General features: G+C 57.9%; 42 protein-coding genes and 1 pseudogene (2 of these 43 cut by a window edge). 8 read left to right on the forward strand and 35 right to left on the reverse strand.

Annotation, left to right across the window (positions count from 1 at the left end):
• From AO726_RS19275 to glnE, 12 genes are all read right to left on the reverse strand, one after another.
• Nucleotides 1-874, reverse strand: the 5' portion of a protein-coding gene (locus AO726_RS19275; protein WP_058069733.1) for a glycosyltransferase. It extends 260 nt beyond the left edge of the window; the window shows 874 of its 1,134 coding nt (coding positions 1-874); it begins with the start codon at nucleotides 872-874; its stop codon lies beyond the left edge, outside the window.
• The gene (locus AO726_RS19280; RefSeq protein ID WP_058069734.1) at nucleotides 871-1,800 is read right to left on the reverse strand and encodes a glycosyltransferase family 2 protein; all 930 of its coding nucleotides are present in this window, start codon (nucleotides 1,798-1,800) and stop codon (nucleotides 871-873) included. The genes AO726_RS19275 and AO726_RS19280 overlap by 4 nt, the downstream gene beginning before the upstream one ends.
• Nucleotides 1,801-2,110: 310 nt before the next feature.
• The gene (locus tag AO726_RS19285; protein ID WP_058069735.1) at nucleotides 2,111-3,841 is read right to left on the reverse strand and encodes a carbamoyltransferase family protein; all 1,731 of its coding nucleotides are present in this window, start codon (nucleotides 3,839-3,841) and stop codon (nucleotides 2,111-2,113) included.
• Between the two features lie 14 nt (nucleotides 3,842-3,855).
• Nucleotides 3,856-5,328: a lipopolysaccharide kinase InaA family protein gene (locus tag AO726_RS19290; RefSeq protein ID WP_058069736.1), complete on the reverse strand. Its 1,473-nt coding sequence runs from the start codon at nucleotides 5,326-5,328 to the stop codon at nucleotides 3,856-3,858.
• On the reverse strand, nucleotides 5,328-6,071 hold the full coding sequence (locus AO726_RS19295; protein WP_058069737.1) for a lipopolysaccharide kinase InaA family protein: 744 nt from the start codon (nucleotides 6,069-6,071) through the stop codon (nucleotides 5,328-5,330). The genes AO726_RS19290 and AO726_RS19295 overlap by 1 nt, the downstream gene beginning before the upstream one ends.
• A complete protein-coding gene (locus AO726_RS19300) occupies nucleotides 6,068-6,802 on the reverse strand; it encodes a lipopolysaccharide kinase InaA family protein (protein ID WP_058069738.1) in 735 nt (244 codons plus the stop codon). Before AO726_RS19300 ends, AO726_RS19295 begins: the two co-directional genes overlap by 4 nt.
• A 215-nt stretch (nucleotides 6,803-7,017) precedes the next feature.
• Nucleotides 7,018-7,824, reverse strand: coding sequence for a lipopolysaccharide core heptose(I) kinase RfaP (gene rfaP, locus AO726_RS19305; RefSeq protein WP_058069739.1), 807 nt, complete (start codon nucleotides 7,822-7,824; stop codon nucleotides 7,018-7,020).
• Nucleotides 7,814-8,941, reverse strand: coding sequence for a glycosyltransferase family 4 protein (locus AO726_RS19310; protein ID WP_058069740.1), 1,128 nt, complete (start codon nucleotides 8,939-8,941; stop codon nucleotides 7,814-7,816). The genes rfaP and AO726_RS19310 overlap by 11 nt, the downstream gene beginning before the upstream one ends.
• Nucleotides 8,941-9,942, reverse strand: coding sequence for a lipopolysaccharide heptosyltransferase I (gene waaC, locus AO726_RS19315; RefSeq protein ID WP_058069741.1), 1,002 nt, complete (start codon nucleotides 9,940-9,942; stop codon nucleotides 8,941-8,943). The genes AO726_RS19310 and waaC overlap by 1 nt, the downstream gene beginning before the upstream one ends.
• Nucleotides 9,943-10,977 (reverse strand): lipopolysaccharide heptosyltransferase II, encoded by a 1,035-nt coding sequence (gene waaF / locus AO726_RS19320; RefSeq protein ID WP_058069742.1) that lies wholly within the window; start codon nucleotides 10,975-10,977, stop codon nucleotides 9,943-9,945.
• A gap of 92 nt (nucleotides 10,978-11,069) precedes the next feature.
• Nucleotides 11,070-12,002: a branched-chain amino acid transaminase gene (locus AO726_RS19325; RefSeq protein ID WP_058069743.1), complete on the reverse strand. Its 933-nt coding sequence runs from the start codon at nucleotides 12,000-12,002 to the stop codon at nucleotides 11,070-11,072.
• 65 nt (nucleotides 12,003-12,067) lie between these two features.
• On the reverse strand, nucleotides 12,068-15,007 hold the full coding sequence (glnE, locus tag AO726_RS19330; protein WP_058069744.1) for a bifunctional [glutamate--ammonia ligase]-adenylyl-L-tyrosine phosphorylase/[glutamate--ammonia-ligase] adenylyltransferase: 2,940 nt from the start codon (nucleotides 15,005-15,007) through the stop codon (nucleotides 12,068-12,070).
• Between the two features lie 264 nt (nucleotides 15,008-15,271).
• Between glnE and aceE the strand changes: the two genes are divergently transcribed.
• Both aceE and aceF read left to right on the forward strand, forming a co-directional pair.
• Entirely contained in the window at nucleotides 15,272-17,917 is a 2,646-nt protein-coding gene (aceE, locus tag AO726_RS19335; RefSeq protein ID WP_058069745.1) for a pyruvate dehydrogenase (acetyl-transferring), homodimeric type, read from the forward strand.
• A gap of 11 nt (nucleotides 17,918-17,928) precedes the next feature.
• Nucleotides 17,929-19,617 (forward strand): dihydrolipoyllysine-residue acetyltransferase, encoded by a 1,689-nt coding sequence (gene aceF, locus AO726_RS19340; protein ID WP_058069746.1) that lies wholly within the window; start codon nucleotides 17,929-17,931, stop codon nucleotides 19,615-19,617.
• Nucleotides 19,618-20,023: 406 nt separating this feature from the next.
• On the opposite strand, the gene AO726_RS19345 is transcribed toward aceF, so the two are convergent.
• Together AO726_RS19345 and AO726_RS19350 are read right to left on the reverse strand one after the other, a co-directional pair.
• Nucleotides 20,024-20,893 (reverse strand): hypothetical protein, encoded by an 870-nt coding sequence (locus AO726_RS19345; protein WP_152987326.1) that lies wholly within the window; start codon nucleotides 20,891-20,893, stop codon nucleotides 20,024-20,026.
• Nucleotides 20,894-21,167: 274 nt separating this feature from the next.
• Complete coding sequence (locus AO726_RS19350; protein WP_058069748.1) at nucleotides 21,168-21,701, reverse strand: hypothetical protein; 534 nt, start codon at nucleotides 21,699-21,701, stop codon at nucleotides 21,168-21,170.
• Between the two features lie 188 nt (nucleotides 21,702-21,889).
• On the opposite strand from AO726_RS19350, the gene msrA reads away from it, so the two are divergent.
• Nucleotides 21,890-22,537 carry a peptide-methionine (S)-S-oxide reductase MsrA gene (gene msrA / locus AO726_RS19355; protein ID WP_058069749.1) on the forward strand — a complete coding sequence of 216 codons (648 nt, stop codon included), beginning with the start codon at nucleotides 21,890-21,892 and terminating at the stop codon, nucleotides 22,535-22,537.
• Between the two features lie 99 nt (nucleotides 22,538-22,636).
• On the opposite strand, the gene AO726_RS19360 is transcribed toward msrA, so the two are convergent.
• From AO726_RS19360 to AO726_RS19440, 17 genes are all read right to left on the reverse strand, one after another.
• Nucleotides 22,637-24,064 (reverse strand): aldehyde dehydrogenase family protein, encoded by a 1,428-nt coding sequence (locus tag AO726_RS19360; RefSeq protein WP_058069750.1) that lies wholly within the window; start codon nucleotides 24,062-24,064, stop codon nucleotides 22,637-22,639.
• A gap of 63 nt (nucleotides 24,065-24,127) precedes the next feature.
• Entirely contained in the window at nucleotides 24,128-25,624 is a 1,497-nt protein-coding gene (locus AO726_RS19365; protein ID WP_058069751.1) for a CoA-acylating methylmalonate-semialdehyde dehydrogenase, read from the reverse strand.
• A gap of 61 nt (nucleotides 25,625-25,685) precedes the next feature.
• The gene (locus AO726_RS19370) at nucleotides 25,686-26,045 is read right to left on the reverse strand and encodes a RidA family protein (protein ID WP_058069752.1); all 360 of its coding nucleotides are present in this window, start codon (nucleotides 26,043-26,045) and stop codon (nucleotides 25,686-25,688) included.
• 28 nt (nucleotides 26,046-26,073) lie between these two features.
• Entirely contained in the window at nucleotides 26,074-27,108 is a 1,035-nt protein-coding gene (locus AO726_RS19375; protein ID WP_058069753.1) for a zinc-dependent alcohol dehydrogenase, read from the reverse strand.
• Nucleotides 27,109-27,210: 102 nt separating this feature from the next.
• Nucleotides 27,211-28,002 (reverse strand): IclR family transcriptional regulator, encoded by a 792-nt coding sequence (locus AO726_RS19380; protein ID WP_058069754.1) that lies wholly within the window; start codon nucleotides 28,000-28,002, stop codon nucleotides 27,211-27,213.
• Nucleotides 28,003-28,062: 60 nt separating this feature from the next.
• Nucleotides 28,063-29,232 carry an NAD(P)/FAD-dependent oxidoreductase gene (locus AO726_RS19385; protein WP_058069755.1) on the reverse strand — a complete coding sequence of 390 codons (1,170 nt, stop codon included), beginning with the start codon at nucleotides 29,230-29,232 and terminating at the stop codon, nucleotides 28,063-28,065.
• Nucleotides 29,229-30,710 carry a 2Fe-2S iron-sulfur cluster-binding protein gene (locus tag AO726_RS19390; protein WP_058069756.1) on the reverse strand — a complete coding sequence of 494 codons (1,482 nt, stop codon included), beginning with the start codon at nucleotides 30,708-30,710 and terminating at the stop codon, nucleotides 29,229-29,231. Before AO726_RS19390 ends, AO726_RS19385 begins: the two co-directional genes overlap by 4 nt.
• On the reverse strand, nucleotides 30,707-31,522 hold the full coding sequence (locus AO726_RS19395; protein ID WP_058069757.1) for an ABC transporter permease: 816 nt from the start codon (nucleotides 31,520-31,522) through the stop codon (nucleotides 30,707-30,709). The genes AO726_RS19390 and AO726_RS19395 overlap by 4 nt, the downstream gene beginning before the upstream one ends.
• Before the next feature lie 3 nt (nucleotides 31,523-31,525).
• Nucleotides 31,526-32,407: an ABC transporter permease gene (locus AO726_RS19400; protein WP_058069758.1), complete on the reverse strand. Its 882-nt coding sequence runs from the start codon at nucleotides 32,405-32,407 to the stop codon at nucleotides 31,526-31,528.
• The gene (locus AO726_RS19405; protein ID WP_058069759.1) at nucleotides 32,404-33,486 is read right to left on the reverse strand and encodes an ABC transporter ATP-binding protein; all 1,083 of its coding nucleotides are present in this window, start codon (nucleotides 33,484-33,486) and stop codon (nucleotides 32,404-32,406) included. Before AO726_RS19405 ends, AO726_RS19400 begins: the two co-directional genes overlap by 4 nt.
• A gap of 94 nt (nucleotides 33,487-33,580) precedes the next feature.
• The gene (locus AO726_RS19410; protein ID WP_058069816.1) at nucleotides 33,581-34,606 is read right to left on the reverse strand and encodes a polyamine ABC transporter substrate-binding protein; all 1,026 of its coding nucleotides are present in this window, start codon (nucleotides 34,604-34,606) and stop codon (nucleotides 33,581-33,583) included.
• A gap of 24 nt (nucleotides 34,607-34,630) precedes the next feature.
• Nucleotides 34,631-35,662 carry an ABC transporter substrate-binding protein gene (locus tag AO726_RS19415; protein WP_058069760.1) on the reverse strand — a complete coding sequence of 344 codons (1,032 nt, stop codon included), beginning with the start codon at nucleotides 35,660-35,662 and terminating at the stop codon, nucleotides 34,631-34,633.
• 148 nt (nucleotides 35,663-35,810) lie between these two features.
• Nucleotides 35,811-37,148 (reverse strand): NAD(P)/FAD-dependent oxidoreductase, encoded by a 1,338-nt coding sequence (locus AO726_RS19420; RefSeq protein ID WP_058069761.1) that lies wholly within the window; start codon nucleotides 37,146-37,148, stop codon nucleotides 35,811-35,813.
• A 565-nt stretch (nucleotides 37,149-37,713) separates the two neighbouring features.
• Nucleotides 37,714-39,330, reverse strand: a complete 1,617-nt coding sequence (locus AO726_RS19425) for an FMN-binding glutamate synthase family protein (protein ID WP_058069762.1) — start codon at nucleotides 39,328-39,330, stop codon at nucleotides 37,714-37,716.
• 214 nt (nucleotides 39,331-39,544) lie between these two features.
• On the reverse strand, nucleotides 39,545-40,732 hold the full coding sequence (locus tag AO726_RS19430) for a c-type cytochrome (protein WP_082629192.1): 1,188 nt from the start codon (nucleotides 40,730-40,732) through the stop codon (nucleotides 39,545-39,547).
• A 2-nt stretch (nucleotides 40,733-40,734) separates the two neighbouring features.
• A complete protein-coding gene (locus tag AO726_RS19435) occupies nucleotides 40,735-42,639 on the reverse strand; it encodes an NAD(P)-binding protein (RefSeq protein ID WP_058069763.1) in 1,905 nt (634 codons plus the stop codon).
• A 167-nt stretch (nucleotides 42,640-42,806) separates the two neighbouring features.
• Nucleotides 42,807-43,643: a 23S rRNA (adenine(2030)-N(6))-methyltransferase RlmJ gene (locus AO726_RS19440; protein ID WP_058069764.1), complete on the reverse strand. Its 837-nt coding sequence runs from the start codon at nucleotides 43,641-43,643 to the stop codon at nucleotides 42,807-42,809.
• Nucleotides 43,644-43,763: 120 nt separating this feature from the next.
• On the opposite strand from AO726_RS19440, the gene AO726_RS19445 reads away from it, so the two are divergent.
• The 5 genes from AO726_RS19445 (at nucleotide 43,764) to selO (ending at nucleotide 53,542) form a co-directional block, all read left to right on the forward strand.
• Nucleotides 43,764-44,807 (forward strand): NAD(P)H-dependent flavin oxidoreductase, encoded by a 1,044-nt coding sequence (locus AO726_RS19445; RefSeq protein ID WP_058069765.1) that lies wholly within the window; start codon nucleotides 43,764-43,766, stop codon nucleotides 44,805-44,807.
• An 81-nt stretch (nucleotides 44,808-44,888) separates the two neighbouring features.
• Nucleotides 44,889-46,691 (forward strand): acyl-CoA dehydrogenase, encoded by a 1,803-nt coding sequence (locus AO726_RS19450; RefSeq protein ID WP_058069766.1) that lies wholly within the window; start codon nucleotides 44,889-44,891, stop codon nucleotides 46,689-46,691.
• Between the two features lie 184 nt (nucleotides 46,692-46,875).
• Nucleotides 46,876-48,621: a potassium/proton antiporter gene (locus AO726_RS19455; protein WP_058069767.1), complete on the forward strand. Its 1,746-nt coding sequence runs from the start codon at nucleotides 46,876-46,878 to the stop codon at nucleotides 48,619-48,621.
• An 88-nt stretch (nucleotides 48,622-48,709) separates the two neighbouring features.
• A complete protein-coding gene (gene mscK, locus AO726_RS19460) occupies nucleotides 48,710-52,021 on the forward strand; it encodes a mechanosensitive channel MscK (protein WP_058069768.1) in 3,312 nt (1,103 codons plus the stop codon).
• Nucleotides 52,022-52,081: 60 nt separating this feature from the next.
• Nucleotides 52,082-53,542, forward strand: a complete 1,461-nt coding sequence (gene selO, locus AO726_RS19465) for a protein adenylyltransferase SelO (RefSeq protein WP_058069769.1) — start codon at nucleotides 52,082-52,084, stop codon at nucleotides 53,540-53,542.
• Between the two features lie 232 nt (nucleotides 53,543-53,774).
• On the opposite strand, the gene AO726_RS19470 is transcribed toward selO, so the two are convergent.
• The 4 genes and pseudogenes from AO726_RS19470 to AO726_RS19480 form a co-directional block, all read right to left on the reverse strand.
• The gene (locus AO726_RS19470; RefSeq protein WP_058069818.1) at nucleotides 53,775-54,419 is read right to left on the reverse strand and encodes a BRCT domain-containing protein; all 645 of its coding nucleotides are present in this window, start codon (nucleotides 54,417-54,419) and stop codon (nucleotides 53,775-53,777) included.
• On the reverse strand, nucleotides 54,412-54,804 hold the full coding sequence (locus AO726_RS21350) for a hypothetical protein (RefSeq protein WP_206542523.1): 393 nt from the start codon (nucleotides 54,802-54,804) through the stop codon (nucleotides 54,412-54,414). Before AO726_RS21350 ends, AO726_RS19470 begins: the two co-directional genes overlap by 8 nt.
• 1,233 nt (nucleotides 54,805-56,037) lie before the next feature.
• Nucleotides 56,038-56,781: pseudogene (locus AO726_RS21480) on the reverse strand (UvrD-helicase domain-containing protein); the annotation flags it as partial.
• Nucleotides 56,778-57,671 carry the end of an AAA family ATPase gene (locus tag AO726_RS19480; protein WP_058069770.1) on the reverse strand. It continues 1,404 nt past the right edge of the window, so only the last 894 of its 2,298 coding nucleotides appear in the window; its start codon lies off the right edge, out of view; it ends in the stop codon at nucleotides 56,778-56,780. The gene AO726_RS19480 and the pseudogene AO726_RS21480, both read right to left, overlap by 4 nt.

The raw sequence follows: 57,671 nt of genomic DNA on the forward strand, positions 1-57,671 counted from the left end.
TGCCTTCCAGCAAAGCCAAGGGCAGCCCCTCACTGAGCGACGGCATCACAAACGCATTAAAGGCCCGCACGTACTGTAGGGCATCATGCTTGGCCCCCAACAGCACAACACGGTCCTGTATACCCAGCTCGGCAATCAGGCCTTCAAGCTCTGCACGGGAGCGCCCTTCCCCGATGATGGCCAGCAGCGCCTGCGGGTTAAGGTCCTTGATACGGGCAAAGGCCCTGACCAGATCAACATGCCCTTTAACCGGCACCAGCCGTCCGATCGTGCCAAACACAAAGGCACCAGCAGGCAGGCCCAGCAACTCGCGGGACTTCTCCCGGCTGTGCTGCAGTTTTTCTGCCCGATCAATATCGATGGCGTTGTTGATCTGGATGGTGTTGCCTGAGTTAAACCCGGCACCGCAGCCAATCAGATAATCACGTACTGCGCGCGATACCCCGACAATTCGCCAGTTTTCGCGTAACAGGCGACGCGACTCCCAGCGCCGGTAAGCCCGATCGAAGTCACCAATGCCATGTTGAACGCCAATGCACAGTGGGATCTGCAGAATCCGGTTAAGGATCATCAGCATGTTCATGGGTTTGAAGCGATGGGCAATCACCACATCAAAACGCTCAGCACGAATCAGCCGGCACAATTTCAGCAGTGCGCGCAGACGTAAGCCTTTGAGATCGCTCTGGCTGAACTCCAGGTAAACCGAGCGCGATGCGCGGCTGACTGGCTCACCTTCTGCAGGTTTACCCCGCAAAAATAGCGTGGTGACCTCAAAACGGTCTTCGGGCAATCCCGCAATCACCTGTTCGGCAAGGTCAGACGCGTTGACGTTGTAGCGATTCTGCATCTGCAGAACTTTGATTTTCCGGCTCATACAGCCAGGCCCAGCCACAGGCGAACAGCTTTTCGCATATACGATCCTTTGAACACCACTCGCCAGTCACAACGGCAAGCTTGTCGAAAAAACTCTTTTGCAGCCTCAGCATCCCCTGCCAGATATGCACTGCGAAACAGAGACAAACTGCGCTGCACGTAAAACTCAGACTTAAGCACATGGAATTGCGGGTCCAGGCGACGCGACGAAAAAACCTCATCAACCAACGCTAAACCGCCAGCTTTGGCGTGAGAAAACTGGTGCCTCAAGCTGTCATCGTGCTTGTGCACCAACACCAGAGGCCGAGCGATCACAGAGCAGGGATATCCGGCCACCGCCTGGGCGAATACAGGAATGTCCTCTGCACTACGAAACTGCTCTGGATAATCGCCCCGTTCAAAAATCTCGCGGTGCATCACACAGGCACCATTGGAGAGTGCAAGACGTTTATCTAAGAGATAAGCACGCAGGCGCTTCATCGGATCATCTGGCAGCACTTCAGGCAGGTGCTCACGGCGTTTGCCGTCGGGCGAAACGCCAATATGACCGCCAATTACCAAACGCGATTGAGGATGTGCAAGCAGGTGCTCATCTATTGCCTGCAGTGCACCTGGGGACAACTCATCATCTGCGTCCAGGAACAGCAGATACTCACCCTGAGCCTCGCGTATACCTAAGTTGCGAGCCGAGGAGGCACCGCCGTTAGGCTTGCGCAGCGCACGAAAACGCCCGGGATTGCGCTCCAGCAGTTGATCCAGCACTGCAGAGGTCGAATCAGTCGATCCGTCATCAACCACAAGCAGCTCGGCGTGGCCCAACGGCTCAATCTGAGCCAAAACAGATTCCACCGCACGCGGCAAAACGGCCGCATAGTTATAGGCGGGAATCACGACCGAAAGCCTTATACCTGAGCTGTTAGCAGTCATATCAATCAAACTCTCACCTTACTCAGAATGGCCAACTGTCTGAAGGTCCAAAGCCCGCTCTCAATACTGAGAGCGAGACGCCTAGCGCTTGCAATGGTCCGAGGGACCTGTGCAGACACACCATCCTTTTTATGTCTCGACACGGTCGCGGCAAAAACACCTTAGGTTTGGGAGTTCATCAGAACCTAACTGCTTAAACCTGCATCCCGATTCAGCACAGCCTGACACTGTGGCAGTTGAAACGTCAGAGATGTGCTCCAACGCTTGCCAGAGCACTCCCCCTTTAGATGTTCAACTGTCCGCGTGCTGACTACTCTTTAACCACCAAAATGTCTTCCATGATCAGATATTGCAGGTCTGAACCGTAGAACATGTTCAGCGCATCGGTAGGAGAACAGATCATCGGCTCACCACGACGGTTCAGCGAGGTGTTCAGCGAAACCCCGTTGCCAGTCAGTTTCTCAAGCTCAACCATCATGTCGTAATAACGTGGGTTGTACTCACGCTTGAGCACTTGCGCGCGCGAAGTCCCGTCCTCATGCACAACTTCAGGCACACGGGTTTTCCACTCTTCATTAACCTCGAAGGTGAAGGTCATGAACGGGCTTGGGTGATCGACCTTGAGCATTTGTGGGCCAACGGTATCCAGCATGGACGGGCAGAAAGGTCTCCAGCGTTCGCGGAACTTAATCTGCTCGTTGATGCGATCAGCCACGCCCGGCACGCTCGGGCAACCGATGATGGAACGGCCGCCCAACGCACGCGGACCAAACTCCATACGGCCCTGGAACCAAGCCACCGGATTACCTTCCGCCATGATTTTGGCAATGCGCTGAGGCATGTCATCAATCTTCTGCCAGTTCGGCTTGTTCGGATGACGGGCGCAGGCTGCGATCACATCTTCGTTGCTGTAAGACGGGCCGAGGTAAACGTGCTCCATCTTCTCCACAGGCACGCCGCGCTGGTGCGAAACATACGCAGCCGCGCCGACCGCCGTACCGGCATCGCCGGACGCAGGCTGGACAAACAGCTCTTTAACTTCGTCGCGGGCGATAATCTTCTGGTTCAGCTTAACGTTCAGCGCACAGCCACCGGCGAAAGCAATTTTGCCGGTCTGCTTGATGATGTCACCCAGGTAGTAATCCATCATTTCCAGCGCCAGCTTCTCGAACAGCGCTTGCATGCTGGCGGCGTAGTGAATGTACGGATCATCGGCGATATCGCCTTCACGCTTCGGCCCCAACCACTCGATCAGCTTGGGTGAGAAGTAGAAACCTTTGCCCTTCTCTTTGTAGCGGCGCAGGCCGATGACGTTGGCGTAGTCGGTGTTGATCACCAACTCACCGTTTTCAAACTTGGCCAGGCGCGAGAAATCGTATTTGCTGGCATCACCGTACGGTGCCATGCCCATGACTTTGAACTCGCCATCGAGCATTTCGAAACCGAGGAACTCGGTGATTGCACCGTACAGACCGCCCAGTGAGTCCGGATCGTAAAACTCTTTGATCTTATGAATCTTGCCGTTCTCGCCATAGCCAAAGAAGGTCGTGGCGTACTCGCCCTTACCGTCGATGCCCATGATCGCGGTTTTCTCAGTGAAACCGGAGCAGTGATAGGCGCTGGAGGCGTGGGCCAGGTGGTGCTCGACCGGCTCGATTTTGATCTTCTTGGTGTCAAAACCAAGCTGCTCCAGGCACCAGACAATCTTCTTGCGGTAGCGCTTGTAGCGGCGGTTGCCCATCAGGATCGCATCAAGAGCGCGATCAGGCGCGTACCAGTAGCGCTTGGCGTAGTGCCAGCGAGCTTTGCCAAACAGGCTGATGGGCGCAAACGGGATCGCTACCACATCAACATCCGACGGTTTGATACCAGCCTGTTCCAGACAGAACTTGGCCGACTCATACGGCATGCGGTTCTTCGCATGCTTATCGCGCACAAAACGCTCTTCTTCTGCTGCGGCAATCAGTTTTCCGTCGATATACAGCGCGGCGGAAGGGTCATGGCTGAGCGCGCCGGAAAGGCCGAGAATCGTCAATGCCACAGATCTAACCTCTTTTAAACAGGCTCACCGGCCACAGGTGCCAGCGGTAAACGTTGATCAAGCAACTGATACAAGGCCGAATCAGCCGGCCAGTTGCGCAGAAAACGCGCGCGGTCACGGGCGTATGCCCTAGCAAAACCGCTCGCACTTTGATGATGTTGCATGGCATCCAAGTCAATCAGCGACCAACGCGCCAATCGCTCGTCCCAGAACAGATTGCGCCCTTTGAAATCACCATGGCTGATTCGCTCTCTGAGCAAAGCGGCAAACAGGTGATCCAGCGCTACCAGCTCTGCCTCCGGGGGTAACTCCCCGCCATCATTGTCGGCATAGGGCTGAAAACGGTCGATTATATCCTGCCCATAGCAATAATCGGTAATCAGGTAGGCACGCGAGCGCAACCAGAACCAACGGCGCTCAACCACAGCCAATTGGCGAGGCGTCGCAATACCCAACAGCTCCAGGCGATGGCCTTCAACCCAGCTGTGCCAGGCCCGGCTGGGTCGCCAAAAGCGCTTGAGCCAGTGCAGTACGCCTTTGATGTTGTAGCGCTTGATGATCAGGTCGCGGCCCTGCAGCTGGACTCTGGAAACCGTTGCCGAAGCACCAGCCTTGTACACCTGGCCTTGCTCGGTAAAGACATCAAGATTGTTCAGCAGCGACTGCAAAGCCTGCTCTTCCTCACGCACGACCACTTGCAGTCCGAAGGCGCTGACTTTTGCAGCGAACAAGCTGCAATCACGGCCAATTTTGCGCAGATAGTCACGTAAACGCCATTTACGGACTTTTTCCGTTTCTTTCAGCAGCGCTTCAAGCGGCAAAGCATGCTCACCGTTCGCCAGCAGATAGTGAACCGACAGCTCTTCAACAAACGGCGTCAGCTCAACCGGCAACTGGGCGAAAAACACGCCCAAATTGCTCAGCACCTTGTCTCTGGACAACGGCTTACCCGGTTCCTGCGCCTCAACTCCGCCACCATCGATGATGTACAGCTGGCCGTTGTGTCGCATCAGGTTGTCCAGGTGCAAGTCGGACTGCCACAAGCCTTTGCTGTGCATGTTCGCAATGGCAGCCAGCGCCTCACCCAGCACAGTCTGTTGAGCATCGCTGAGCAGCGGCTCGCCTTCCACCGCATGCCAGGCATCCCACAGGCTTTCGGCACCGTCAAGATACTCAAACAGCAGCCAGCCGCCCTCACCTTCACGCAGACCGTCCGCCAGCAACAGCGGCGTGGTCAGTTGCTGCTCAGCGAGCAAACGTGCCCCCTGCAGCTCGCGCTGAAAGTGGCGGGCGGCCTTGCTGCCCACCAGCAGTTTGGCCAACACCGGACGCCCACGCCACAGCGCCTGCCCTACATAGCGCTGCCCCGGCAGCACACGCAGCCAGCGCTGGACAGTCAATTGCGCCGGGCCTGCGGCATCCGCCAGTTCCAGTTGCAAAGGCAGTTCAGGGGTACGACCAGCAGCAGCCAGATCGGCCAATTTCATCAGCGGCCCTCCTTATTTCGGCGGCGAGCGGTCAAACGACTCAGCCACGGGCTTAACTCTGCCGGGTCGCTCAGGTAGGCGTCCAGAAAATGCCTCAGATCAGCCTCATCCCACACACTTGCACGCCGCACCAGCGGCTCAATGTCTTTGATCCGATCACGGCGACCCAGCAACAGCGGACGGGTCTTCTCAAGATCGATCAGGCATGCCTCGAAGCGATCGCCCTGTGGACGCAGGAAAATATGCTTGGGATAGAAACAGCCATGCATTTGCCCGGCCTGATGCAGCTGACGAGCCAAGTCACCGCAGGCAGCGAGAATTGCGATCCGGCGAGCGTCATCCAGCTCACGCCACTCAGGCAGGTAAGAATAAAGATCCTGCCAGTCATCCAACGCTCGGGTCAGCAACACCGCGCGCTGCTCTCCGGGCACCCGGCGCTGGGCGAAAAACACCGCCTCAAGGGCCGGAATTCCCAGTTCGGCGTAGCGCTGAATATTGCGAAACTCACGGGCAAACGTCGGCTCGCCCAGTGGATGCAGCAGCGTACGGGTCAGGTGGTTGCTTTGCCGCTTGAGGTAATACACCGCCTCGCCCAAATCCAGGCGATACACACTGCTCCAGCCACCGCGTTCGGTGTTGGGTTCATCCACCGCTTCCAGCTTGAGTGCCCACAGCGCATCAAAGTCGTTCAGACCATGGCGCTGCAAGATCGCCTGGTCAGCGGCGGCCACAAAATCACTCATTCCCTGCCCTCAAAGAATCCAACAATGCGGCGGATTTGTTTTTTCTGCCCGGCACTCAGGCGCTTGCTCTGGCTGTACTGCAGATAGAAACGCAAACGCTGGGTGCGGCTCAGCTGGTACTTGGCCACCTTATCCAGACAGGCCAGATCCTTAATGATCCGGTATTGCAGGAAGGGTCCCCACCAGAATGCGCCGGTCGGGCAGTCAATCAGGAACAGCTCAGCCCGATCATTGACCAGCAAATTTCGCCACTTCAGATCGTTGTGAGCGAAGTTCTGATCATGCAAAGTCCGGGTCGCCTGGGCCAATTGCAAGCTGACAGTCTGCACCCAGGCCGGATCGTTCAGGCGCGAGTCCTGGTTCGCCACCATCTGCGCCAGATCCTGGGTATTAATCAGCTCACGGGTAATCAACGCACCGCGCAGAAATGACCCGAAGCGCCGCTCCAGGCCGTAGGCCACAATCGGTGCCGTTGGAATACCCCATTTGATGAAGTTCTTCAGGTTCTGCCATTCAGCCTTAACCCGCGGGCGGCCGACATACCGGCGCAGGCCCTTACCGCCCCCCCAGTAACGCTTGACGTAATAACGCACCCCAGCACGCTCAAGCAGGATCACCTCGGATAACGGGTCCGAGGTCAACCGCTCCCCCTGCAAAGCAAAAACAGCATCGAGACTGCCAAACTCTTGCTGCAAACTGGCGTATTCAGGCTCAAGCCGCCAATTCGACATTAACTCGCTCCACCTTTGTAGCAGCGAACGGTTCCAAGCCGCCCTACCTCTGCTGCACATCGTGCAACGCACAGGTCAAAAGCGCCGGACACCCTCACCGGACCACTAAAAAACAAAAGGCCGGCACAAAGACCAGGCCTACATAATTCAACACGACTCGCCGGGCCGCCCCAATGTGCGCCCCGTTTTCTATCTTGCCGTAGCGGCAGTACTGCTTACAAAGCGCCACCATAGCGCACTCGGCGCGCATACAGCTTATCCGCTTTGCGCTGCAGCCAGCCCAACAGTGCCTGCTCCTCGCGCAATACCTGACGCAGAGGGCGCTGGAAGTAATGACGTAAGAAACGCAGCGTGTCGCGCTTACTCAGGCCAATGTCCATCACCGAGAAATACAGGGCGGCCAAGTCTTTATTGCGCCAGCGCAATGGCGTTTTTTGGCGCACCTGGGCGCGATGCAGATCAATCACCGACAGACGCAAATCATCGGCATCGATGGGCTTATCGGTATGCAACATGAAGTGACAGATGTAGCAATCGCGATGGTTAACGCCCGCGCGGTGCATGCCTCCGACCATATCCGCAACACGGCGGATCAGCGCCCACTTAAGGCGGGGCTCTGGCGGTTGTTCCCGCCAGTTCATGGTCAGCTGCTCGAGATCGATCGTCGGCGCCAGTTCTTCGGTGATGATGAATGAGTGCTGAGCCGCCGGATTGCTGCCGCGCTCACCAAACGCTACCGCCGTCATGGTCGGGATACCGACTTGCTTCAAGCGCTGAATCGCCAGCCACTCCTGCTCGGCACCGAGCACCGGTAGCTTGGCCGTCAGCAGGTTCTTGGCGATTTCGCGCCAACCAATGCCACGGTGGATTTTGACGAAATAGCCGCGCCCTTCCACTTCGGTACGCAGCGTGCGGCGGCCTTCCAGCTCGCGGTAGACCTTACCTTGCAGGGCCTCTACCGCTTCGAAGGGATCACGCCCGGCCCACAGTGAGGCGAACGGTTGCGCTAACTCAAGCTTCATGGTGACCCGCCAGAATGATGTCGGCCGCGTGCTGCGGCATCGAATACAGATCAGCTGTCTCAGCATAAGCCAGGCCGTTACGTGACCAAGCCTGACGCTGCGCCGGATCAACCAGCATTTCGCTGAGTACGCGATCCAGCTTGGACTGCTCGAACGGGCTGTCCAGTACCCGCCCGGCATCCGCTTCAGCGATGTAATGGGCGTAACCGCATACATCGGTCACCAGCACCGGCAGCCCGGCGACCAGCGCCTCCAGCAGTACCGTACCGGTGTTCTCGTTGTAGGCCGGATGAATCAACAAATCAGCCCCCAGCAGGAAGCGCGGAATATCGCTGCGACCTTTGAGGATATCCACCTGCCCGGAAATCCCCAGCGCCTTGGCTTGCAGCTTGAAGGCACGGGGATCATCCGCACCGATGGCGATCAGGCGGGTGCGTTTTTTCAACTCAGCAGGCAGAGCAGCCACCGCTTTCAGGCTGCGATCCAGGCCCTTGGTTTTGAAGCCAGAGCCGATCTGCACCAGCAACAGATCATCCTCTGCCAGCTTGAACTCACGACGGAACTCGGCGCGAATTTCAGCGGCATTTGCCGGAGCCCGACGGTCCAGCGCGATGCCCGGCGGCAGCAGATGAAAGCGCTCCAGCGGCGTGTGGTAATGCTTGATAAACAGTGGCTGCTGCACTTCCGAGATCATCAGAATCTCGGTTTTGGACTCCGGCGCAAACACCGCCCGCTCATAATCGGCAAAGTGCCTGTAGCGCCCACCCAGCTTGTACAGTGGGTTACGCAGGGTCTGAGCCTTGTCTTCATAGCAGCCATCGGCGGCGTAGTAGACATCCAGGCCCGGCATCTTGTTGAAACCGATCACCCGATCCACCGGGCGCTTGGCCAAATCGGCCTTGATCCACGCAGTCAGCTTCTCATTGCGCTTGTGGTTGAACAGTGCCTTGACCGGCACCACCACCACATCAAAGCCCTCCGGTACCTCGCCTTCCCAGATCGGGGTATAGACCCGGATAGCATGGCCGCGCGCCTGACACTCCAGAGCGATACGCATAAAGTCGCGCTGCAGACCACCAAAAGGGAAGTACTTATAGAGGATAAAAGCCAGCTGCATCAGATAACGCCCTCTGCCAACAACAACGCCTGCAACTCAGTTGCTACACGTTGGGCCGGCAGGCTCTCAAAACAAGGTTTGTTGCGATCCCCCAGACCGGCATTCGGCCCGGTGGCACACAAATGAATTTGCGAGCGCCCGTAAGCGCCCACGCGGCCCGGCAAGGTCGGGCCGTACAGCGAAATGCTTGGCACATCCAGCGCTGCCGCCAAATGCCCCAAACCGGTATCCACCGCCACGCAGGCGCTGGCTCCGGCAATCACTTTGGCCACACCCGCCAGGTTCAGCTTAGGCAGCACCACTGCATTCGGGATGCCGGCAGCAATGCGCTCAGCGCGGGCTTTCTCAGCTTCACTGCCCCAGGGTAAGCGAATGCCCCAGCCCTGCTCGCTCATGGTCTCGGCCAGCTCGCGCCAGTTTTCTTCCGGCCAGTGTTTGCTCGGCCACGTAGTGCCATGCAGGAACAGCAGATAAGGCTCCTGCCCGCCCACCGCCAACTGCTCCCGGCTCAAACCGTAATCCGCCACAGTCGTCGGCTGCGGATAATCCAGCGCCTGGGCGAACAGCTGACGCAGACGCTCCAGCGCATGCTGTTCTTTCGGTACCGCGTAAAGTCGGTCGTAAAAGCGGCAGGCGGCCGGTTCGCGGGCCGAGTTTTTATCCAGCCCGGCAATCGGGGCGGAGACATAACGGGTCAGCAACGCACTTTTGAGCAGGCCCTGGGCATCAATCACCAGATCATAACGGCGCTCGCGCAGACGCTGTTTAAAGCGCCGCCACTCGCCGGAAATCAGGGTCTTGATGATGTTCTTGCGCCAACGACGGATCGCCACCGGAATCACCTGCGCGACCGCAGGATGCCAGGCTGGAATCTCGGCAAAACCTTCCTCGACCACCCAGTCGAACTGAATCCCCGGAATCGCCCGGGCGGCATCAGTCAGCGCCGGAAGGGTGTGAACCACATCGCCAAGCGAGGAGGTTTTGATCAGTAAAACGCGCAACTATCGGACCTCGACCGGATCAACAACCAGGCGGCTCAGCGCCTCAATCACCGCCCGGGGTTTAAGTTCACCCAGACAGTTGTAATGGCCGAAACGGCAAGTACGTTCAAAACACGGACTGCACTCGAGCCCCAGACGCACCACTTCAACCTGTTCCGCCAGCGGCGGCGTGAAACCCGGCGAGGTGGAGCCGTACACCGCCACCAGCGGGCGGTTCAGCGCTGCGGCCACGTGCATCAGGCCGGAGTCATTGGATACCACAGCATCGGCACAAGAGAGCAGATCAATCGCCTCAGCCAGGCTGGTTTCGCCGGCCAGGTTGTATGCTTCTTCACGCAGGCCCGGAATCAGACGGGCTCGAATATCCTCACCCACCGGGTGATCATTCTTCGAACCAAACAGCCAAACCTGCCAACCCTCGCGGATTTTTAGCTCAGCGACCTTGGCGTAGTGCTCGCTAGGCCAGCGTTTGGCCTCACCGAACTCAGCGCCCGGGCACAGCGCCAGCACCGGGCGATCCAGGCTCAATCCGAACTTAGCCAGTGCAGCTTCACGGCTGGCCGGATCAATCTGCAGACTGGGGCGCGGATATGGCTTGGGCAACTCGGCGTTAGCGTCATAGGCCAGCGCCATAAAGCGCTCGATCATCAGCGGATAGCGCTCTTTGTCCAACACGCGGATATCGTTGAGCAGACCGTAACGCAGCTCGCCTTTCCAGCCGGTGCGCTTGGGAATCCCGGCAAAGAACGGCACCAGCGCCGACTTCAGCGAGTTGGGCAGCAGGATGGCCTGGTCGTATTGCCCGGCCAGACTTTTGCCGATCTTGCGCCGCGTGGCCAATTCCAGCACACCGTGGCCGAGCGGGAAGCTCAGCGCCTTGCGTACTTCCGGCATCCGCTCAAGGATCGGCCGGCTCCAGTCCGGCGCCAGCACATCAATTGCGCAGCCGGGATGACGTTGCTGCAGGCACTGAAACAGTGTCTGCGCCATCACCATGTCACCCACCCAACTCGGGCCTACGATCAATATATTCATGCCACTTCCAGAAACGACCAAGGAGGCTTGCGCCCCCTTGTTGTTACATAGCTAAGTTTTTAGCAGCCAGCAACGCGCCAAAATGCTGCGCCTTACTTGACCAGCGTACGCCATTCGGCGTGAGCGTCAGTCTTGCCGGTGACCAGATCGAAGTAAGCAGTCTGCAACTTCTCAGTGACCGGACCACGGCGGCCAGCACCGATCTGACGGCCATCCACTTCACGGATCGGCGTTACTTCAGCCGCAGTACCAGTGAAGAAAGCTTCATCAGCGATGTAAACCTCATCACGGGTGATGCGCTTCTCAACCACTTTCAGCCCCAGCTCTTCAGCCAGCGTCAGGATGGTGCTGCGGGTGATGCCGTTCAGGCAGGAAGTGACTTCCGGTGTGTAAACCACGCCGTTCTTCACGATAAATACGTTTTCACCCGAACCTTCGGCCACGTAGCCTTCCGGGTCCAGCAGCAGGGCTTCATCAGCACCACCGGAGATGGCTTCTTGCAGGGCCAGCATCGAGTTGATGTAGTTACCGTTGGCCTTGGCGCGGGTCATGGAGATGTTGACGTGGTGACGGGTGAAGGAGCTGGTGCGCACCTTGATCCCGACTTTCAACGCCTCGTCGCCCATGTAAGCGCCCCAGTGCCATGCTGCCACGATCACCTGAACTTTCAGGCCGGTGGCGCGCAGGCCCATGGCTTCAGATCCGTAGAACACCATCGGGCGGATGTAGGCGCTTTCCAGGTTGTTCTCACGCACCGCAGCACGGGTCGCTTCGTTGATTTCTTCTTTGCTGAACGGAATCTTCATACCCATGATGTGGGCAGAGTCGAACAGACGGTCGGTGTGCGCTTCCAAACGGAAAATCGCGGTGCCTTGCGGCGTGTTGTACGCGCGCACACCCTCGAACACGCCCATGCCGTAGTGCAGTGTGTGGGTCAGAACGTGGGTTTTAGCCTCACGCCACTGCACCAGCTCGCCGTCGTACCAGATCACACCATCACGATCGGCCATAGACGCTATCGACATAGTTCCTGCTCCTCAATTCGTTATTACCGGGTTCACCAGCCTGCATCAGGCCAGCACGAAAGTCTTCAGTTAAGCCCCAATTCCTGCCAGATGCGCATCACCGTGCGCCGCTCGCTCTCGAACTGGTCTCCACTTACCACCCCAGGTTGCTTCTGCAAGGCCTGGCGATGTGCCACCGAACGGTAGGCTTTATAAATATCCTGCAGCAGACGGGCATCTTCACCCGGCAGCAGCCCGACGCGCTCCAGCCCTTCCAGAATGCGAATATTGTCGGTGAACTCGAGCAATTCCGGGTACTGATGCGACCAAGCAAGAGCCGCGTATTGCACCATAAATTCAATATCGACGATACCACCGGCGTCCTGCTTGAGGTCGTAGCTGGTACTGGCGTCAAAGGCATTGGCTGCGGTGCCCGCTGTAGTGGCCTTGGTCCCGAGGTTGTCGCGCATCTTCGCACGCATCTCGCTGACCTCAGTACGCAGCTTGTCCAGGTCGCGCTCACGCCCCAGCACCTGAGCCCGCACGACCTCAAAGGCCTTACCAACCCGATCACTACCGACCAGCACCCGCGCCCGCACCAACGCCTGATGCTCCCAGGTCCAGGCTTCACTCTGCTGATAGCGCTCAAACGCCCCCAGCGAACTCACCAACAGCCCTGCTGCGCCGGATGGACGCAAGCGCATGTCCACCTCATACAACTGACCGGAGTTGGTCTGCGTGGTCAGCAAATGGATGATGCGCTGACCAAGACGATTGAAGAACTGCGCACCATCAATCGACTTCGGCCCGTCCGTTTCAGCCTGCGAATCACCATCATGGATAAACACCAAGTCCAGATCGGAGCCATGGCCCAGTTCAAGGCCGCCCACTTTGCCGTAGCCGACCACAATAAAGTCCGGGTCACACAGGCTGCCGTCAGCCCGACGCGGCGTACCGTACTTGCTGACCATATGCCGCCAGGACAGCGCCAATACCTGATCCAGAATCGCCTCGGCCAGCCAGGTCAGGTAATCGCTGACTTTCATCAGAGGCAAGGTGCCGGTGATTTCCGAAGCAGCAACGCGCAAGCCGTGAGCCAGCTTAAAGTGGCGCAGGGCCTCCATCTGCTGTTCCAGGTCTTCTTCGGGAATGCGCATCAGCCGCTCACGCAACTGCGCAGCCAGCTCCGGCGCTAACGGCGGCTTGAACAGGCGACCTTCATTAAGCAGCTCATCAAGCAGCAGCGGGAAGCGCGCCATCTGCTCGGCGATCCACGGGCTGGCGGCAAACAGCGTTAGCAGACGCTGCAGCGCGTTAGGGTTTTCGGTGAGCAGGACAACATAAGCCGAACGCCGGGCAATGGCCTCGATCAGCGGCAAAACCCGCTCAAGCACCAGATCAGGATTATCTTGCTCGACGATTTTCGCCAACAGACGCGGCATAAACACATCCAGCCGTTCACGCCCCAGTCGCTGCATGGTGCGCACCTGCACGCTGCTGCGCAGGCCCATCAGGCGCTGCCAAGCCGACTGCGGCGACTGGAAGCCCGCCTCCTCAAGCTGACGACAGGCGTCTTCCTCTTCCTGACGATCCTCCCAGAGCGGCAGCCATTCGCCACCTACGATGTCTTCGGAGTCTTCGTCTTCATCCGGGTCCGCAATCACACCGCGGAAGTGCCAGTCCACCCGACCACGCCAGAACATCAGCTGATCGTGGAACGCCTGCCAGCTGTCGAAACCCATGATGAACGCGACACGGGCGCGAGTCAGGTCATCCTCAGGCAGCATTTGCGTCTGGCGATCATCAATCGCTTGCAGCGCGTGCTCCACATAGCGCAGGAAGATGTAGCCTTCGCGCAGCTCGTCGGTCACCTCGCCAGACAGATAACCCTGCCCCTCAAGGGTATGCAGCACAGCGAACAGCGAGCGCTGCTGCAAACTGAGGTCACGGCCACCGTGAATCAGCTGAAACGCCTGCGCCACAAACTCCACTTCGCGGATGCCGCCGGAACCGAGCTTGATGTTCTCGGCCATGCCCTTACGCCGCACTTCCTGCTGAATCAGCTGCTTCATTGAGCGCAGCGCTTCAATGGCGGAAAAGTCCAGATAACGTCGGTACACGAACGGCCGCAGCATATTGAGCAATTGCGCGCCGGCCTCCTGATCACCGCCCACCACGCGGGCTTTGATCATGGCGTAGCGCTCCCAGTCACGGCCCTGATCCTGGTAATACTGTTCCAATGCATTAAAGCTGTAGACCAACGGCCCGGCTGAGCCATATGGCCGCAGGCGCATATCAGTACGGAACACAAAGCCGTCTACAGTGATCACATCCAGAGCTTTGATCAGCTTCTGGCCAAGCCGGGTGAAAAATTCCTGGTTATCCAGCGAGCGTTTGACCCCTTCGGTCTCCCCGCCTTCGGGATAACCGAAGATCAGGTCGATATCCGAGGACAGGTTGAGTTCATGCGCCCCCAGTTTGCCCATCCCGAGAATGACCATGTGTTGCGGTTGCCCGCTGCGGTTGCCGATGGGGGTTCCGCTCTGCGCACACAGGCGCTGATACAGCCAGTGATAGGCCAGATCCACGCAGGCATCGGCCAGATCAGACAAATCGCGACAGGTTTCCACCAGATCGGCTTGGCGGCTGATGTCCCGCCAAATGATGCGCAACTGGTGACGGTTGCGAAAACGCCGCAGCCGACGCCCCAGCTCATCTTCGTCATCGCAGCCATCCAGCGCCGCTTCCAGCTGAGCACGCAGGCTGCCGCTGCTCAGGCTGGACTCCAGTTCACCGCTATCCGCCACTTGCAGAAACATAAGAGGATCACGCTGAGCCTGCTCCAGCACAAAATCACTGGCCGCCACCACTCGTCGCAGGGTCTCGCGACGATGCTCCGGCCAGTTGTCGAAGCGTTCAGCCGCTTCAGGAGAATGCGCAGCAAACGCTTGCTGCAAAGACTGCTCGCCACGGGCGACAAGGGGGAGTAACGCAGCAGGTAAAGCGGCCAGCACGGGCAGGCTCATGGTCTATCCTTTTTAGCGTTCTGCAAGCGCCAGGGACACCTCAGGAAGGGATACGACTGATGCGATTAACCTGGAACTAACTGATTGATATGTAGTGTAACTACTAACATTTGTGTCTAAAGGGCTGAAATTAGCGTCGGAATGTAGTAAAACTACAACCAGCCGCTTATACCCGGCCAACCCAATAATTTGCGCAGCCGCTCACAAAGCTGGCTGCGGTATCTGGCCTCCGATTCTGGAAGCCTTTGAGCCCTGGAGCAAGCCATGCAAGACCTCGATCCCGTCGAAACCCAGGAATGGCTGGACGCCCTTGAGTCAGTCCTCGAAAACGAGGGTGAAGACCGCGCACATTATCTGATGACCCGCATGGGTGAACTGGCTACACGTAGCGGCGCACAATTGCCATACGCAATTACCACGCCCTACCGCAACACCATCCCGGTAACTCACGAAGCACGCATGCCGGGTGACCTGTTTATGGAGCGCCGCATCCGCTCCCTGGTGCGCTGGAACGCACTGGCCATGGTGATGCGTACCAACCTTGAGGATTCCGACCTCGGTGGTCACATTTCCAGCTTCGCCTCCTCCGCGACGCTGTACGACATTGGTTTTAACTACTTCTTCCAGGCTCCAACTGAAGAGCACGGCGGCGACCTGATCTTCTTCCAGGGCCACGCCAGCCCAGGCGTTTACGCCCGTGCCTTTATGGAAGGCCGCATCAGCGAAGACCAAATGAAAAACTTCCGTCGCGAAGTCGACGGCAAAGGTCTCTCCTCTTATCCACACCCATGGCTGATGCCGGACTTCTGGCAGTTCCCGACCGTATCCATGGGTCTGGGCCCGATCCAGGCCATCTACCAAGCCCGCTTCATGAAGTACCTGGAAGCGCGTGGCTTTATCCCGGCCGGTAAGCAGAAAGTCTGGTGCTTCCTGGGTGACGGCGAGTGTGACGAGCCGGAATCCCTCGGTGCCATCTCCCTGGCTGGCCGCGAGAAGCTGGACAACCTGATCTTCGTCATCAACTGCAACCTGCAGCGCCTCGACGGCCCGGTTCGCGGCAACGGCAAGATCATTCAGGAACTGGAAGGCGTCTTCCGCGGCGCTCAGTGGAATGTAAACAAAGTCGTTTGGGGCCGCTTCTGGGACCCGCTGCTGGCCAAAGACGTCGACGGCCACCTGCAACGCCGCATGGACGAAGTAGTCGACGGCGAATACCAGAACTACAAAGCCAAAGACGGCGCTTACGTTCGCGAAAACTTCTTCAACACCCCAGAACTCAAGGCCATGGTCGCTGACCTATCCGACGACGAGATCTGGCGTCTGAACCGTGGCGGCCACGACCCGTACAAGGTCTACGCGGCCTACCACGACGCGGTCAACCACGAAGGTCAGCCGACCGTAATCCTGGCCAAGACCATCAAAGGCTACGGCACCGGCTCCGGTGAAGCGCAGAACACCGCGCACAACACCAAGAAAGTCGACGTGGAAAGCCTGCGCCAGTTCCGCGACCGCTTCGACATCCCGGTCAGCGACGACCAGCTCGAGCACCTGCCCTTCGTTAAACCGGAAGAAGGCAGCGCCGAAGCCCGTTACATTGCCGAACGCCGCGCCGCGCTGGGTGGCTTTGTACCGCAGCGTCGCCGTAAGAGCTTCAGCATCCCGACACCGCCGCTGGAAACCCTCAAGGCCATCCTCGACGGCACCGGCGAGCGCGAAATCTCCACCACCATGGCCTTCGTACGCATCCTCGCGCAGTTGGTGAAGGACAAAGACATCGGCCAGCGCATCGTCCCGATCATCCCGGACGAAGCTCGTACCTTTGGTATGGAAGGCATGTTCCGTCAGCTAGGCATCTACTCCTCCGTAGGCCAGCTGTATGAGCCTGTGGATAAAGACCAGGTGATGTTCTACAAAGAGGACAAGAAAGGTCAGATCCTCGAAGAAGGCATCAACGAAGCCGGTGCCATGAGTTCCTTCATCGCTGCCGGTACCTCGTACTCCACCCACAACCAGCCGATGCTGCCGTTCTACATCTTCTACTCGATGTTCGGCCTGCAGCGTATCGGCGACCTGGCTTGGGCCGCTGGCGACAGCCGCACCCGTGGCTTCCTGATCGGCGGCACCGCTGGCCGTACCACCCTGAACGGTGAAGGTCTGCAGCACGAAGACGGTCACAGCCACGTACTGGCTTCCACCATCCCGAACTGCCATTCCTATGACCCGACTTACGGCTACGAGCTGGCGGTGATCATTCAGGACGGCATGAAGCGCATGACCGAACTGCAGGAAGACGTCTTCTACTACATCACCGTGATGAACGAGTCCTACCAGCAGCCAGCAATGCCAGCCGGTGTAGAGCAAGGCATCATCAAGGGCATGTACCTGCTCGAAGAAGACAAGCGCGAAGCTGCCCACCACGTACAACTGCTGGGCTGCGGCACCATCCTGCGTGAAGTCCGCGAAGCAGCGAAGATTCTGCGTGACGAATACAACATCGGCGCGGATGTCTGGAGCGTCACCAGCTTCAACGAACTGCGTCGCGACGGCCTCGCTGTTGAGCGTTATAACCGCCTGCACCCCGGCCAGAAACCGAAGCAGACCTACGTGCAAGAGTGCCTCAGCGGCCGTAACGGCCCGGTTGTAGCCAGCACTGACTACATGAAGGTCTTCGCCGAGCAAATCCGCCAGTGGGTACCGAGCAAGGAATACAAAGTGCTGGGCACCGACGGCTTTGGCCGCAGTGACAGCCGCAAGAAACTGCGCCACTTCTTCGAAGTGGATCGTCAGTGGGTTGTTCTGGCTGCTCTGGAAGCCTTGGTTGACCGTGGCGAAATCGAAGCCAAGGTCTTGGCCGATGCCATCGCCAAGTTCGGCATTGATCCTGAAAAACCAAACCCACTGGACTGCTAAGGAGCGTCGCAATGAGTGAATTGATTCGCGTCCCCGACATCGGCAGCGGTGAGGGTGAAGTAATTGAACTGTTCGTTAAGGTCGGCGACCGCATCGAGGCTGATCAAAGCCTGCTGACGCTGGAGTCGGACAAAGCAAGCATGGAAATCCCGGCCCCGAAAGCCGGTGTGATCACCGCACTGAAAGTCAAACTGGGCGACAAGCTCAAAGAAGGCGATGAGCTGCTTGAGCTGGAAGTCGAAGGCGACACCCCAGCCGCAGCGCCAGCCGCCGAAGCACCTGCAGCCGCTCCGGCAGCTGCAGAGCCCACGCCTGCGCCAGCTGCCGCCCCTGCTCCGGCCCCAGCGGCCGCTGCCAGCAGCGTGCAGGACATTCACGTCCCGGATATCGGCTCCGCTGGAACCGCCAAAGTCATCGAGATTTTGGTTAAGGAAGGCGACACCGTTGAGGTTGATCAATCCCTGATCACCCTTGAGTCCGACAAAGCCAGCATGGAGATTCCATCTCCGGCTGCGGGCGTGGTGGAAGAAGTGCTGGTTAAGCTGGATGCCGACGTCGGCACCGGCGACCTGATCCTCAAGCTCAAAGTCGCAGGCGCTGCACCGGCCGCCGCTGAGCAACCAGCACCTGCCGCCGCTCCGGCTCCAGCTGCTGAAGCGCCAGCCAAGCGCGAAGTGCATCGCGTGCCGGAAGGCGCAGCCCCGCACATCGCCGCAGAAGTGCGCGCCATTGCCGCCCTTTCCGCTGCAGCTGAAAACGCCGGCATCGCCAAGCGCGAAGGCGTCAAAGTGCACGCTGGCCCGGCTGTACGCCTGACCGCCCGCGAGTTTGGTGTCGACCTGGCAGACGTGACCGGCACCGGTCCGAAAGGCCGCATCCTCAAAGAGGACGTGCAAGCCTACGTCAAAGCCATGATGAGCAAGGCCAAGGCCGCGCCGGAAGCCGCTGCAGCCACTGGCGGCGCAGGCATTCCGCCGATCCCGACCGTGGACTTCAGCAAGTTCGGTGAAGTTGAAGAAGTACCGATGACCCGCCTGATGCAGGTCGGTGCTGCCAACCTGCACCGCAGCTGGCTCAACGTACCGCACGTGACTCAGTTCGACAGCGCCGACATCACCGAGCTGGAAGCCTTCCGCGTTGCGCAGAAAGCCGTTGCTGAAAAGGCTGGCGTTAAGCTCACCGTACTGCCACTGCTGCTTAAAGCCAGCGCCTTCCTGCTCAAGGAAATGCCGGACTTCAACAGCTCACTGGCCCCAAGCGGCAAAGCGCTGATCCGCAAAAAATACGTCAACCTCGGCTTCGCCGTGGATACCCCTGACGGCCTGCTGGTTCCGGTGATCAAGAATGTGGATCAGAAGAGCCTGCTGCAACTGGCTGCCGAAGCCGCTGAGCTGGCCGACAAGGCCCGCAACAAAAAGCTCTCGGCGGACGACATGCAAGGCGCCTGCTTCACCATCTCCAGCCTCGGCCACATTGGCGGCACCGGCTTTACGCCGATCGTCAACGCGCCGGAAGTGGCGATCCTCGGTGTCAGCAAAGCCACCATGCAACCAGTGTGGGACGGCAAAGCCTTCCAACCACGCCTGATGCTGCCGCTGTCACTGTCCTACGATCACCGCGTGATCAACGGCGCCGCCGCCGCCCGCTTCACCAAGCGCCTGGGCGACGTCCTAGCCGACATCCGCACCCTGCTGCTGTAACGATTTCGAGCTGCCACGCTCGTTAACCTCAACCCCGCCAATTGGCGGGGTTTTTTTGTGTGCGCTTTAAGAAGGAAATGGCTAGTGATTGCATTGGTCTGCTATATGCAGTCGATGCAGGGTTAGCTCTGATACCAAGCAGAATTTGGCGTAAGACCGCTATCGGCCAGGAGCAGTCGCTTAAGGGAGCAGAGGCAGCTTTGGATTCCCCACGTCAGTATCAATATCGTGGTCTGTCCCCGGTTATGCAGCCTCTTAACAGCTTCCTCTGATGGGCCAGAATCGATAGCCAGATAAGCGCAGCGTAAGCTATGCATGACGCTCATTGGGCTGTCTTCGAGAATTGCTTGAACATGGCCGGCGGCGGTATCTGCGTCATGCAACTGCTGAGACCTAATTGGTCTTTTCAAACGCCAATTCGAATCGACTCGGCAGGCCATAGGCGAACAGTATCCATGATTTCGTGAATAGATTCAGTTTCTTGGCGAGATTGTTCAAATGGTCTAGTGAAGACGACAAGATCATTGGCTTCACCGATATAGATAGATGCCTCTGTGCCCATGTGCTCAAGCCCTGGCTCGGTTCGGGGATAGAGATGAGCCACTAGGCCATTAAAGTAAATTCTATAGAATCGTATCTTTACCGAGGCTTCACCCTTTTCAATTTCCATCTCTTGAATAGTAGGCGAGTGGTTGTGAGTAAAGCCGCGGGTGACATGTTGATGGAGGCAGATCAAATAGAGGCCTTTTCCGGGGGCTGTTTGGGCTCTGATATGACCTGTCAACTCATTTAAATCAATGCCTATGTTCTCTAAATAGGAGAACTCTGGACGCTTGCTTGAAAGGAATCGCCACAAAATGCTCAGATAAAAGATCTTCAGTCGTGTAGCGTCTTTTTCCGCTAGCTGAAAGCGTCGGAAGTTCATGAGCGCCGGGTTTGGAGGGGCAACGTAGTCCTCAAAGGCGATAGAGCTCTTTTTTGGTGGCCAACTGTTCCAGATAAGTTTGTGTTTCCTGAGTATCGATATTCCATGATTGTCGATATCTCTAAGGATTAACTCGCCAGCATGGGTGCATAACTCGGAATCGTACCAACTGGTAGGGCGGCGGATCGGTCGCATGCCTCGGCCTGCCTCGATGAATTTTGATCCTTTTTGCTCTGGGGAGGTGAGTGCTAGAGGGATTAGATGCGATTTCGCATACGGCCCCTCTGTTGACAGAAGAGCACAAATACCGGTAGCTGGATGTTTAGTCTTTTTCTGTTTTTTCTTCGTCATGCTTCTTGCCCCATATAACTGATCTCTCGGTTCGCTTCCGAAGGTTGCGGCCAGGAGCAGTTGCTTACTGCCGGCAGAGGCAGCTTTGGATTCCCCACGACAGTATCAATATCGTGGTCTGTCCCCGGCTACGCATTTCAGTTAGCGGCTGGATCGGTGAAATAGAGTTGGGCCGTCACGTTGGTTTGAATCGCCTCTGGTTTTGTAGACGTCCAATGAGCGCTACTGGCCGTATGCGGCCTGCCGAAATGCTGCAAACCAACCACAAAGCCCCTCACCCCTTCTGCAAATTCCGAATCAAATAACTCAACGCCTTAGCCAACTCACTCGCGCCTTTATGGTCACGGACGATTGTGAGCAGTGTGCTGCTGCCATCGCCCGGTGTGCGGAGGGTGCAGGTGATGCCGGAGTTGGGGCATTCGTAGCGGACGAAGGGGTCTACGCCGAATAGCGGGACGACGCGGTTGCTGACGGACAGGGTGTGGTTTTGCGGGTCGCGTTTTTCTTCGCGCAGGAGCAGTTCGCCGCTGTCGCCTTCGCGCAGTTGGTAGGTGAGGTCTTCGCGTTTGGCCTGGCCGACTTGGTAGCCTGCGGTGAGTGCGTAGGTTTTCAGCAGTTGGTTGCAGTGGGCGAGCAAGGCCTGGCGTTCGTTTTGGGTTTGGTAGGTGCGCTTCAGCTCTTGCAGGTACTGGCCTTGTTCATTGCTGCTAAGGATGGGCGCGGGATCGGTGGCAAAGGCCAGTGGCGCGGCCAGCCAGCAACTCAGGATTAACGCCGATAGTCGCGATCTTGTCTGTCGTAGTTGCATGATCCACCTTTCCCCTTAGGCTAGTGCTGTTATAAGACTTATCGGGTAGCCCGCTTACTGTAAGCCGTACCCGCGTTGAAATGCGGCTCCCTGCCCTTATCATCTTCATATCGAAACATTGGTACCAACTTATCCGGCAAGCCTAGTTGGTGTTGAACCCTTTTGAATAGCCAGACAAGGACACCTTTATGGTTCTGCGTTCACAAATTCTCACCGAAAAAAGCCATCTGCCTAGCGCTGAGCAGGCGCTGCCAGGTCGTGCTGAAGCCATGTCTGTGCCTGCGCAGCACTATGTAAACGGTAATCCGCTGAAGGGGCCGTTCCCTGAGCATCTGCAACAAGCGGTATTTGGTCTGGGTTGTTTTTGGGGTGCTGAGCGCCGTTTCTGGCAGCAGGAAGGTGTGTGGAGTACGGCGGTGGGTTATGCCGGCGGCTTTACGCCTAACCCGACGTATGAGGAAACCTGCTCAGGCCTGACCGGCCACACTGAGGTGGTGCTGGTGGTGTTTGATCCGCAGGTGATCAGTTATGAGGATTTGCTCAAGCTGTTCTGGGAGGTGCACAACCCGACTCAGGGCATGCGTCAGGGCAACGACATCGGCACCCAGTACCGCTCGGCTATTTATTGCACAACGGATGAACAACTGGCTGCCGCGGAAGCCAGCCGCGAGCAGTTTCAGCAGGCGCTGGAGGCTCAGGGCTTTGGTGCGATCACTACGGAAATCAGCATGGCGCCGACCTTCTATTACGCCGAGGCTTATCACCAGCAGTATCTGGCGAAAAACCCCGGCGGCTATTGCGGCCTGCGTGGCACGGGCGTGTGTTTGCCGGTTTGAGTTATCCACAGCGGCAAGTACGTGTCCCCATAAACAAACATGGGCCTGAAATGTTTCAGGCCCATGTTTGCGTTTAACTGCTCTGTATCAGACAGGCAGTTAGTTACTCCAGCCCACTACGCCTTTGATTTCGAGGAAATCGTGGATACCCCAACCGGCGTATTCACGGCCGTTACCGGACTGTTTATAGCCACCAAACGGCGCGAAGGTGTCCCAGTCCGGGTAGTTCAGGTACACGGAACCAGCGCGCATGCGGCCTGCGACTTTGCGGGCATGCTCGATATCGGTGGACTGCACGTAAGCGGCCAGGCCGTATACGGTGTCGTTGGCGATTTCGATGGCTTGCTCTTCGCTGTCGTACGGCAGGATGGACAGCACTGGGCCGAAGATCTCTTCGCGGGCGATGGTCATCTGCGGAGTGACGTCACCGAATACGGTGGGTTTCACGTAGTAACCAACTTCCAGACCTTCAGGGCGACCCAGGCCACCGGTAACCAGAGTGGCGCCTTCTTCGATGCCTTTGGCGATCAGGCCCTGAATCTTCTCGAACTGGGCTTCGCTGATAACCGGGCCGAGGTTGGTGGTGCTTTCCAGCGGGCTGCCGGTGACAATCTTTTCAGCGGTGGCTTTGGCGATTTCCAGCGCGCGGGCGTGTTGCGCACGCGGCACCAGCATGCGGGTCGGCGCGTCGCACGACTGGCCGGTGTTGGAGAAGCAGCCCTGCACACCTTTGGCCACTGCGACGTCAAAGTCTGCGTCTTCCAGCAGGATATTGGCCGACTTGCCGCCCAGTTCCTGCGCTACACGCTTAACAGTATCGGCAGCCGCTTTGGCGACGATAATGCCGGCGCGGGTAGAGCCGGTGAAGGAGACCATGTCCACTTTAGGGTGGCTGGCCATGTGTTGGCCAACATCCGGGCCGGTGCCGTTTACCAGGTTGAACACGCCAGCCGGGACGCCCGCTTCGTGCATGATTTCAGCGAAGATGATGCCGGTCAGCGGAGCGATTTCACTTGGCTTGAGCACCACGGTGCAGCCTGCAGCAATGGCCGGAGCGACTTTGCAGACGATCTGGTTCAGCGGCCAGTTCCACGGAGTAATCAGGGCGCAAACACCGATGGCCTCACGCACCACATGGGTGGTGCCGTGGTCTTCGCTGAACTGGAATTTTTCCAGCGCGGCAATGGTGGATTCCAAGTGAGCGCGGCCACTCCAGATTTGCGCGTCACGGGCGAAGTGCAGCGGTGCGCCCATTTCCTGGCTGACAGCCTGAACCAGGTCTTCATAGCGCAGGTTGTATACCCGCAGAATCTCTTTGAGCAGTGCCAGACGCGATTCAACGCTGGTCACGGAGAACGCCGGGAAGGCTTTGGCGGCCGCTTCAACTGCTGCGTCCACATCTGCCGAGTTACCCACAGCAATGCTGATGAAGGCTTGCTCAGTGGCCGGGTTGATTACGTCCAGAGTGTTGCCCGAGCGGGAATCTACCCACTGGCCGTCGATATAGAATTTATGTGCATTGTTCATGCTTATTCTCGCCTCTGATAAGGGACGCCGGACGGAACGCTCTGCCCCGCCCGGCTGCACGGGTTAACTGTTGCTTGGGAACGCGAACTGCGCAGCCTCGTGGCTGGCGCGCTGCGGCCAACGCTGAGTAACTGCTTTTTTCTTGGTGTAGAAGCGTACGCCGTCCGGGCCGTAAGCGTGCAGGTCGCCGAACAGAGAGCGCTTCCAGCCGCCGAAGCTGTGGTAGCTGACCGGTACTGGCAGCGGTACGTTGACACCGACCATACCTACTTCGATCTCGTCGACAAACAGGCGCGCCGCTTCACCGTCGCGGGTGAAGATGCAGGTGCCGTTTCCGTACTCGTGATCGTTGATCAGCTTCATCGCCTCTTCCAGGCTACCGACGCGCACGATGCACAGTACCGGGCCGAAGATTTCGTCGGTGTAGATGGTCATTTCCGGGGTTACTTTGTCGAACAACGTGCCGCCGACGAAGAAGCCATCTTCGTGACCGTCAACCACCAGGCTGCGACCGTCTACAACCAGCTCAGCGCCCTGCTCTACACCAGCGTCGATGTAGCCTTTAACTTTGTCACGGGCAGCGGCGGTCACCAGCGGGCCCATGTCCAGACCGCAGGAAGTGCCAGCACCGATTTTCAGCGCTTTGATCTGCGGAACCAGTTTTTCTACCAGCGCGTCAGCAATCTGATCGCCTACGCAAACGGCTACGGAGATGGCCATGCAGCGCTCGCCGCAGGAACCGTACGCTGCGCCCATCAGTGCGCTTACAGCGTTGTTCAGGTCGGCATCCGGCATCAGTACGGCGTGGTTTTTCGCGCCGCCCAGAGCCTGTACGCGCTTACCGCGCTTGGTGCCTTCGCTGTAGATGTATTCGGCGATTGGAGTCGAACCAACGAAGCTCAGGGCTTTAACTTCCGGGGCTTCGATCAGCGCGTCTACCGCTTCTTTGTCGCCGTTGATCACGGTCATTACGCCCTTCGGCAGACCGGCTTCCAGCAGCAGCTGAGCGATAAACAGCGTGGAGCTTGGGTCACGCTCGGACGGCTTGAGGATGAAGCAGTTACCGCAAACGATGGCCAGCGGGTACATCCACAGCGGCACCATCGCCGGGAAGTTGAACGGGGTGATACCGGCAACAACGCCAACTGGCTGCAGGTCAGTCCAGGCGTCGATGTTCGGGCCGACGTTACGGCTGTAGTCGCCTTTGAGGATTTCCGGCGCGCCACAGGCGAACTCGACGTTCTCGATACCACGCTTAAGTTCACCAGCCGCATCTTCCAGAGTTTTACCGTGCTCTTCGCTGATTAGCTGGGAGATTTTGGCTTCGTTCTGCTCCAGCAGTTGCTTGAAGCGGTACATGATTTGCGCGCGCTTAGCAGGCGGCGTGTTACGCCAAGCCGGGAAGGCAGCTTTGGCCACGTCGATGGCCTGCTGGATGGTGGCGCGATCGGCCAGCGCGACTTTCTTGGTCACAGCGCCGGTGGATGGGTTGTATACGTCAACGCTGCGGCCAGTACCCTGAACCACTTCGCCGTTAATCAAATGGCCAACAATGCTCATAAAACTCTCCAGTGCCGGGTGCAGCCACGCCGCCCCGGCCTTTTACTAATGGCGAAACGTCTTAGGCTTTTACGGCGGCCTGCAGGGCGATTTCCACCAGAATATTGTCAGCAGCCATGTTGGCTTCGACGGTAGCGCGGGCCGGTAGTGCGTCCTGCGGAATCCACTCACGCCATACGGCGTTCATGGCAGCGAAATCTTTCACCGCGTGTTTCAGCCAGATTTGCGCAAACAGGATGTGGGATTTGTCGGAACCGGCTTCGGCCAGCAGCGCATCAATGCGCTCCAGCACCTGAGCAGTCTGCCCGGCGACATCCTGAGTGCGGTCAGCAGGAACCTGGCCGGTGATGTAAACGATACCGTTGTGTACCAGTGCGTGGCTGAGCAGACCCGGATTAGGTTGCAGGCGAGTGATGGTCATAAAGTGACTCCTGTTAAGGCAAAAGTGATCAGGCAATTTTCAGCACGGTGCGGCCAACCAGCTGGCCCTTGCGCATGCGCTCAAAGATGTCGTTGATGTCGTCGAGGCTTTCCAGGCTGACCTGGGCTTTAACCTGACCACGGGCCGCGAAAGCGACGGCTTCGTTGAGGTCCTGGCGGGTGCCGATGTTGGAGCCGGTGATCGACAGCTCCCAGCCGCTGATAGCGGAAATCGATGCGCGCACGGTGTCAGCGTCACCCCCCGGCAGGCCGATAAATACGGCGGTGCCACCCGGACGCAGCATCTTCACCGACTGCTCAAAAGCAGCATTGGCAGTGGCAGTCACCAGCACCGCGTGCACGCCACCGGGGATTTTCTGCTTAAGGGTTTCAACCGGATTGTCGAGGGCGTTGATCAGCACCTCGGCACCGTAACCGCGAGCCAACTCCAGCTTCTCTGGATCCACATCAATAGCGGCAACACGCAGGCCCATGGCAATCGCGTACTGCACGGCCACGTGACCGAGACCACCAATACCCATGACTGCAACCCACTGACCGGCGCGGGCGCGGGAGCGCATCAGGCCACGGTAAGTGGTAACGCCGGCGCAGAGGATTGGGGCCAACGAGTACAGATCAGCGCCTTCAGGGATGGTGGCAACAAACGCTGCCGGAGCGACCATGTATTCAGCATAACCACCTTGCTTGCTGTAGCCGGTGGACTCACGGCGCTCACAGATGGTCTCCATACCCGCCAGGCAGTATTCGCACGTGCCACAAGCGCTGTACATCCACGGCATACCGACAGCAGTACCGATAGCAGGCTCAGTCACACCCGCGCCGAGGGCAGCCACGTGGCCGGTGATTTCGTGGCCGGGAATCAGCGGCAGCGTCGGCAAGGCCGACCAGTCGCCATCAATGGCGTGCAGATCACTGTGGCATACGCCGCAGGCCGCAATACGGATCAGCACTTCGCCCGGGCCGGGTTGCGGGATAGGTACTTGCTCAATACGCAAGGGTTCGCCTACGGCGTGTAGAACAGCGGCCTTCATTGTTTGACTCATTGCGCTCTCCAGATACAGAGGCCCGTTAGCGGGCAAAAAGAAACCTATACCGCAAGCCTTGGCTCGCAGCAGTTTGATTAGGGGGTGGATATCCCCGGGCTGTTAACTCACGGGGCGTAAGCTTCGCGTAGCGCTGGCGATGGTTCGTGCCGTGTTGATCACCTTGGGCGCCAAATACTTACGGGCATCCTCTAAGCTCCAGCGGCTGATCGGCACTGAGATACCCACGGAGCCCAGCGGGTAGCCATCGGCATTAACCACAGCTGCGGCCACACTGATATCGCCAGCAAAATATTCTTCCCTCGCATAGGCGTAGCCATCACTACGCGCCTCAGCAACGATGGTCTGCAATGACTCCAGTTGCGTGACGGTGTTTGAGGTGTAACTCCTGAGCTCAGAGGCACGCAAGATTTCATCAGCTTCAGCGCGTGGCAGTACGGCCAGATATGCACGCCCTGCTGCCGTGCAGTACATCGGCAAGTGACGGCCCAATGGCATGTGGATGGAAATCTGTTTGTGGCTGGGGAAGCGCGCTACGTAGAGCATGTCCAAACCACAGGGTTCCAGCAGGTTGCAGCTCTCCTCCACATCACGGTTGAGCTCGTGCAAATACGGATTGGCGCGCTCGATAAGCTCGCTGGTCTGTAGGTAGCCGGCACCCAAATCAAGGGATTTGGGTGCTAAACGAAAGCGCTTGGTCACTGGGTCTTTGTGCAGGTAACCCAGCGCCTCAAGGGTGAAAGCCGAGCGCTGCACAGTGCTTTTATTCAAGCCCGTAACCTCAGCAAGCTCGACAAGGCTCATGCTGGGGCGTCCGGCCTTAAATGCCGTAATAATCGACAATCCTTTGCTCAAGGCCGTGATAAAGAGTGGCGAATCTTCTAGGGAACTCATGGCGCTATCCTTTTGTTGCCGCGAGAAGCTCGCAGATCTCAGTGCAGTTCAAGCTGTCTTTCATTCGAAATGGCTCAAGACAATACCCGGCTCTACGACCGGTTGGTTGCGTTCAAATCGGTCTACGGCAAACGGCCGCATGCGTTCATCCACGATGCCACTGACGATAGCTTTGGCCAGTAGTTCACCCGCTGCCGGTGCCCCCGCATGGCCATAGCACCAACCAGCGCTCACGAATAAACCCGCTTGCTGAGGATGCGCTCCCAGCAACGGTCCGAAGTCTTTGGAGATGTGCACAAGCCCCGCCCACTGACGCAAAATACGTGCGTGACCCAGTTGCGGAAACATCTCCAGATAAGCCTTAGCTGTTGCCGCCATCACCGGCACATCAGCATTCAATGTGTGCTGCGGGCGCTCCGCTACTTCAGCCCCACCGACCACTTCACCCCGCGCGGTCTGGTGCATATAACAGAGGCGATCAAGCAATGCCACTGCCGGGCCGATTAAAGGACGAGTTGGCTCCAAGGCCATCGCCTCAAGGCGCATTGGGTAACCGTCCAGGGCCACGCCGGCCAGTTGTGCCAGACGATTGCTTTCTGCACCACCTGCCAACACCACAGTGTCCGCCGCGATGTGCCGGTTACCAACCTGCACCCCGGAAACTCGCCCGGCGCTGTGCTCGATGGCGGTGACTTCTGTGCGGTAGTGAATGGCGACTCCACGGGCTTCACAGGCCTTGCGGTAGGCGTACATAGCAGCATGGTGCGGCGCCACGCCACTGTCTGGCAGATGCAAAGCAGCGCTGACCCGTTCATGGGCAATAGCTGGCAGCACCTGACGCAGTTGCGCTGGCGTCAGCAGGCTGGAGTTGATACCGCAGTCTTTATGCACGGCCAGCGTGCGGTCCAACAACTGCGCGGTGGCGCTGCGCTCGCCGACCATGGTGTAGCCACGGCGCGAATACATAACGTTTTCGCCCAGTTTTTTAGACAGTCCCTGCCACAAGTGGCAGGAATGGGCAAAGAACCTTGTCCACTCAGGTGAACTGAACGCGCCGCGAATTAACGTGCCGTTACGGCCCGACGCGCCGCCCTGCCAGTAGCCGGCATCCAACACAAGGATGTCGCGCACGCCTAGCTCAGCCAAGTTAAATGCCAGCGACAGGCCCTGTATGCCGCCGCCGACGATAATGATCGATGCCTTGCCAGGCAATGGCTTTAGCGTATTCATTGCAACGGTGCCACCACATCACCCAAACCGGCAGCCTGCGCCACGCTAAGGGCGCGGCGTGGCGGGCGCAGCGTCGGTCTGGGCAGGTTTTCCAGCGCGATACCGCTGCGCACGCTGACCAATGCGCGCAGTGAATCCCAGCAGGGCTGTCCCTGACACGGTCCCATCCCGCAGGACGTCAGGCGTTTAATCACTTCCAAATCCGTAATGCCCTGTGCAATCAAGGCTTCCACCTCATGGCAGGACACATCAAAGCATGGGCATAGCAAAGCCTTGTGCCGCGAACGGGCGGCCACCGGCAGTAGCTGATCAGCGTCAGCCGCCGAGCCCACTGTTTGCAAACGGCTCGGACGTTGCTCGCGCAATTGCAACAAGCCTTCCGCACGGCTTTGAAAAGTCAGACTGGCTTCACTCAGCCATGCGCCTGCATGCACCACCGCGTCACAACTGACACGCTCGCCAAACTGTGCAGCGCGTACCTGATTGCGTCCGATTACGCGTTTCAAATCTGCCATATAGCGTGCAGCCACCACGGTCACACCCAGCTCACGCAGGCGTTTGGCCACAGCTTCCTGTTCGCCATTGCCCACCACCACCACTTTCGCTCCCGGCGCTACGGCCTGTTGATGAGCCATGATCAAGGCGGTGCGTACATCCATCACTCCGGGTAACCACATACCCGGAACAACCGGCGGGCAAGCGCGGCGGCCAGTGGCGAGAATCACCTGTTCGGCCTCCAGCGCCAGCGCACCTTGTGCAGGATCGTGAGGAGCGCCCAACAGCAGTTCACCCTCGCGATATGCACCAAAAACCTCCACTGCGGTGACCAGCTGTACACGCTGATCAAGCACCGGCTCGGCCAGGCCGGCCGCCCGGGCATAGCGCGCGAGGCTTTGGCCGCGGGTTACCAGCACCACACTGCGCCCCGCTGCAGCAGCGTCGTTGGCTGCGGCGCAGCCCGCCGGGCCTCCGCCAATAACCAGAACGTCGGCACTTAGGTAACGCCCCTCAGGCACCGCAACTTCACCCGTCGGCTCAGCCGGTTTGGCAACGCCAGCGAGGAATGCCAGAAAAGCTTCCCAACGCTGGAACAGCGAGGTCCCGCTGGGCACCAAATTGGTGTGCTCGAAGCCACCTTGTATCCAACCTGCTGGGATCAGCCGCGACAGACGCAGCACATCAAACCCAGGAAACGGCCAGCAGTTTTGCATCTCAACCCGAGCCCCAGCACTGACTGGCACTAGATCCAGTCGCACGTTGGGCACCCCGTTGACCCTGGCCAATACTCCACTCACATAGCTGCCGGAATAGCCCAGCGGGCGGTGCGACTTACGGGTCCAGGCCAGGGTGCGAATTCCATTGGCGAGCAACGCAGTAGCCAGGCTTTCACCCTCTCGTGCCCTCAGCCGGCGGCCGTTCCAGAAGAACTCGACCACCTCACGGCTGGCATGGGCCAGACGCAGGTTGGCGTTGCTCATGCAGCGTTCCTCTTAGCTTTGCGCTGAGCCACGATGCTGATGCCCAGCATGATGATCGACAGCGTCGTCATCAGAGTGGCAACAACTGCAATCAGTGGATCGATCTCTGAGCGCAGCGAGGTAAACATGCGCTTGGTCAGCGTGGCGCTATCACCTCCACTGATAAACAGCGAGATCACCGCTTCATCCAGAGAAATGGCAAACGCGAACATGGCACCGGCAATCACTGAGAAGCGGATCTGCGGCAGCGTCACGTCGAAGAAGGCCCGTAGGCGGGAAGCCCCGAGAATGCACGCTGCGTGCTCTTGCGTCATGTCATAACTACGCAGACCGGCACCTACGTTGATCACCACATACGGCAAAGCCAGCAACGTATGCCCCAACACAAGACCGGGAATGGTGTTGTTCAGATCAAGGCGCGCGTAGACAAAGAACAAGCCAATGGCGATGAAGATGGTCGGCACAATCATCGGTGCCATCATCAGCCCGCGCATAAAGCCTGAGAAACGCGACTGGGTCACATGCAGGGAATAGGCTGCTGCGGTGCCCAAGGTGGTGGCCAGCAGCATGGTCAGCGTGGCCGTGATCAACGACACCGTGGTTGCTGCACGCCATTCCAAAGAAGCGAAGTAGTTAAAGAATGGCTCAATGCTCAGCGACTTGGGCGGGAAGCTCAGGTAGCGCGCATCCGACAACGACATTGGAATCACAATCAGCGTGGGCAGTACCAAAAACAGCATGGTCAGGATCACCAGCCCATACAGCCAGGAGACACGCACTGATTCGATCAGAGTTTGTTTGATTCGAGCCATGGTTTACTCACCACGCCGGCCGAGGCCAGCCCCTTTCTTGACGATAAACAGCATGAGTAATGTGGCCACCAGCAGCACCACACCCAGCGAGGAAGCAGCCCCCCAGTTGGCGTACATGGACACGTCGCTCTCGATTCGCATTGAAATCATCTGCACCTTGCCACCACCGAGCAGTGCCGGCGTGACGTAGAAGCCCAGGGTGATAACGAACACCAGCGTGGCCCCAGCCGCCAAACCTGGCAGCGACAGCGGCAGAAACACATCACGGAACGCCCGGGCCGGCGACGCACCAAAGGTGGCAGCAGCCTGGTTGTAGATCGGGTCGATGCTTTTCATTGCGGCGTACAGCGGCAGAATCATAAACGGCAGCATGATGTGCACCATGCCAATTACCGTACCGGTGAGGTTATGCACCAACGGCAATGGCATATCCGTGATCCCCAGGCTCATCAGCAAGTCGTTGGCGATGCCCCGGCGCTGCAGAATGACCAGCCAGGCGTAAGTGCGCACCAACAACGAGGTCCACAGCGACACCAACAGCAGTGCCATCGCCAAGCTGCCCAGCCAACGCGGGCCTTTAACCATGAAGTAAGCGTAGGGATAGCCGATCAGGACGCAGACTAAGGTGACGATGATGGCGATCTTGAATGTCTGCACAAAGGTCAGCACATAGATAGGCTCCAGCAGACGCGTGTAGTTGGCAATGGTCAGTTGACCATTGGCATCGAACAGCGACAGCCAGAACAGCCAGCCAATCGGCAGCACAAAGGTCAGCAATACCAACAGCAGGGCCGGTATACCGGAACCCACCAGGTACCAGCGATGCAGCCGCTCGGCACGTTGCAATTCACGTGCGTTCAACGCACCCAGACCGGCGCTACTCATTGCCCGTCTCCCACCACCAGGGTGTCTTGCACATGCAGCCCCAGCACCACACTTTCGCCACGAGCGGGTAGGCGGCTGCTTTCTGAGCTTCGGGTCGGGCGGCGGATGGCCACGTTCATGCCCTCGCCCAAATCAACCTGCACCAGTTGGCTTTCGCCCTGGAAGATCACATCCGTGACCTGGCCGTGCAGGTGGTTATAACCGAGGGTATCGGCGGTAATAAATTGCAGTTTTTCCGGACGCACCACCAGGCTCGGGTTTTTCATGTCGTTGGTGACATTAGCGCCTTGCAGCGCACGGCCCTGGAAGATCGCCTGACCATTGTTCAGGGTGACCGGCAAGCAGGACGACTCACCGACAAACTCGGCAATAAAGCGGTTAGCCGGACGCTCGTAAAGGTTGACCGGCGTGTCGATCTGGCAAATCTTGCCATTGCTCATCACGGCAATGCGGTCAGACATAGTCAGCGCTTCACGCTGGTCGTGGGTCACATAGACCACGGTCATACCCAGGCGCTCGTGGAGACGACGCAGCTCCAACTGCATGGTTTCACGCAGGCGTTTGTCGAGGGCCGAGAGCGGCTCGTCCATCAACAGAATCTTCGGTTCAAACACAATGGCCCGGGCAAGGGCAATGCGCTGACGCTGACCACCGGACATTTCGGTGATATTGCGTTCGATCAGGTGATCCAGCTCTACCATCGCCAGCGCCTCTTGCACGCGCTTGCGGATATCGGCCCGGTTGTAACCGCGCAACTTCAGTGGGTACGCCACGTTCTGGAACACGTTCATATGCGGGAACAGCGCATAGCTCTGGAACATCATGCCAACGTCACGCTTGTGCGGCGGCTCGAAGATCATCTCACGACCACCAAAACGGATGCTGCCAGCATCAGGGCGAACAAACCCTGCCAGGGCCATTAACAGCGTTGTTTTCCCGGAACCGGAGGATCCGAGCAAGGACAGAAATTCGCCGCTTTTAATCGACAGCGAAACATCATCCAACGCAGCAAAGCTGCCGTAGGTCTTCGTCAGGTTTTCAATGTCGATGGACATTGACAGTTTTTGGTCTTCGGACATGATCACACTCGGCACACATCGGACGTCGAACGTCCTTTTTGTCGAAGATGAGGCGCTGAGCGCCTCATCCCACTTTTTCAACCAGGTATTCCGATCACTCAGCCAGGAACAGGGCGAAACGCTGACGCACGGATTCCTGATTCGCTACCCACCACTCAGGCGACACGGTGACTACCTTGTCGATGTTCTGAGGTGAAGTCGGCAGGCGGGCTGCCAGCTCTTCGGTGATGATCGGCAGCTCATACGCCTTGGCATTCACCGGGGAGTATGGGATCAGCGTGGCGAGCGTGGCTTGGCTTTCCGGCTTCATGATCTCAGCGATCACTTTCATGGCCAGATCTTTATTAGCCGCGCCTTTTGGTACAACCAGGCAGTCATGGCTGAGCAGTGCACCATCGAAGGTGTAATCAACTGTATCGCCGCTGGACTTAACCTCGTTTACACGACCATTCCAAATGGCTAGGAAGTCCACTTCACGGCTGCGCAGCAGCTGCGCGGAGTCTGCACCAGCACCCCACCAGTTAGACACTTGCGGCTTGATGCGCTCCAGCACTTTGATGGCGCGCTCAACGTCCAGCGGGTAAATATCTTTAGGAGCAACACCGTCACCGAGCAGAGCCGCTTCCATGGTCAGCCATGGTTGGCGATACAGTGCACGGGCACCTTTGAACTCAGGGTCAAAGAACTGCTGCCAGTTTTTCGCAACAGGCGCCCCGGTGTCTTCAGCCCAAGCCAGAACGGTGGCGTAGGCATGGCTGGCGATCCAGTGGGACGCAACCACGCTCTGATCCACGTCTTTAGCATCGATTACCGAGTAATCCAGCGCTTCAACCAGGCCCTCTTGCTGGGCTTGCGCACACTCGGTGCTGCCCAGCTCTACGATGTCCCACTTTGGCTTACCGGACATCACTTGGGCGCGGACCGCAGCCAGGCCATCCATGTTGTCTTCTTTAATGGTAATGCCCAGCGTCTTGGCCGCAGGTTCCAGGTAGGCTTTTCGCTCAGCATCCTGCAGGGCTCCGCCCCAACCAGCGAATGTCACGCTATCTGCAAGAACGGTAGTACTGGCACCCATAGCCAATGCTGCGACAACTGCACCTTTGAGCAGGTTAATCTTCATGCACTTCATAGGATCTGCCTTAAATTAGTTCTGGATAAACAGGTCAAAACGGCGTTGCACTTCTTCTTGGTTGGCTTGCCACCAAACAGGATCGAAGAACACAACTTTGTCTAGGTTTGCCGGAGCAGTCGGAAGGGTTGCCGCCAATTCGGCCGGAATAATACCGGTGTCGTAGGCTTTGACGTTGATCGGCGGGTTAGGGATCAGGGTAACCAGTGTGGCCTGACTGTGTGGCTTCATGATTTCAGCCACAAGTTTCATCGCCAGCTCTTTGTTAGGTGCGCCTTTAGGCACTACCAAGCAGTCGTAGTCGACCAGCGCCTGATCGTAGGTGTAGTCAACCTGATCATCGGACTTTTTCAACTCGTCTACACGCGATGCCCAAATCGACAGCGCATCGACTTCACGGCTGCGAAGCAGTTGGGCCGAGTCAGAGCCACTGCGCCACCAGTTCACCACCTGCGGCTTGATGCGCTCGAGCACTTTGAACGCCCGGTCAACATCCAGTGGGTACAGTTCTTTTGGCGACACGCCATCAGCGATCAAAGCCAGCTCAAGGGTGGTGTAAGGCTGACGGTACATCGAGCGGGCGGCTTTAACTTCCGGATCGAAGAAGGCCTTCCAGGTTTTCGGGGTATTAGGGCCTGCATCATTGGCCCATCCCAGTACGGTGGAATAAGCGTTGCTGGCGATCCAATGGGTACCGTAGAAATTCGCAGCCACACCCTCGGTACTGATTACCGAATAGTCCAGCGGCTCGGTCAGCCCCTGTTCTTGCGCCAGCACGCAGTCGTTGGAAGCCAGCTCGACCACATCCCACTTCGGCTTGCCCGACATCACCTGAGCACGAACAGCAGCCAGGCCGTCCATGTTGTCTTCTTTAATAGTGATGCCCAGCGCTTTTTCCGCAGGTTTGAAATACGCCTTGCGCTCGGCGTCCTGCAACGCTCCACCCCAGCCAGCAAACGTCACAGTGTCTGCTGCCTGAACCTGAGCTATCGAACTTAAGGCCATGGCGATAGCCAGGCCAGTCATCCGCCATCTTGTTGATCGCATTTTCAACTCCTGAGGTTGTTGTAATTAGTCAGTTGAATCGAACGCAGGGCGATGCCCATTTTGACGCTGTGTTACCGAAAAACTTAAAGCCGCCTCCTCCCCTAGCCCTGCTAATGCAGATCAGCCTTTTAAAGGTGCATTGGTTGATTTATTGAGCATCTTTGAAGCGATACCAGGCATAGGCCAAGCGTTGCCCAATGCGCAGGAAGGGCTGAAACGGAAAACGCTTGGGAACCTGATGGAGAAAATCGATCGCCGTGGGCTGAGCCTCACCTGCTGCCATTTGTGCCAGACGCTTACCCGCCTGCACCGAGAACGACACACCGCTACCTGCATAACCACCGGCTGAAAACACGTTATCCAGCCCCGGCACCTTACAAATAAAGGGCAGCGAGTTTTCACTGACGGCGACCCAACCGCCCCAGTTGTAATCCACCTCAATGCCGGCCAAAGCCGGGAACTTGCGGCACATTGCGTCATGCAGGTTCTGCCGGTGCTGCGGGTTCTCCGCATCGCGGCCAGTGATGGCGCTGCGACCACCGAACATAATGCGGTCATCCGGCAGACGTCGGTAATAGGAGAGCAAGTTGCGGGTATCGAACATGCACTCGGAACCCACCAGGCTCTGACGCTTTTCTTCAGCTGTCAGCGGGCGGGTAACGATGATTTGCGAATGCACCGGCAGCACACGGCCAGCGGTGGCTTTATTAAGCGCGGGAGAGGTGTAGCCGTTGGTGGCCACAACCACACGGCGCGCGGTCACCACACCACCGGGCGTGACCAGACGATGACTGCCATTGCCGCTGTGCCATTCAGTCACTGGCGAGCGGGTGTGCACCTTGGCACCGGCAGCACGCGCCTGACGATGAATCCCCCAAGCCAGCTTCAGCGGGTGCATGGAGAAACCATCCGGCATATACAGCGCACCGAATGCTTCAGCGCCGTTGTGTACAGCTTTTACATTATCTGCTTCGACAAACTTGGCGCCGTACTTCAGCACATCGTTGTACAGACCGACTTCACGCTTCAGCCCTTCAACATGCGTGGCATGGCTGGCAACTTTGAACACACCATCAGGTTGTGCATCACAGTCGATCTGACCGTCAGCAATCAAGCCACGCACGGTATTCAGACCCGCTGTCATTTCATCGAAATAGGCTTTGGCCGTGCTCGGCCCATAGCGCTTGATCAGCTCAGCAAGCGGCACCCGGCCACCGGAAATACGCGCAAAGCTGCCATTACGACCGCTGCAGCCCCAAGCCACTTGGTTGGCCTCCAGCACGACCGCACGGATGCCGTGCTCACGAGCCAGGTGCAGCGCACAGCTCAGACCGGTGTAACCAGCACCAATAATTGCGACTTCAACGTCCATGGCCCCATTAACCGGACCGTCATCCTCCGGCGCAGTACCAGCAGTGTCCACCCAATATGAGGGCGAATGCGGCGCACCGACGCCGGGATGAGCATTGACAAGCGGATCGTACAATTTATGCTCCGTATCGCTGTGCGATTTATATTTATCACATACGATTAATCCTTATTAATTTTTTGATTTATGTCAATCGAATAGTTAGCTCCCCCTGGCCACGTAGCCTCACTGAGGCTATCCACTCATTTGAAGGGCTAATACCTCTGCAGCGGCGCTAAAAAGCGCTGAGATAGCAAGCGGATTTAGCACAGGGAAATCTACGGATGCGCCATGGCACTAGGCACAGAAGATGCCCGGACGTGACTCTTGAAGCGCGATCAGGCAACAGCCATCCCGCGGATGAGCGAATGCGGGCTGCACGAATAAAAGTGCAGCTGAAATCAAAAGAAATATTTAATTCCAAAGCCACGGAATGAGTGGGCCGTGTAGGAAGCCAGCCCGCAGTCATACCAGCTAAAGCAGACTGTGTTGCAGTGGATTGATAGAGCGGTAGAAACCCGCCGCCAATCGCAGCGCCCGTATGTCACAGGCCATCAGCGGCGGGTGGTGTCAGGACATCAACTGATAGGTAGCGGTGAAGCCAGCCTGTGGACAATATCTGGCATCACATTACAGACACGCCTCACGCCACCTCCGCAGGCTCAAACGTGTGGCTTTGCGCCGCTTTCCACATACGTGAATAGAACTCGCCGGACACGCCGCCGTTAAGCAAGTCACCCGGCTTGAGGAATACGTGCAATTGCGAGTACAGCTTGATCTCGCTGGCGGACATACGCCGCACCAAGTGCTTAGCTTCGATCTGCTCAGGGTGTTTCAGGCCCGCTGCAGCAAGCATTTCTGCCAGAGCCTTGAGGGTGTTGGTGTGGAAGCTGTAGACGCGCTCGGCTTTGTCCGGCACCACCAGGGCGCGCTGGCGTAGCTCGTCCTGAGTAGCCACGCCGGTCGGGCATTTGTTGGTGTGGCAGGACTGGCTCTGGATACAGCCGATGGCAAACATAAAGCCTCGGGCCGAGTTGGCCCAGTCAGCGCCCAGCGCCATGACGCTGGCAATGTCGAATGCGCTGACGATCTTGCCGCTGGCACCGATGCGGATTTTGTCGCGCAGGCCTACGCCAACCAGGGTGTTGTGGACAAACAGCAGGCCTTCACGCAGCGGCACGCCGATGTGATCGGTGAACTCCAGTGGAGCTGCGCCGGTGCCGCCCTCTTTGCCGTCCACGACGATAAAGTCCGGGAGGATGCCGGTTTCCAGCATGGCTTTGGCGATGCCCATAAACTCCCACGGATGGCCCAGGCAGAATTTGAAGCCGACCGGTTTGCCATCTGACAGCTCACGCAGGCGCTGAACGAATTGCAGCAGCTCGGTGGGGTTGGAGAACTCGGAATGGCTGGCCGGTGATACGCAGTCCTGCCCCATCGGTACACCACGGGTGCTGGCAATTTCCTGGGTGATCTTGTGCTTAGGCAGGATGCCGCCGTGGCCCGGCTTTGCGCCCTGGCTGAGCTTGATTTCGATCATCTTTACTTGCGGGTCGGCGGCTTGCTCGGCAAAGCGCTTAGGATCAAAACGCCCGTCTTCCGTGCGGCAGCCAAAGTAGCCGCTGCCCAGTTCCCAGACCAGATCGCCACCGTTTTCACGGTGATACGGGCTGATGCTGCCCTCGCCGGTGTCGTGATAGAAGCCGCCCATTTTCGCGCCACGGTTCAGCGCACGGATAGCGTTGGCGCTAAGCGAGCCGAAGCTCATAGCGGAGATATTGAAGACTGACGCGGAATACGGGTGCTTACACTGCGGGCCGCCAATGGTGATGCGGAAGGTGGCCGGGTCACAGTGCACCGCCGGGGCCATGGAGTGGCCAATAAACTCAAAGCCGTTCTCGTAGACATCCGCCAGCGTGCCGAAGGCTTTTTCCGAGCTTTGCTTTTTAGCGCGGGCGTAAACCAGTGAGCGCTGAGCCCGGGAAAACGGCAGCTGCTCTTTATCGTTTTCTAGCAGATATTGGCGAATTTCAGGGCGAATCGCTTCGATCATGTAGCGAAAGTGGCCAAGTATCGGGTAATTGCGTAAAACGGCATGCCGCTTCTGGGTCAAATCACGCCAGCCCACCACGCTCAGTACCGCTGTAATCAGGGTGATAACCCACAGCCATTCGTGTGCGCCGAGAAACGGCAAGCTGAACAGAGTGAAGAGAACGCAAAAGCCGAAAAAGGCATAGCGGTTTAACAATGAGAAACTCATACAGACTCCTAAATACACGGGCCATCAGGTTTGCTCCGGCAGCGCTGCCCTCCCCATTGGGCATGGCGCAACCGCAACTGCGTTGGCTGCGGCGAATCTAAACCGAAAGCAGCGAGGCGATTCGAGCTTACTGCAGGAATCGCCCCCCAGCTTGGGCCTGTGTTAATGCCGTTGGTTCAACCCCTATCACATTACATTTCTACACCCAGTCGGGCTAATGCGCGCGCTGGGTTGATCGCAGCGAAGCCACCTCACCAGCGTTGACCCGCGTAGCCTGATTGCCCCACTGACTGCGCAGGTAGTTGGCCAGACCAGCCAGCTGCCCATCATCCAGCGTCCAGCCGTAGCCGGGCATGGCATAGCCCATATGCTCCAATGTTCGCGGACTGTGCGAGCCTTTCAACAGCACTTGCAACAGGCTGCTGGGGTTATCCGAAATCACGGTTGGGTTTCCGACCAGTGCGGGCACCACGTAGTCCACGCCCTGCCCTTCATTTCCGTGGCAAACCGAGCAGTAACTTGCATACAGGCGCTGCGCCTGCGGGTCGGGCTCAGTTGGCGGAGCAGAAGCGCGTGCCGACTTTGGAACGCGACTGTTAGCCAGCAGGTATTCAGCCAACCCGGTAAGGTCCTCTTGGGTAAAGTACTGACTGCTGTGACTGATGACATCCGCCATCGGCCCGCTGACGCTGAAGTCTTTAGATCGGCCTGTGCGCATCAGTGACTGCAGTTCAGCAGCCTCAATATTGAGACTACGCAGATCGCTGGCGTACCAACCATCCAACTCGGCACCGGCCAGATAACGCTCGTCGCCTTCATCCATGGCCAGCTCCTGCATCGCCCAGCCGCGCGGAGTGTGGCATGCGCCGCAATGGCCAAGGCCCTGCACCAGATACGCACCGCGGTTGTATGCAGCACTCTTGTCCGTGTTGGCGACATATTCATCAGTGTCGTGGAACAGCCACTGCCAGATGCGTAACGGCCAGCGCATGGACAGCGGCCACGGAATGTCATTGTCACGGTTGGCTACAGGTTGCGGCTGCACCTCTTTCATGAAGTAGTCATACAGCCCGCGCATGTCTACTTCAGTGAGTCTGGCGTAACTGGTGTAAGGCATCGCCGGGTACAGCGCCTGCCCTTCGCGGCCGATACCCTGACGCATGGCGCGGTCAAAGTCCTCAAAGGTGTAAGCACCGATGCCGTTTTCCTTATCCGGTGTGATGTTGGTGGAGTAGATTTTGCCCAGCGGCGTGTCAAAGGCGACACCGCCCGCCATAAAGGCTCCGTCTGCAGAGGTGTGGCACGCGGTGCAATCGCCCACGCGAGCGAGATACTCACCCTGACTGGCAACAGCCGGGAGCGATACGCCCAGAAGCGCGGCAATAAGAATCAGACTGCGCATGATCACACCTCCCCGCCAGACAGTTCGGAAACCGCCCGCCAAGCCTGATCAATCGCGGCATGGGCATAGGGATTCCAGTCCGAGTCAGAGTTGGCAATGGTGATATTGCCAATGGGCTGACGCGCCCGCTCGATGATGCGGTCGGATTCATCCTCGTCATCGAACATGCCGTTGAAGAAGTAGGAATAGCCGTGCGCCCAGCGGTTGACGGTAATCTCGGCGATATCGCGCTGGTGATCAAAACCGCCGGGGCCGAACATGGCCTGCAGCTGCTCACGGGTCTGCCGCTCAATTTCTGCAAACGGCGTCCCCAGCAGATACGCCCGGCCTTTGCGGGCCTGATCGCGGGCACTAAGACCACTGCCTGGCATGACCGGCACCATGATCATATGCAAACCGATGGGCTGGCCTGGGTCTCGGGAATGTGTGTAGCCGCCCAAATTGACCGGGTAATCCAGCTTGACCACACAGTACGGTGCGGTCGGGCAATACACATCATGCACGCCCAGCTTCTTCACGGCTTGCCAATTGCGGATCACCACCTTGGTGTACACCAGTGGCAGTTTGACGTTTTGCGCCAGTGCGTCTTTCTGCGCCTGTGGCATTTCCGGAACCATGTACGGGATGAGCATGTTGTACCCCGCCATCACCACATGCTTAGCGCGAACACGGGCCAGTTTGCCGTCGCGCACATAACCCAGATCAACCCGACTCTGGCCGTCAGCCTGAATGTTCTGTGCTTTGACCGCCGTGCTATTCAGGCGCAGGCGCACCTTGCTACTGTCTTCATCCAGCTTGGCGTAATCGAACTGAGCCAGCTGTATGTCCTCCATGCTGTGCCCGGGGGGAGCCACCTGAGGGATCAGTTTGCGCACCATCAAACGGGCCAGCGTGGCGTTGCCGTCAGGGAAATGGAAAATGTACGGATCATCCAGCTCCGCCTGCTCTTCTGCGCTCATCGGCGGTAAGCCCAAGCCCTGAAAGCCCGGCAGGCCGCACAGGCGGGCATCGGCACAGGAGGTGGCATCAATGCCAACGGCCTGAAAGTCGTTGGTCTGCTGCTGAAAATAACGGATAGCCGAAGGCGGCAGACCCACTTTGTCACGCAGGAAGTCACGGTAGCTGTTGCGCTCGCACCAGTGCGTTTTCTCCTCCGTGCTCATGCCGGCGAGATAGTCTTTGGCCTCTGTATGCAGGGCAATCAGCGCCTTGCGCTCAGCCTCAGGCAGCGGGAAGTCGCTGATAAATTCCGGGTAAGGTCGGGCATTCATGCGGTCTTTGGGGATGTCGTCCGCCACTTTGCGGGTGGGCGAGCCGGTGACCAGTTTGTCTACGCCGAAGTTGGCGCGGTCGAAGAACACACCGCGAGACAAGCCAAGATCCGGGTAAAACTGAGTGTCGAATGCAGCTTCCAGGCGATCGAGGTTCACCCCCAGATCCTCCAGCATCTGCAACGCCCGCTCACTCCAGATGGAGCGCGGTGATTGCAGCGATTCACTGCCGCCGTATTCCAGCACCAGGCTGTTTTCAGTCTTACATTCGTGGCGCTTGGCGTGGCCGCCAAAGTCGTCGTGGTTGTCCAGAATCAGGATGCGCTGGTCGTTACCAAAGCGCTGCTGATAGTACATAGCAGCTGCCAGCCCACTGATCCCGGCACCGACTACGATCAGATCGTATTCAGCTTCGAGCTTAGCGCTGTCGATGTCGTACTGTTTGCCGCCACGGGCCAAGCCATGTGCGACCTCAAAAGAACCGTCGTGGTTGCCGCGCATGCCGTCCAGAGTCGGCGGGTAATACAGCGTACGGTCCTGCAGTTGCGTACTGGCCTGAAGAAGGGAGCCGGGCAGCATGCCGGCAGCGACACTGATGGCCACTCCATTGAGAAAATCACGGCGGGTTATTTCCATGTCTGCACCTTGTCTGGTCCTGTGGGCAACTGGCGTTTACACGCCAGCTCCATCACTCGGCCAGACAGGACTGCGTCCGTTAAGGAAAATAATCCCGTAAGGGCTCTATCGTTAAGCCGAAGTGTCCGACAAAACTATAGGCACACTTGACCAATCCTGCCGCAGACTTACTCGGCGATCAGCCAATCCAGACGCCAGCCGCCCTGCGTCTGGCCGAGCAAGTTGGCCAGCCACGGCAGCACTTCGCGCAGCTCATCCTCCAGCCCCCATGGTGGATTGCTGATAACCAGACCGGAACCATTCAAGCGCTGTGCATCATCGGTCGGATGCACGAACAACTCGACGCGCAGCAGTTTAGGTGCGCTGCTCTTTTCCAAATCGCTGTAGAAGCGCTTGAGCTGGCGCTCATCCTTAATCGGATACCAGATAGCAACGATGGCCTGGCGCATGCGGCCGATGGCTTCGTTGAGGGATTCGACACAGCGTTTCAGTTCATCAGCCTGCTCAAACGGCGGGTCGATCAGCATCAGCATGCGCTTTTCGCGGGTCGGTAGCAGCGCCCGCGCCACATGCCAGCCTTCACCACGGTGCACGGCAACACGCGGATCGCGCGCCATGTTTTCCTTGAGCAGCGCGCCGTCTTCCGGGTGTTTTTCGTTGAACTGCAGGTGATCCTGATCACGCGCCAGACGCCGCGCCAGCTCCGGTGAACCGGGGTAATGACGGAGCACGCCGTCCTTATTCATGCGCCGGAGGATGTTCAGGTAATCGCCGAGCGCGGCCGGCACATCTTCAGCCTGCCACAGGCGGCTGATGCCTTCCAGATATTCGCCCGTGCGGCTGGCCTGATCGCCCTGCAGGTCATACAGACCAACGCCTGCGTGGCTGTCGATGTAGGCAAACGGGGCCTCTTTGCGCGACAGCAGACGAATAATGCTGCTAAGGACGTAATGTTTGAGAACGTCGGCGTGGTTACCGGCGTGGAAGGCGTGGCGGTAGTTCATTGGGCAGGCTCCTGTGACCGCATAGTTTACCCGTTTGGATTAGAATTCCGCAGCCGCAACGCGCCCTCCTTCCATTTCGGCTTGCGTGTGCGAGCCGAATGTCATTGCCGGAGTCCCCCGATGAGCCTGAAAGACCTGCTGCAAATCGACATTCCACTGATCCAGGCACCGATGGCCGGTGTGCAACTGCACGAGCTGGCCGCAGCTGTTTCCAATACCGGCGCGCTGGGCTCCCTGCCCTGCGCCATGCTTGATGCCACCGGGCTTGAGCGCGAGCTGACGGCGCTGCGCAGCAAAACGGACAAACCGTTCAATCTCAACTTCTTCTGCCACACACCGGCCCAGCCTGAAGCTGAACGCGAAGCGGGCTGGCGGGCGGCGCTGGCACCTTACTACGCTGAACTGGGCATCGACCCGGCCAGCATCCCCAGCGGTCCTGGGCGTCAGCCGTTCAGTGCAGAGCTGGCGGAAGTTCTGGAACGCTTTAAGCCTGCGGTGGTGAGTTTCCATTTCGGCCTGCCAGCGCCGGAACTGCTGCAGCGAGTCAAAGCCACCGGCGCAAAAGTGCTCAGCTCTGCCACAACGGTTGAAGAAGCCATCTGGCTGGAGCAAAACGGCGCAGACGCCATCATCGCCCAAGGCCTTGAGGCCGGCGGCCATCGCGGTATGTTCCTGACGGATGACATCACCAGCCAGCTCGGCACCTTCGCCCTGCTGCCGCAAGTGGTGGCCGCCGTGAAGGTGCCGGTGATTGCCGCGGGCGGCATCGCCGATGCAGACGGCGTACGCGCAGCCATGAGCCTCGGGGCCAACGGCGTACAGATCGGCACGGCCTACCTGTGCACCCCCCAGGCCAGCACCAGCGCCATCCACCGCGCGGCGCTGCAAAGCCCGGCAGCCCGCCATACCGCGCTGACTAACCTGTTCAGCGGCCGCCCGGCGCGTGGCATCGTCAACCGCGTGATGCGTGAGCTGGGGCCAATCAGCAAGGTGGCTCCGGGCTTCCCGCTGGCAACCGCCGCCATCACGCCGTTGCGCAGCAAGGCAGAAAGCCAGGGCAGCGGCGATTTCACCCCGCTCTGGTCGGGCCAGAACGCCAGCGGTTGCAAGCCGATTGATGCCTCCGAGCTGACCCTGGAGCTGGCGCAAGGCTTCACCCGTTGACCGCGTATCACGCTTATTAATGATGCTGGGAGGGCTCGGGCAGGCTGTTTAGACTCCACGGATTGATTGTGGAGATCACCCATGCCCGAGACCCTGCTCTGCTCACGTAACCTGGCGTTTGAACTGTATGAAGTCCTCGACGCTGAAAGCCTGACCCAGCGCGAGCGGTACGCCGACCACAGCCGCGAAACCTTTGATGCCGCACTGAGCACTGCCCGCAGCATTGCGGAAAACCTGTTCGCTCCGCACAACCGCAAAAACGACGAGCACGAGCCGCAATATGTCGACGGCGCTGCGGTGTTGATCCCGGAAGTGAAACCAGCAGTCGATGCCTTCCTTGAGGCGGGCTTTCTCAACGCAACCCGCGACTTTGGTGTCGGCGGCATGCAGCTGCCCACACTGCTGTCACAGGCGTGCTTTGCACACTTTCAGGCCGCCAATACCGCCACCACGTCGTACCCGTTCCTGACCATGGGCGCGGCCAACCTGATTGAAAACTTTGGCAGCGAAGCGCAGAAACAGCGCTTCCTTCAGCCGATGCTCGAAGGCCGCTTCTTCGGCACCATGGCCCTGACCGAGCCCCATGCCGGTTCGTCCCTCTCAGACATCCGCACCCGCGCCGAACCAGCTGCGGACGGCACCTATCGTCTTAAGGGCAACAAGATTTTTATCTCCGGCGGCGATCACCCGCTGTCGGAGAACATCGTCCATCTGGTGCTGGCCAAGCTGCCCGATGCACCGGCAGGCGTTAAGGGCATCAGCCTGTTTATCGTGCCGAAGTTTCTGGTTAATGAAGATGGCAGCCTTGGCCCGCGCAACGATGTAACCCTGGCCGGCCTGTTCCACAAGATGGGCTGGCGCGGTACCACCTCAACCGCGCTCAACTTCGGCGATAACGGTGAGTGTGTCGGCTATCTGGTGGGCAAACCGCACCACGGCCTGGCGTACATGTTCCAAATGATGAACGAGGCGCGTATTGGTGTCGGCACCGGCGCGACCATGCTCGGTTATGCCGGATACCTGTACTCACTGGAATACGCCCGCCAACGCCCGCAAGGTCGTCAGCCGGATGGCAAAGACCCGACTGCACCACAAATCGCAATCATCGAACACGCCGACGTAAAGCGCATGCTGCTGGCGCAAAAGGCCTATGTAGAAGGTGCATTCGACCTGTGCCTGTACGCTGCCCGCCTGTTTGATGACACCCAGACGCTGCCGGAAGCAGAGCAACGCGCCAGCGCCCTTGAGCTGCTCGACCTGCTCACGCCCATCGTCAAATCCTGGCCTTCAGAGTTCTGCCTCAAGGCCAATGAGCTGGCGATTCAGATTCTCGGCGGCCACGGCTACACCCGCGAATACCCAGTTGAGCAGTACTACCGCGACAACCGCCTCAACCCGATCCATGAAGGCACCCATGGTATTCAGTCGCTGGATTTGCTCGGGCGCAAAGTCACCCAGAACGGCGGCGCGGCACTGAAACAGCTAGTGAAACTGATCCAGAGCTGCTGTCAGCGCGCCGAAACGCATGAATCCCTCAACGCACTGCGCCTGCCGCTGGAGCAGCACCTGGCGCGCCTGAGCAATGTAACGCTGGCGCTGATCGGCGATTTGATGAGCGGTCAAATCAGGCAAGGGCTGGCCAACTCGGCTTTGTATCTGAAGGTATTCGGCCATGCGGTGATCGGCTGGCGCTGGCTGGAGCAGGCCATTCGTGCCGCTGAAGGATTGACCAACGGCAATCCGGCCGATGCGGCCTTCTATCAGGGTAAATTGCAGGCAGCACGTTATTTTCTGACGTGGGAAGTACCGGCCTGCCAGCACGAACTGAGCCTGCTGGAAGCCCGGGACGATACCTGCCTGAATATGCAAGATGACTGGTTCTAGACGCCCGGCAGGCCTGAAGTGAAAGGGCCTGCCGCCCACCTGAAACAGCCGGGAAAACCCTGTAGAAACACTAAGTTGTGCTTTTTTCCAGACGGATAACCGTCACACCCGCTAGAATCAGCTGTTGCATTCGGCGCTAAACCTGTATAGCGCCTGAAGATTTTCTTGTCCGGGAGTAGACGATTTGGATGCCAGTGCTATCAACAACCTGTTTTTGATTGGGGCACTGTTGGTTGCGCTCAGCATTCTGGTCAGCCCACTCTCAAACCGAGTCGGCGTACCGATTCTGGTGATCTTCCTCGGCGTCGGCATGCTGGCGGGCGTTGACGGCATCGGCGGGATCGTTTTCGACGATTACTCACTCGCTTATCTGGTCAGTAACCTCGCGCTTGCAGTGATTCTGCTCGACGGCGGCATGCGCACCCGTGCGGCTACCTTCCGCGTAGCGCTATGGCCAGCATTATCCCTGGCCACCGTTGGTGTGGTGTTGACCGCTGGCCTGACCGGCATCGCCGCCGCCTGGTTGTTTAACCTGAGCCTGATCGAAGGCCTGCTAATCGGTGCCATCGTTGGTTCCACGGATGCTGCTGTGGTGTTCAACCTGCTTAACGGCAAAGGCCTGAACGAGCGGGTCGGCTCCACGCTGGAGATCGAATCGGGCAGTAACGACCCGATGGCGATGTTCCTCACCGTGACCCTGATCGCGATGATTGCTGCCGGGGAGAACAGTTTCAGTTTCAAGATCCTCACCAGCCTGCTTGAGCAGTTCGGTATCGGTATCGCCCTTGGCCTGGCTGGTGGTTGGTTGCTGCTGCAACTGATCAACCGCCTGAGTGCTGCTGACGGTTTGTACCCGCTACTGGCACTCAGTGGCGGCATTGTGATTTTCGCACTCTCCGGGGCGGTCGGCGGCAGTGGCATTCTCGCGGTGTATGTCTGTGGTTTGGTACTGGGTAACCGCCCGATTCGCAACCGCCACGGCATTCTGCATATGTTTGACGGCCTGGCCTGGCTCAGCCAGATCGGCATGTTCCTGGTCCTCGGTCTGCTGCTGACGCCGAGCGAATTGTGGCCGATTGCGGTGCCGGCACTGCTGCTGTCGCTGTGGATGATTCTGTTTGCACGCCCGCTATCGGTGTTTATCGGTTTGCTGCCGTTTAAAGGTTTCAACCTGCGCGAACGCACCTTTATTTCCTGGATCGGCCTGCGCGGTGCGGTACCAGTGATTCTGGCGGTGTTCCCGCTGATGGCCGGGCTGGATAACGCTCAGCTGTTCTTCAATGTGGCGTTCTTCATCGTGCTGGTGTCGCTGTTGCTGCAAGGCACCACCCTGACCTGGGCAGCGAGCAAGGCGCGGGTTGAAGTGCCACCGATTCCCTCGCCGATCTCCCGCGCAGGGCTGGAGGTTCACCTGACCAGCCAGTGGGAGCTTTTCGTCTATCACCTCGGCCCGGAAAGATGGTGCATCGGCGCCCAGCTCAAAGAGCTGAAAATGCCCGAAGGCACCCGTATCGCGGCGCTGTTCCGTGGCAAAGAACTGTTGCACCCGTCCGGTAGTACCACGCTGGATGAAGGCGACATCCTTTGCGTAATCGGCCATGAGTGCGACCTGCCAGCGCTGGGCAAACTGTTTAGTGAACCACCCAAACGGGCTCAGGATCTTCGCTTCTTCGGTGATTTCGTGCTGGAAGGTGATGCTGAACTGGCGGCGATTGCCGCGCTGTATGGTCTGAAACTCACCGATGAAACCGAGCACGGCACCCTCGCCCGCTTTATTGCCTCAGAAATCGGCGGTGAGCCGGTTATCGGTGACCAAGTCGAATGGCAAGGCCTGACCTGGACCGTGGCCACTATGGAGGGGAACAAGATTCGCAAGGTCGGCGTCAAATTCCCCGAAGGCAACCGCCCAGGCCCCGCACTGATGCTCTGATCCCCGGATACATGGCACAAATAACGGGCAGCGAACGCGTAGCTGCCTGTTAAACTCTGCTTACCTTTCAGGTCCTGCGATTACTGCCATGACGCGCCTACGCCTCCTTCTGCCGTGCCTCTTTTTCTGCCTCTCTCTGACTACTCTGCACACACCTGCCGCAGAGACGCCTAAAGCTGAGGCGATCCAATCCAGCCTTGCGCAGTTGCCTGACCGCAAACTGCCCGAAGCCGAAGCGCTGGTGGCTAAGCAGGCGCTGGAAAAAGCCCTGTCACTGCTGACCGACCGCGACGCGACTCTCAAACAGCTGGCCGAGCTCGAAGCTCTGCTGAGCAAGGCCCCTGCGCAAATCCGCGAAGCCCAGCTGGAGCTTGACCGTCTGCAGGAAACCAAGCCGACGGATGTCCGTAAGCAGTTCGCTGAGGCATCTCTGACCACGCTGGAGCTGCGTTTAGCAGAGCGCAATGCGCAACTGGGTGACTGGCAGCAACTGCTGATCGAAGCCAACAGCCAGCTCATTTCCAGCAAGACCCGCCCGGAGCGCACTCAAGCTGAACTGAGCAATGATCAGGCACGCTCGCAAGCAATCATGGTCGCTCTGAAAAGTGACCGCGATGCAGGCAAACCCCTGACCAAAGAACGCCGTGACCAACTTAACGCCGAGCTGGCTCTGCTCGACGCCAAAAACCGCCTGAGCCGCCAGGAGCTCGCGGGCAACAGCCTGCTGCAAGATCTCAGCAACAGCCGCCGCGCGCTGCTCGAGGAGCGCATTGCGCGGATTCTGGTTGAGCTGCAAGAGCTACAGAGTCTGGTCAACGACAAGCGCCACGAGATTTCCGAGCAAACCCTGGCCGAGCAATCCAACGAGGCAAAAAAAGCCGGTAAGGACAGCCTGCTGGCCCAGGCAAGCAAACTGAACCTGAAATACTCCGACGATCTGCTGCAGGTAACGGACCGCCTCAACCGGCTAACCCATAAAAACCTGGAAACCAAACAGCAGCTGGACAACCTCAGCCAAAGCGATCAAGCCCTGGAAGAGCAGATCAATGTGTTGCAGGGCAGCTTGCTGCTGTCACGCATTCTCTATCGCCAGCAACAAGCTCTGCCTCAGCTGAAGCTGGACAGCGACCTGACCGAACAAATTGCCGACCTGCGTCTGAATCAGTTCGAACTCAGCCAGCACCGCGACGAAATCGCCAACCCGGAAGCCTATGTCGACAAACTGCTGGCCAGCTCAACCGAAGTAAACGCGGATAACAGCGAGCTGCGCGGCAAGCTGCTCAGCATCATCAACAGTCGTCAGGACCTGATCGACCAGCTCAACCGTGAGCTGAATGCGCTGCTCAATGAGTCGATCACCCTGCAACTGAACCAGAAGCAACTGCAAGTCACGGCTAACACACTGCGTAAAACCCTCGACGAGCAGATGTTCTGGATTCCCAGCAACAAGCCGCTGGACCTGGAATGGCTAAAGAACGCGCCGCAGCGCCTGGAACAGCAGATTATGGAACTGCCTTGGGGCTCCAACCTCAAGCAGTTGGCCTCAGGCCTGACCGGCCGCCCGCTGATCTTCCTGCCACTGCTCCTGCTGATCGGCCTGTTGCTGTGGAAACGCACCTATTTGCAGACCAAGCTGGACGAACTGCATAAAGACATCGGCCACTACAAAAACGACAGCCAGTTGCACACACCTCTGGCCATCACCCTGACCATTTTGCTGGCCCTGCCCGGTACTTTGTTCTTGGCGTTGTGCGGTTATGCCTTGGAACTGGATGCCCGCGGTCAGAACGCCAACCTGAGCCAGGCCTTCTACCAGATGGCCGAAGCCTGGTTGGTGTTCTACACCCTGTACCGCATTCTTTGCCCCAGTGGCGTGGCAGAACTGCACTTCCGCTGGGCACGTCAGAATGTTGCCTACTTGCAACATTACGTACGTCTGCTGGGCTTGGTGGTGCTGGCGATGGTGGCGGTAGTCAGCATTGCTGAACATCAACCGGCCAGCTTGGCTGAAGACGTGATCGGCATTGGCATTTTGCTGATCGGCCTGGCGGTAATGACCTGGCTGATGGGCCGCCTGCTGCTCGCTGGTCCCCTGCGTGAGCACGGTACTCGTCTGACCCAGCTCGTGGGTCTTGCCTTTACCGCCACACCGGTGATCCTGATCCTGGCTATTGGATTCGGTTACTACTACACCACGCTGAAACTCACCGACCGCCTGATCGACACCCTCTACTTGCTGATCCTCTGGTTGATTCTCGACAGCGCTTTCGCTCGCGGCCTGGCGGTCGCAGCGCGGCGTCTGGCCTATCAGCGGGTGCTGGCCAAGCGTCAGGCCCAGATCAAGGAGGCCGAGGACGGCACTGAGATTCCGGTGGAAGAGCCCAAGCTGGATATTGAGCAGATCAACCAGCAGTCTCAGCGCCTGATCCGCCTCGCCCTGCTGGGCTGTTTTACCGGCGTGCTTTACCTGATCTGGGCCGACTTGCTCAGCGTGCTGACTTATCTCGATGGTTTTGTGCTCTACGAATACACCAGCGGTACTGGTGCCGATACGTCGATGGTGCCAATGAGCGTACTGGACGTACTCGGCGCGCTGCTGGTCTCGGCCATCACCATCATCATGGCGCGCAACCTGCCGGGCCTGCTTGAAGTGTTGGTGCTGTCACGCATGCAACTGGCCCAAGGCAGCGCCTACGCCACCACCACCTTGCTGTCTTACGCCATTGCCGGTCTGGGCATCGCCAGCACCCTATCGATCCTCGGGGTGAGCTGGGACAAATTGCAGTGGCTGGTCGCCGCCCTCTCCGTCGGTATCGGTTTCGGTATGCAGGCGATCTTCGCCAACTTTATTTCCGGCCTGATTCTGCTGTTCGAGCGCCCGATCCGCATCGGCGACACCGTGACCATTGGCACCGTAACCGGCACGGTTAACCGCATTCACATCCGCGCCACCCACATCACCGACAGCGACCGCAAAGCCGTGGTGGTGCCTAACCAAATTTTGCTGACCAGCCAACTGATCAACTGGACCCTGACCGACACCGTAACCCGCGTAGTGCTGACCTTCAGCGTCAGCCGTGGTGCCGATCTGGATCAGGTTAAGGAGCTGCTCCTGCAAGCCGCTCAGGAAAACTCCCGCGTTCTGCGCGAGCCGGGGCCATCCGCACAGCTAACGCTGTATGGCTCAAGCCAAAACTTTGAGCTGAAGATCTACGTGCGTGAATTGGGCGACCGCAGCCTGGCCACCGATGAGTTGAACCGCCGGATTGACCAGTTGTTTGCTGAGAACGGTATTAACCTGTCCAGCCCATCCAAAGTGGAAGTGACCTTAGCCAACAGCAAAGGCCAAACCCACACACTGGAAAAAATCATCGAACAGCAGGCGGATGACCCCGCCTGATTGACCACCGCGGGCTATGTACCCGGCGGATTTAACTAACTTGCGTGCTGGAGACCAGCAGTGAAAGACCTCGACGAGCTGATCTTCGATAACCGCTTCGCCCGCCTGGGGGATGACTTCTCCACCTATGTGCTGCCCGAGCCAATCGAAGCACCGCGTCTGGTAGTAGCCAGCCAATCGGCGCTGGCACTGCTTGACCTGGACCCTGCAGAAGTAGAGAGCGAGCTGTTCACCCAGCTATTCAGCGGCCACAAACTGTGGGCTGAAGCTGCGCCACGGGCGATGGTTTATTCCGGCCACCAGTTCGGCGGTTACACGGCGCGGCTGGGCGATGGCCGTGGATTGTTGCTGGGCGAAGTGGTGAACAACGCCGGTGAACACTGGGACCTGCATCTAAAAGGTGCCGGGCTGACCCCTTACTCGCGCATGGGCGATGGCCGCGCTGTGCTGCGCAGTTCGATCCGCGAGTTTCTTGCCAGCGAGCACCTGCATGCACTGGGCTTCCCGACGTCCCGGGCGCTGTGTGTGATCGGTTCCGACACCCCAGTGTGGCGGGAGAAGCAGGAACGCGCCGCCATGCTCCTGCGTCTGGCACCGAGCCATATCCGTTTCGGCCATTTTGAATACTTCTATTACACCCGCCAGCACGATCAGCTGAAGCAGTTGGCGGATTACACCCTGAACAATCACTTTTCGGCATGCCTGGCTGAGCCCAAACCTTATCTGGCCATGTTTCGCCAAGTGATCGAACGCAACGCCGAAATGATCGCCTACTGGCAGGCTTACGGCTTCTGCCACGGCGTAATGAACACCGACAACATGTCGATTCTGGGCATCACCTTCGACTTCGGCCCGTACGCCTTCCTCGACGACTTCGACGCCAACCACATCTGCAACCACTCGGATGACAGCGGCCGCTACAGCTTCAGCAATCAGGTGCCTATTGCCCACTGGAACCTCAGCGCGCTGGGCCAGGCCCTGGTGCCTCTGGTTGAAATCGACGACCTGCGCGAAGCACTTGGCCTGTTCCTGCCGCTGTATCAGGCGCACTACCTCGACCTGATGCGTCGCCGCCTCGGCCTGCTAAGCGCAGAAGACGGTGATGAAGAATTGGTACAACGCCTACTGCTACTGATGCAGGGCGGCGCGGTGGACTACACCCGCTTCTTCCGCGAGCTGGGCGAAAAGCCTGCTGCTGAGACCGTGGCACGGCTGCGTGATGACTTTATCGACATTAAAGGCTTCGATGCCTGGGCTGCTGATTACGTTAGCCGCAGCCAGCGTGACGGGGATGATCAGGCAGCGCGACAGACTCGCATGCACGCAGCCAACCCGAAATACATCCTACGCAACTACCTGGCCCAGCAAGCCATCGAAGCCGCCGAACAAGGCGATTACGCTCCGGTGCGTGAACTGCATCAGGTGCTGTCCAAGCCCTTCGACGAGCAACCCGGCTTCGAACGCTACGCCGAGCGCCCGCCGGAGTGGGGCAAGCATCTGGAAATCAGTTGTTCGTCGTAACTGCGTACGCCTCACGGGCCAACAGGGCGCACTGAATTTGCAGGGTAGGCAAGACTGCAAAGCAGCTTATCCAGCCGTGGTGTTTAAACAGTTCGATGATTGTGAACACGCCACTGACTACTCGGTAGTGTCGAATAAGAAACTCGTAAATAGCCCTACTTTGGCTTGTAGATACCTACTAGTTTTCCGCAATACCTCTAGCTAACACCGACTATTCCTAAGTAAAAAAGCACTATCCAAATAGTGCTTTTTGCCAGTGTTCCTCACTGATTATGGATATATTCCCTCCAGCCTCTCGGATCTCCACCGCCTTTTTAATTTTGGTGCCATAAGTACTGTGAAGCCACTGTTCATTGCCTACACCACCTACCACCAAGTAGCTAATCTTCTTACTGACACTAGGAGCAATCCTCCCACCACGCTCAGTGACTAGAGCTTCACAATCCTTACGAGGACCGTAGGCCATAACACCGGTGAAAACAAAAAGTCTGCCCTCCCACTCCAGCTCTGGCGCAGGAACACAAAGAGGCAAATTTGTGGGTGGAGTGAAAGAGTTATCGGCAGCACGAGGCTTACCAGCACCAAGACCAGCAAAACTACGAAGCGTAGAAAGCAATTCACTTGCCTCCTCAGCATCGAGTACGCCATCAGCAAGCATGTCAGAAAGACGCCGATACAAGAGGTTAATTACGGGATCATCTAGATGAGCAAGATTGGATGAAATCCAGTCCCTTAAGAACTCTGCTTCCTGCTGATTGACTTGCCCGTCTGCGGTGATACCAGCTGAAAGGCCAATCAGTGCATCGGCTGAACGCCGATCAATCCGGGCCTCATGGTAAAAGCGGCTGTTGTTAAACTCTCCATATAAATCAACCATCCCCATCCACCTCTTCTGCGCTGTTCTGCTGATCTGCCAACTTGGACAAGTCGGTAGTAAAGGTAACTATCATTCCAGTTACCGTGCAGGTCATTGTGAGCTCGGAGTCCAACTCGATGCGGAGGTCGTCGCCCCGCAGCCCTTGCCACTGAGCTAGATACTGCATAGCTCCAAATTTCTCTTTTTTCTTTAGTGTGCGGGAGTTACCACCTTTCCAGTTAAGGGGCGGCAGAGCTCCATGCTTACAGCGCTCCGCAAGCTCACTGTCTTTAAGAGCCCGCTCCCGTCCGATCTCCCAGCACTTGATAAGCCCCTGATCAAGGCCTTGCCAGGTTTCTTCCCAAGTCAAACCTTCTCTGCAAGGCACGGAGATACTTCGCCAGATGCGCCGCGGTGTTGGTGTTGGTGTTGGTGTTGGGACAGCCTGCACCTCATCTGGCAAGAACCAATTGCTGCTCTTGGCATAGGCTAAGGCTTGCTTTTGATTTTTCGCCCATAACACCAGCGCCAAGCTTTCTTTTGCGCGGCTACACGTGACATAGAGGAGACGCAAGGTGCGATCAATCGACGTCTCCTTCTGCTCCAGAATGTTCTTGTTATCTGTTTCCCCTAGAGGGGCACCAAATAATTTGTCATAGGAAAACAGATTTCCAGCAGCCTCCTCATCGTCCATCACCACCATCACATGATCAAACTCAGAGCCTTTGACCACCTGATGCGTAGCTAGCTGCGACTCGCCTTGCAGGTACAATTTGAACCGTTCTAACTGACACCAAGGTGCCTTGAACAGTGCATGCCAACCTCTAGCTATTCGACTCTCGGAACTTTCTTTCTGCCTAGAGGCTGGAGGCTCCGGAGGTGGCGCGGTGTTATGAAAAGCCGCCGTGAGACGTGCGTCGACCTCAAATAGGCGGCTATGGATTATTGGTTCAAGCACATCTCGAACAGTGGCCGTAGCACGGCCGCATGCTAGGGCAAATTCCTCAACACCAAGCTGGTAAGCCTTGAGTTGCGCTAATCTCGCAGTGTCATCCCCTGGCAGGTGTTGGAGTCGGTCATAGCGGTGGAGCACCTCTGTGACAGCGAAATCCGAAACAATCAGGCCAGACTTAACACAGCCCGCCAAGTCCATCATCTCTCGCAGCAAAACCCTGATGACTGCGGGGCCTGAGCTATCTCCACTGATATCTGGGCGAACTGCGTCAGGATCAATGAGGGCTATGGCATCGTAGGCTTCTGCAAAATTCCCTCTCCGAGCAGCCAGTCGATGCTCTAAAGCCAGAACTTTGAAACCCTTACCCGAAGGGTTCCAATCTTCACTTTTCGTGGCCGACTCCATCGCCACAGCACACAGTGCCTCGCGACCAATCTTCTCCTCAGAAGAGAGAGCACTATCTCCGATATAGAGACGCACAAGACCTTGAGACTTCTCCGAACGAGGATGTTGCCTTACACCGGTCTTTGCCTGAGTACGGCCTTCTAAGTCGGCATCCCAAATATCATTTATCAGATCAACGATGCGCCGCTGACTACGGTGATTCATCTCAAGTTTTGGTGTTGCCCAATCCATGGGAACAGCACTGGGAAGATCGGCATGCCCATCTAGGTATATCCGCTGGCGGTGATCACCAATCAAACCGAGTACTAGTTGAGTGGGTGCCTCGGCTGCGACATGAAGCAATGCTTCCAGAACACCTTTCATCGTGTCCTGAGACTCATCAATCAAAATAACCGGATGTTGATCTCGAAGAATCTTCCGTAAGGAGGGTTTTTCCTTGAGCAACCAGGCCGCCACCTTAAGCACCTGATCGTGGCTCAGAGCTCCCTCTCCAAATCTGTTGCGATCAGGGTTGTATCGGAACTCAGGGGTTTCACGTATAGACTCGGCCTTGGCCTCAAGCGCTGCTATTTTCTCTTGATCCTTCTCCGTCCATCCCTTCTTCCGACCGTTAGCCTCTGCAAGGACCTTCTCCAACTCTAGGGCATTTAGCTGAAGCAACGCCTGGCGGATGTCGTCGTCAAATCCTTGGATAAGATCCCAGCAAAAAGAATGGATCGTTGCAACCTGTGTGAGGTCGTTAAGCCCTAAACGACCAGTGATTACCAAAGCTGCGTTCTTTGTATAGGTGATGACCCGAATCGTTTGTGATCGTGCGCGGAGCCTTTTAGCAAATATCAAGCCTGGGGCGTTCGGTTCTATTCCCGTCAACTTGCGAAGGACAGAAACCAAGGTTCGGGTTTTGCCTGCACCGGCCCCGGCAAATAGAAAAAAGCTTCTTGCGGGCGTAGCAGTGATGTAACCGAATATCTCATCTACGACGCCTGCATCACGGTTATTGGCAGCAGAAACAGCCCCTGTCATTTTGGCGCCCCTTTCAGGGGGTTAATCTCTTTATCCAGCCAAGCGAGTGCTTTAGCGATGTAACCTGGGCAGACAATCGAATTGTCCATACTTGCCCGCTCGAACATGGTGGCCGCGAACTCTCCTTTCTTGAAATTCTTGCGCAACAACTTATGAAGCTCGTTGCATAGAGTTTTATCATCGGGGTTTGCAGCAACGACTTTAACGACCGCTGCAAGTGGTCCAGACAGTTTTTCTACCGCCTCCTCTCCCTGCTTCGCAGTCTTACTCTCCTCAGCCAGCCCCCTGAACCAGCCAATATTGGACAACACTAGCGAGTCCTCAAAAGAGCTTGGCCAAGGACCATCATCGGTAACAGGGAGCTGCCATGCAAAGCGCACTCGCCCCCCTTTTTCGCTGCTCCAGATAAGGTCTGCCTCTTTTGGCGCAGACATTAAGTGAAGCTGTTTCAGTCCTGGATGCCACTCATTCAGAGTGTCATTACCGCATTCTAAGTTGGCTGGGTCGTCTATCGGCGCAGCCTTCCGTACAGGCTTACCACTCTCGGATGTGGTCAACTGGACTGGATCAATGTCAGTGATTACAACAGTTGGAACTCCCAGCTTCTCAACAAGCGGTCTCAGCCGGTGAGCGTGACGTCCTCCGATATCAAGGAAAGATAGGTATCGTTTGTTCAGTTCAGGAAATTCACGCTCGATAAATAGAGGCACAAGCATGCGCTCGGCTGTGCCTTCGACGAAAATTGCTGCATCAGCAAATAACAGATCGGAGTGCTGAACTCGAAAATATCTCTCAGCGAAAATTCGCGTTTCTCGATCCTCACCAAACGCATCTGCAAGGCTGACTACGTCAGAACTATGCATGCCGCAAGCGCTATTGGTAGGAACTCT

It is taken from the genome of Pseudomonas sp. TTU2014-080ASC, from assembly GCF_001446935.1.
GTDB lineage: Bacteria > Pseudomonadota > Gammaproteobacteria > Pseudomonadales > Pseudomonadaceae > Aquipseudomonas.

Coding starts and splice junctions, on each gene's coding strand:
- AO726_RS19280 (WP_058069734.1), bottom strand. CDS start 1,800: ATGACTGCTAACAGCTCAGGTATAAGGCTTTCGGTCGTGATTCCCGCC.
- AO726_RS19290 (WP_058069736.1), bottom strand. CDS start 5,328: ATGAAATTGGCCGATCTGGCTGCTGCTGGTCGTACCCCTGAACTGCCT.
- AO726_RS19295 (WP_058069737.1), bottom strand. CDS start 6,071: ATGAGTGATTTTGTGGCCGCCGCTGACCAGGCGATCTTGCAGCGCCAT.
- AO726_RS19300 (WP_058069738.1), bottom strand. CDS start 6,802: ATGTCGAATTGGCGGCTTGAGCCTGAATACGCCAGTTTGCAGCAAGAG.
- rfaP (WP_058069739.1), bottom strand. CDS start 7,824: ATGAAGCTTGAGTTAGCGCAACCGTTCGCCTCACTGTGGGCCGGGCGT.
- AO726_RS19310 (WP_058069740.1), bottom strand. CDS start 8,941: ATGCAGCTGGCTTTTATCCTCTATAAGTACTTCCCTTTTGGTGGTCTG.
- waaF (WP_058069742.1), bottom strand. CDS start 10,977: ATGAATATATTGATCGTAGGCCCGAGTTGGGTGGGTGACATGGTGATG.
- AO726_RS19325 (WP_058069743.1), bottom strand. CDS start 12,002: ATGTCGATAGCGTCTATGGCCGATCGTGATGGTGTGATCTGGTACGAC.
- glnE (WP_058069744.1), bottom strand. CDS start 15,007: ATGAGCCTGCCCGTGCTGGCCGCTTTACCTGCTGCGTTACTCCCCCTT.
- aceE (WP_058069745.1), top strand. CDS start 15,272: ATGCAAGACCTCGATCCCGTCGAAACCCAGGAATGGCTGGACGCCCTT.
- aceF (WP_058069746.1), top strand. CDS start 17,929: ATGAGTGAATTGATTCGCGTCCCCGACATCGGCAGCGGTGAGGGTGAA.
- AO726_RS19345 (WP_152987326.1), bottom strand. CDS start 20,893: ATGACGAAGAAAAAACAGAAAAAGACTAAACATCCAGCTACCGGTATT.
- AO726_RS19350 (WP_058069748.1), bottom strand. CDS start 21,701: ATGCAACTACGACAGACAAGATCGCGACTATCGGCGTTAATCCTGAGT.
- msrA (WP_058069749.1), top strand. CDS start 21,890: ATGGTTCTGCGTTCACAAATTCTCACCGAAAAAAGCCATCTGCCTAGC.
- AO726_RS19360 (WP_058069750.1), bottom strand. CDS start 24,064: ATGAACAATGCACATAAATTCTATATCGACGGCCAGTGGGTAGATTCC.
- AO726_RS19365 (WP_058069751.1), bottom strand. CDS start 25,624: ATGAGCATTGTTGGCCATTTGATTAACGGCGAAGTGGTTCAGGGTACT.
- AO726_RS19370 (WP_058069752.1), bottom strand. CDS start 26,045: ATGACCATCACTCGCCTGCAACCTAATCCGGGTCTGCTCAGCCACGCA.
- AO726_RS19375 (WP_058069753.1), bottom strand. CDS start 27,108: ATGAGTCAAACAATGAAGGCCGCTGTTCTACACGCCGTAGGCGAACCC.
- AO726_RS19380 (WP_058069754.1), bottom strand. CDS start 28,002: ATGAGTTCCCTAGAAGATTCGCCACTCTTTATCACGGCCTTGAGCAAA.
- AO726_RS19385 (WP_058069755.1), bottom strand. CDS start 29,232: ATGAATACGCTAAAGCCATTGCCTGGCAAGGCATCGATCATTATCGTC.
- AO726_RS19390 (WP_058069756.1), bottom strand. CDS start 30,710: ATGAGCAACGCCAACCTGCGTCTGGCCCATGCCAGCCGTGAGGTGGTC.
- AO726_RS19395 (WP_058069757.1), bottom strand. CDS start 31,522: ATGGCTCGAATCAAACAAACTCTGATCGAATCAGTGCGTGTCTCCTGG.
- AO726_RS19400 (WP_058069758.1), bottom strand. CDS start 32,407: ATGAGTAGCGCCGGTCTGGGTGCGTTGAACGCACGTGAATTGCAACGT.
- AO726_RS19405 (WP_058069759.1), bottom strand. CDS start 33,486: ATGTCCGAAGACCAAAAACTGTCAATGTCCATCGACATTGAAAACCTG.
- AO726_RS19410 (WP_058069816.1), bottom strand. CDS start 34,606: ATGAAGATTAACCTGCTCAAAGGTGCAGTTGTCGCAGCATTGGCTATG.
- AO726_RS19415 (WP_058069760.1), bottom strand. CDS start 35,662: ATGCGATCAACAAGATGGCGGATGACTGGCCTGGCTATCGCCATGGCC.
- AO726_RS19425 (WP_058069762.1), bottom strand. CDS start 39,330: ATGAGTTTCTCATTGTTAAACCGCTATGCCTTTTTCGGCTTTTGCGTT.
- AO726_RS19430 (WP_082629192.1), bottom strand. CDS start 40,732: ATGCGCAGTCTGATTCTTATTGCCGCGCTTCTGGGCGTATCGCTCCCG.
- AO726_RS19435 (WP_058069763.1), bottom strand. CDS start 42,639: ATGGAAATAACCCGCCGTGATTTTCTCAATGGAGTGGCCATCAGTGTC.
- AO726_RS19440 (WP_058069764.1), bottom strand. CDS start 43,643: ATGAACTACCGCCACGCCTTCCACGCCGGTAACCACGCCGACGTTCTC.
- AO726_RS19445 (WP_058069765.1), top strand. CDS start 43,764: ATGAGCCTGAAAGACCTGCTGCAAATCGACATTCCACTGATCCAGGCA.
- AO726_RS19450 (WP_058069766.1), top strand. CDS start 44,889: ATGCCCGAGACCCTGCTCTGCTCACGTAACCTGGCGTTTGAACTGTAT.
- mscK (WP_058069768.1), top strand. CDS start 48,710: ATGACGCGCCTACGCCTCCTTCTGCCGTGCCTCTTTTTCTGCCTCTCT.
- AO726_RS19470 (WP_058069818.1), bottom strand. CDS start 54,419: ATGGTTGATTTATATGGAGAGTTTAACAACAGCCGCTTTTACCATGAG.